The sequence below is a fragment of the Amycolatopsis sp. WAC 04182 genome, assembly GCF_003947465.1.
Taxonomy (GTDB): Bacteria; Actinomycetota; Actinomycetes; order Mycobacteriales; family Pseudonocardiaceae; genus Amycolatopsis.
On sequence record NZ_QHJJ01000001.1, the window covers coordinates 838,876 to 894,807 of the forward strand.

A 55,932-nucleotide genomic window follows, 5' to 3' on the forward strand; every position below is an offset into this window, starting at 1 on the left:
GGTTGAGCGCGACGGCGCCCTCGAACTGCGCGCGCGGGACCGAGTTCACCGCGCCGCGGACGATCTCCGCGCCGTAGGCCCCGTGGTTGAGACCCAGCACCAGGATCCCGGCGAACATCGGCACCAGCTGGAGGCCGACCAGCACCGGAAGCACGAAGTAGAGCCAGAACAGCTGGACGACTTCCGAGGTGCCGCGGAAGATCTCGACGTAGACCCGGGAAATCCCCCGCACCGGCCGGGACGGGGATCTCAGCGCCAGCCCGGCGGCCAGCGAGAGCACCACGGTGAGCGCGATCCCGCCGAGCGCCGCGGTGACGGTCGCGGTCAGTCCACTGAGGACGGACGTGATGATATGCGATACCGACGACGACATGGGTTTCGCCTCGTCACACCGCGCAGAGTTTCTCGGTGGTCACGTCGGCCTTCGGCAGGTTGTCCGCCGAGAAGCCGAACGGCGTCACGATCCTGGTCCATTCGCCGCTGTCCTGCAGCTTCTTGAGTTCGACGTTGAACGCCTCGCGCAACGGGTTGTCGTCCTTGCGGAAGACGAAGGCGCCGGCGGACACGACCGGTTTGCCGTCCTTGATCGGATCGAAGCCGGGCGTCACTTCGGCCGCCGCGCCGGGGCTCTTCGCCAGGACGTCCTTGAGGGAGATGTCGGTGAGCGCGGCGCAGTAGACCCGGCCGTCGGTGACCGCGCGGAGCATGTTGTCCTGCGAATCGAGGGTGACGATCTGGTCCTCGGCGACGCCGGAGTCGGTGGCGTACCCCTTCTCCACGGCCGCCGAGAGCACGGCGACCTTGACCTTCTTGGCCGCGATGTCCTCGAACTTCAGCACCTGCTGCGGATTTCCCTTGGGCACCAGCAAAGCGGTCAGCGCCGAGTAGTCGGGGATCGAGAAGGCCGCCGCGTCGCACCGTTCCTTCTTGATGTTCATGCCCGCCGCGACGACGTCGTACTTCCTGGCGTTGAGCGCGGGGATCAACTGGTCGAAGGAGACCGCTTCGGCTTCCACGTTGTCGATGCCCATGGCCTTGAAGACGGCGCGCGCGACCTCGGGCGCCTCGCCGGTGACCCGGCCACTCTGGTCCGTGAAGCCGTACGGCGCTTCGTTCGCGATACCGATCTTGATCTTCTTGGAGCTTTTCGCCGCCTCCAGCGCGTTCCCGGAAGTCGTCGTCGTGCACGCGGACAACAGCACCGGACCACCGATCGTCACCGCGCCCAGAACCGCGGACCGCCGGAAGAACTCCCGCCTCGACCACTCGCCGTGCACCATCGCGGCACCTCTTTTCGATTAATCGGTTTTAATCGAAACGTAGGTGGGTACCTTGGCGCGGGCAGTGTGAGCGGGTGGCGAACCACCTGCCGTTACGGGACCGAGATTTACGGTGACTTTATGTGCTCAGGCCGTGGCGCTCCCGCACCAATCCGACAATTCCGTCCATGATGTCGGTGAGTTCGTAGTCCTTCGGCGTGAACACCCTCGCGACCCCCCGCTCCAGCAGGAGCTTCTCGTCGTCGGGCGGGATGATGCCGCCGACGATGACCGGGATGTCGCCCGCGCCCGCGGCCCGCAAACCGTCCACGACCTGCGGCACGACTTCGAGATGCGAACCCGAGAGCACGGAAAGCCCGACGACGTGCACGCCCTCCTGGACGGCGGCCGCGACGATCTGCTCCGGGGTGAGCCGGATGCCCTGGTACACCACCTCGAAACCGACGTCGCGCGCCCGCACGGCCACCTGCTCGGCGCCGTTCGAGTGCCCGTCGAGGCCGGGTTTGCCGACCAGGATCCGCAGCCGCTCGCCGATCTCGGTGTTCGTCGCCTTGATCCGCTCGCGGACCCGGCGGATCTCCTCGTTGCCCTCGCCCGCGGCCGCCGACGCGGAAACCCCGGTGGGAGCGCGGTATTCGCCGAACACCTCGCGCAGGGCGCCCGACCATTCGCCGGTGGTGACCCCGGCGCGGGCACAGTCGATCGTGGCCTCGAACAGGTTCTCCGACGTCTTCGCGATGGACTTCAGCTTCTCCAGCGCCGCCTCGGCGGCCGCGTTGTCGCGCCGCGTCCGCCATTCCTCGATCGCGGTGACGGCCTGCTTTTCGACGGCGGGGTCGATCGTTTCGATCGCCTTGGCGCCCTCGGCCTGCAACGGAGACGGCTCGGTGGTCTCGAACTTGTTGACCCCGACCAGGATCCGCTCGCCGTTCTCCATACCGCGCCGGTACTCCGCGAGCGAGGCGACGAGCTGCGACTTCATGTAGCCGCTCTCGACGGCCGCGACCGCGCCGCCGAGATCCTGCACGCGCGCGATCTCCTCGCGCGCGCCCGCCATGATCTCGTCGACCTTGGCCTGGATGACGTGCGAGCCGTCGAAGATGTCCTCGTACTCCAGCAGGTCGGTCTCGAACGCGAGCACCTGCTGCATCCGCAGCGCCCACTGCTGGTCCCACGGCCGGGGCAGGCCGAGCGCCTCGTTCCACGCGGGCAGCTGGATCGCGCGGGCCCTGGCACCGCGGGAAAGCGAGACCGCGAGCATCTCCAGCACGATGCGCTGGACGTTGTTCTCGGGCTGCGCCTCGGTCAGGCCCAGCGAGTTGACCTGCACGCCGTAACGCAGCCGCCGCGCCTTGGGATCCGTTACGCCGTAACGATCCCGCGTGATCTCGTCCCAGAGCGCGGTGAACGCGCGCATCTTCGACATCTCTTCGACGAACCGCACGCCGGCATTGACGAAGAACGAGATCCGCGCGACCACCTTGGCCATGTCGGCCTGCTCGACCTGTCCGGAATCGCGGACCGCGTCGAGGACGGCGATGGCGGTGCACAACGCGTACGCGACCTCTTGCGTCGGCGTCGCGCCGGCTTCCTGCAAGTGATAGCTGCAGATGTTGATCGGGTTCCACTTCGGCACGTGGTGCACGGTCCACGCGATCATGTCGGTGATCAGGCGGAGACTCGGGCCCGGCGGGAAGATGTAGGTGCCGCGGGAGAGGTATTCCTTGATGATGTCGTTCTGCGTGGTGCCGGTGAGCTTGGCCAGCACCTCGTCGACGTCACGGCCTTCGGCTTCGGCCTGCTCGCGGGCCACGGAGACGTAGAGCGCCAGCAGCCACATGGCGGGCGCGTTGATCGTCATCGACGTGTTGGCCTCGGCGAGCGGGATGCCGTCAAAGAGGCGCCGCATGTCGCCGATATGCGAAACCGGGACGCCGACCTTGCCGACCTCGCCCTTGGACAGCTGGTGATCCGGGTCGTAGCCGGTCTGCGTCGGCAGATCGAAGGCGACCGAGAGGCCGGTCTGCCCCTTCGCGAGGTTACGGCGGTACAGCTCGTTGGACGCGGCCGCGGACGAGTGGCCCGCGTAGGTCCGCATCACCCAGGGGCGGTCCCGTTCACGGTCCGTGGGATAGGGCACGGTACACCTCCGGCGCTGGACGACCGCCTGAGTGTACCGGCCGGTAACATCGGCCGCGTAGTTGAATCAGACACAGTCGGGTCATTCTGGCTGGAAGGTACCCAGGCCCCGGACGGACGACACGGGACCCGGGCACCCGGCATCAGACGACCTCGAGTCCGATCCGGAACCCGTCCGGGTCGAAGGCGTTGGCGTCCAGCGCGAAGTCGCTCTGGCCACCGCCCTGGCTCGCCCAACGGGTGAAGGCGGGCACTCCCTCGGGTTCGCCGCGGTCGACGGCCAGGATCGACAGGCGAAGGTCGCTGATCTCGACCCCGGGTGGCAGCGGCCGGGTCTCCAGGAACAGCCGGTACTGGTCCGGGTCGAAGGAGTTGCTGTCGGTGATCAGATCGGTCGTGCCGCCACCCTGACTCGCCCAAGGGGTGTAAGCGACGGCGCCGAGTTCCCTGCCCCGGTCGCGGGCCTGCCCGCCGATGCGGAAGTCGACCTGGTTCAGCAGACCGCCGCCGAACGCGGGATTGAGATCGATCCTGGCCCCGTCCGGGTCGAAGTTGTTGCTGTCCCCGGCCCACTGCGACACGCTGGTGCCGAAGTTGGCGAACCCGGTGAACTGCTCGACCCCGAATCCTCCCCGGCCGCCGTTGTCGGCCAGCTGAATGCCGACCCTGAAGTTGGGTGGCGCCGCCACCGCCGTCGCCGGTGCGACGGTGACGAAAAGTCCGCCCGCGGCCAGCAGGCCGAAGGTTCTGCTCCAAAGCTTGCGCATTTCTTTCTCCTGTCGGGAATCCGTGCCAACGAGGAGAGAGAGTCACATCCGGCACCACCCGGAAATGTTGTGAAGGTGTTGTGGCCGCCCGGCGCTCGCTAAGGAGTGCGGTTTCGTGCCTCGTCCACGGCTTTCGCGAGCTTCTCCCGCACTTTCGCCACGTCGCTGACACCCACGAGGATGACCGGCGGCTCGCGATCCTTCCCGGTACCCGCACCGAAGTTCGCCGACGCCCACGCCAGCACGCCGAGCCTGCCGAAGGTGATCGTCCCGGTCTTGCCCGGCCCGGGCGTGACGACGGGATCCGCCAGCCCGGCCAGCGCCGCGGACTCCTCCTTGCGGCGGACGAGCGAACTGGTCGCGATGACCCGGCCGTCCGTCACGGCATACGTGGTCGAGGCGAGCCTGAGGTAGCGGATCAGCGGCCTGCCGGCGAGATGGAAGACGCCCGCGGCGGTGAGCACGACCCACGCGGCCAGGTGGAACGCCGTGTCGTGGTTGGCGGCGAAGAACAGCGTGACACCACCGAGCCAGACCAGACCGACGGGGACGTTGAACCGGTCGCCGGGATTGAAGAGGGGCCTGCGCACCGGCTGCCCGGCCCAGATGACCCGTTCGCCAGGACGGAGGTCGATCTGCCCCTCATGCATGCCACGGCACACTACCCGTCCGGGGGGCGGGCGACAGTGTCCGTTCGTCGGTGAAATACCGGGCCGAACGGACCTATCCGAGTCGTCGCGGGTAAGTCCGTGAAGGCCTCCTTCACTACCTTCCCCAAGTACATGAAGGCCCCCTTCCTTGCGCCTGGCGCAAGGAAGGGGGCCTTCATGTACTTCTGGCGGGCACCGGCGCTCCGGTACCGAGCCCACCGAACTACGGCGAAGCCCACTCGACGCCAAGGGGCACCGGGACTGTGACCGAAATCCGCGAGACTCCGTCCGTGCCCGGCGTCTAGCGTGGGTGACCGTGACGTGGAGTTCGTACAGCAGCTATCTGGTCATCGTCGTCCTGATCGTCCTCGCGCCGGGGCCGGACACGATGGTGATGCTCAAGAACTCGCTCTCCGGCGGCACCCGCGGCGGTTTCCTCGCCACGGCCGGGATCTTCGTGGCCAACGCCGTCCAGGGCACCGCCGCCGCGCTCGGCCTCGGCGTCGTCATCGCGCAATCGCAGCCGGTGTTCGTGACGCTCAAATGGGTTGGCGCCGCCTACCTGGTCTTCCTCGGTTTCCAGGCGTTGCGCGGCGCGTGGCGAGGCGACTACTCCGGTGTCGCGGCGGTGAAGCAGCAACGGTCGAGCGGGTTCCGCCGCTTCCGTGAGGGCTTCCTTTCCAACATCACCAACCCGAAGGTGCTCGTGCTGTACCTCTCGGTGCTGCCGCAGTTCCTCGACCCCGTGACGACGTCGGCCTGGCACGCGCTGCTGCTCGCCTACACCGTCGCGGTGCTGGGCGCGATCTGGCTGCTGACGCTGTTGTTCTTCGTGCACCGCGTGCGGGCCTGGCTGGAACGCCGCAAGGTCCGGCGAGCGCTCGACGGCGTCACCGGGACCGCGCTGGTCGGATTCGGCGCGGCTCTCGTACTCGAGTAACCCCTTCGGTCGTTTACGCGATACCCCGGATGTCGCAATGGCGCGACCTTAGGAGGCTTCGATGAACAAGAAGACCTACGGCGTTCTCGCCGGAGCCGCCTTCTCCCTCATTCTTCTCGGAGCTGCTCCCGCCGACGCCGGCGAGCGTGGCAACGGCGGCGCCCCGCCGGGACGCGCCCAGGACACCACCAAACCGCAGCCTCCGTCCAAAGCGGACTTCTCCGGGCACGGCGCCAACAAGCACGGGCCCTACGACTCCACACGCGACGGCTCACCGTCGGCCAACGGCAACGGCGGTGGCGAAGCCGCCGGAAAGCCCTGCGCCGGCTGCGTCGGCAAGGCCGACAACAAGAACCCGCCCGGACAGCTGCCCAGCGGCTCGGATGCCAACGCGGGTTACGAATGCGACCGCAACCACGGCGTCGGGCGCGGCAATCCCGCGCACACCGCCTGCGTGCCGGACCGGACACCGCCCGCCACGAACCCGCCGGCCGAGCCTCCCCCGCCCGGGGGACCGCATGGTGAGGTCGTGCGCCCCGCGGTCGTGCCGGCGGCGGCCGTCGCACCTCGCGCCGGCAGCGCGGTCAGCGCGGTCGCGAGCCCTCCTTCGCTGGCCAAGACCGGTTTCGATCTCGAACCCGTGCTGCTGACCGGGCTGGGTTCACTGGCCGCGGGTGCCGCGCTGTACGCGGGGACCCGGCGGCGCAGGGACGCGTGACTACTTTCGGCGGATGACTTTCGCGCGTCCACCACGTTGAATCCCGTCTCCAGAAGCACGAGACGAGGAGGCCGTTCGTGAGGTTCACCCCCGCCGCCACCGTCGCGGCGCTGGCCGCCGCCCTGCTGCTGGGCGGCGCCACCGCCGCGCCCGCGATCAACTCCTACAACGCCACGCCCGCGCCGGAGCGCACCGAGGTCGGCGCCCTCGTCGCGACCTGGGACAACGACGGCGACCCCGCCACCCCCGACCGGGTCGACTGGGTGTGCTCCGGCACGATGGTCGACGCCGACACGTTCCTCACCGCCGCGCACTGCACCACCGACTGGCCCGCCGACGTGCGGTTCTTCGTCTCGCTCGACCAGGACGTGCAAGCGGGTCTCGACGCGGCGGCGAAGAAGTACCCCGGAGACCCGGCGGCGATCGCCAAGGCCGTCGCCGTGGAAGGCGTCGCGCACAACGAGCCCGGCTACCCCGGCAACTCGGCCGACTCGCACGACATCGCCGTCGTCCAGGTGCCCGCGAAACAGATGTCCGCGCGCTGGACCTTCACTCCCGCCACGCTGCCGAGCGCCGGCCAACTCGACGCGCTCGGGCCGCAGGCACTGAACTCGACGCCCTTCGTGGTCGCCGGCTACGGCACGCAGGAAGCCGTGAACGGGCCGGGCGGGCACACCCATCCGGGCGGCGGGGTCCGGATGAAGGCGCCCGTCACCTTCAACGCGCTGAACAACACGTGGGTGCGGCTGGCGATGACGGCGCCCCAGGGCAACGGCGGCGCCTGTTACGGCGACTCCGGCGGGCCGAACTTCGCCACCATCGGCGGCAAGCGTGTCCTGGTGTCGACGACCATCACCGGCGACGGGCCCTGCTACGCCACCAACGTCACCTACCGGCTGGACTCGCCGACGTCGCGGGACTTCCTCGCGCCGTTCGTCGCCCTGCCCTGATCGCGCGTGAAGGCCCCCTTCCCTCGGCTGAGCCGAGGGAAGGGGGCCTTCACGCGCGTGTCATCAAGCCCGATCAGGCTCCCCGGCCACGCGTTCGATCCTGGCGCCGAGCCGGTTCAGGTTCTCCACGAAGTGCGGGTAACCGCGGTCGATGTGGAAGACGTCCCAGACCTCGGTGACGCCGTCCGCGCAGAGGCCTGCCAGCACCAGCCCGGCACCGGCGCGGATGTCGGCGGCCCACACCGGGGCGCTCGAGAGCTTCTCCACGCCACGCACGACGGCGTGGTGGCCATCGGTGCGCGCGTCGCCGGAAAGCCGCATCATCTCTTCGATGAACCGGAACCGGGCCTCGTAGATGTTCTCCGTGATCATCGACGTGCCTTCGGAGACCGCGGACAACGCCACCGCGAACGGCTGCAGGTCCGTCGCGAAACCGGGGTACGGCAGCGTCACCCAGTCGACGGCCTTCGGCCGGTCGTTCTGGACGATGCGGAAACCCTCGCCGTCGAACGTCTCGACCTCGGCGCCCGCCAGGCGGAGCTTGTCGAGGACCAGGTCGAGGTAGTGCGGGTTGACGCCGCGGACGGTCAGGTCGCCCCTGGTCATCGCGGCGGCGAACGCCCAGGTCGCGCCGACGATCCGGTCGCCGATCACGCGGTGCTCGGTGGGGTGCAGCTTCTCGACGCCCTCGACGGTGAGGGTCGAGGTGCCGGCGCCTTCGACCTTCGCGCCCATCTCGGTCAGCATCGTGCAGATGTCGACGATCTCGGGCTCGCGCGCGGCGTTGTCGATGACCGTGGTGCCCTCGGCGAGCACGGCGGCCATCAGGATGTTCTCGGTGGCGCCGACGCTCGGGAAGTCCAGCCAGATCTGCGCGCCGCGCAGCCCGTCGGCCTTCGCCACGACACAGCCGTGCTCGATGGTGCTGGTGGCGCCCAGCTTGCGCAGGCCGTTCTGGTGCATGTCCAGCGGGCGGGAACCGATGGCGTCGCCGCCCGGCAGCGCCACGACGGCCTGCTTGAGCCGTCCGACCAGCGGACCCAGCACGCACACCGACGCGCGCAGCTTGCCCATCGCGGCCGAATCGGCCCGGTGCGACAGCTCGGCCGGAGTGGTGATCTTGGCGGTGTCGCCGTCGATGACGACGTCGCAGCCGACACTGCGCAGGACGTCGCCCATCAGCGGGACGTCCAGGATCTGGGGGCAGTTCGTGATGGTCGTCGTACCCTCGGCCAGCAGGGCCGCGGCCATCAGTTTCAGGACGCTGTTCTTGGCCCCGACCACGTCGACCTCGCCGACCAGCCGAGCTCCGCCGTGCACGTCGAAGTGCTCGCTCATGGGCGCCAATCATGCCCTCTCGCCCGGATTTGCCTTACGCCGGGCCGGTAGAGTCGGCTTCATGGTCGTTCGCATCAACCGCGTGTACACGAAGGTCGGCGACAACGGCACCACGGCGCTCGGCGACGGCTCCCGGGTGCCGAAGACGTCGCCACGGCTGGGTGCGTACGCAGACGTCGACGAAGCCAACTCCGTCATCGGGCTCGCGCTCGCGATGGGTGGTCTTCCCGAGGAGATCACGCAGGTGCTGCGTGCGGTCCAGAACGATCTCTTCGACGTCGGCGCGGATCTGTGCGCGCCGATCGTGGAGAACCCGCCGTACGAGCCGCTGCGGATCACCGAGCGGTACATCGAGCGGCTCGAAGGCTGGTGCGACGAGTTCAACGAGCGCGTGCCGAAGCTGACGTCGTTCATCCTGCCGGGCGGCACCCCGGGTGCGGCGTTCCTGCATCAGGCCCGCACGGTCGCGCGGCGGGCGGAGCGGTCCGGCTGGGCGCTTTTCGAGGCCGAGCAGGCCGCGACGAACCAGCTGGCGATCAAGTACCTGAACCGGCTTTCGGACCTGCTGTTCATCCTGTCGCGGCTGGCGAATCCGGACGGCGACATCCTGTGGCAGCCCGGCGGGGCGAGCTGAAGGACGCTTTCGCCGCGTCCTTCAGCTCACGTTCAGCCCTGTTCCCGTGCTGCCCAATAGCGCTCGAGGTCGACTTCGGGCGTGCCGTCCTTGCCCGGGTCGATCGCCTTCATCGTGATCGTGTCCTCCAGGGACACGGCTTCGGGAAGGTGGCTCCAGCGGTTCGTGTCCTCGCTCTGAGTCATAGACCGAGAATAGACGTGCATCACGTCGGAAGGCCGGTAGAAATGCCGCTTCGTGATGATCCCATGTTTCCTCTGCCGTAATCAGAGTCCCCAGGAGGCCCGCAGCGAAGCGAGGGCGTCGTGGAAGCCGGGGAACGTCTTCTTCACGCAACCCGGGTCGTCCAGCGTGATCCCCGGCGTCCGCAGCCCCGTGACACTGAACGCCATCGCGATCCGGTGGTCCCGCCGGCACTTCACCAGGGTCCCGGTCGGCACACCCGGCTGGATCTCGATCCAGTCCCGCCCGGTCTCGACCGAAACGCCCATCGCGCGCAGGTTCTCCTCGCAGGCCGCGAGCCGGTCGCATTCCTTGATCCGCGTGTTGTAGACGTCCTCGATCCGCACCGGCCCGTCCGCGAACGGCGCGATGGCCGCGAGCGTCGGCACGGTGTCGGAGATGTCGCGCATGGTCACTGTGACGCCGCGCAGCCCGCCCGTCCCGGTCACGGTCACGGCGTCCGGGCCAACCTCGACGTCCGCGCCCATCTGCCGTAGGACCTCGACGAAGGCCAGATCTCCTTGCAGGGCACCGTCACCCAGGCCCGGCACGGTCACCGAGTTGCCGGTCAGGGCGGCGGCAGCGAAGAAGTAGCTGGACGTCGAAGCGTCGGGCTCGATCTCGTAGTGGCAAGCCCGGTACGGCGTGGGCGGCACGACGAACGTGTCGCCGTCCCGGACGACCTCGACGCCGAAGCGCCGCATCATCGCGATGGTGATCTCGACGTAGGGCACCGAAACGAGGTCCGTCACGGTGATCCGCAGTCCCTCGGCGGTCAGCGGCCCGACCAGCAGCAACGCGGTCAGGAACTGGGAGGACAGCCCAGCGTCCAGCGTCAGTTCCCCGCCCTTGATCCCGTCGGCCCGCACGACCAGCGGATGGTGGCCCGGCGAGCCTTCGAAGGTCAGGTCGACACCCAGCTCCCGCAACGCGTCGGTCAGCGGCCCCAGCGGCCGGGCGCGCATCTGCTCGGAGGCGTCGAAGCGGAAGGTGCCGTGCCCGGCGGCGGCCAGCGCGGGCAGGAACCGCGCGGTGGTGGCGCCGTCGCGGCAGAAGACGTCGGCGCTGTCGACGGCGGGGCCCTCGGGCCTGCCATCGATCGTCCACTCCCCGTCGGTGCGGGAGACCTGATAGCCGAGCTTGAGAAGGCCTTCGGCGAAGCCCTCGGAGTCATCCGAGCGCAGCGGCCTGCCCAGCACGGTCGTCCCGTGGGCGGCGGCCGCGAGGAACAGGCCTCGGGCGGTGATCGACTTCGAACCGGGGATGTCGACGATGGTCACGGCGTGAGCATACGGCGTGCTCGAACGGCGAACTCACGTGATCAGAGGGCGAACTCGCGTGATTGAAGGCGTAACTCAGGAAGCGCGCGGGAGGCGGCGCCCGGGCGGGGCCGATTCGAGCCAGGAGAGGAAACCGGTGAGGGCACCGGGGCCCATCGCGATCTCGATCGCCTCCTGCGTGGCGGACTCACATCGCAGGACGATCGAACCTTCGGGGACGGCGTACGCCTCCGTGCCGGAGGGATCGCGCCGGTCCGCGATCTCCATACTCGCCCGCTGGAAGACCCGGTCCGGGCCGGTCCGCAGGCTCCACACGCGGAACCAGACGAACTCGTCGCCCTCGTAGCGGCCCAGCCCCAGATGCCAGCTGGACCGCGCCTCGTCCGGACGCCACCGCAGGGCGACACTCACGCCACCACCGCGGCGCATCCGGACCCACCGCAACGAATACCAGGCCACGACGACGGCCAGGATGGTCAGGGCCCCGAGAACACCCACGGCGATTTCCACGGCCCGGCCCCTGTCCTTCGCCCGGTCAGACTGACTGACCGGCCGCGCGAAGCTGGGCGGTCGCCCTAGCCCGCTCTTGCTCGTCTTCGCCGCTCAGCGCCTTCTTGGCCGCATCGACGTCGATCTCGTCCGAAAGCTCCGCGCTCTCGGCGAGGATGCTCACGCCGGTCGCGGTGACCGACAGGAACCCGCCGTGCACCGCGGCGGTCACGGTCTCGCCGTCCGTGGTCGTCACCTTCACGACGCCACCCTCGACGAGCTGGCCGAGAACCGGCTCGTGACCGGCCATGATGCCGATCTCGCCCTCGGTGGTCTGCGCCACCACGAACGTGGCGGTACCGGACCACAGACGGCGCTCGACGGCTACCAGCTCGACAGAAATCTCAGCCACGTAGCTTCCCTTCACCTCAGGTGCTGGCACCGAGTGTAATAGTCAAAGTTCCCTGTATGCGAACGACGGGACCAGCGTCCACAGTAGACACTGATCCCGCCGCTCATCGGAACATCACTTCTTGGTGATTTCCTTGTACTTCTTCTCGAGGTCTTCGAGGCCACCGATACCCAGGAACGCCTGCTCCGGGTAGTGGTCGAAGTCGCCCTTGGTGATGCGGTCGAAGGACTCGATGGTCTCCGACAGCGGCACGGTCGAGCCCGGCTGACCGGTGAACGCCTCGGCGACCAGCATGTTCTGCGACAGGAACCGCTCGATGCGGCGCGCGCGCTGAACGGTGAGCTTGTCCTCTTCCGAGAGCTCGTCCATACCGAGGATCGCGATGATGTCCTGCAGCTCCTTGTACTTCTGCAGGATCCGGATGACCTCGGAGGCCACGCGGTAGTGGTCCTCACCGACGATGGCCGGGTCGAGAATGGTCGACGTCGACGCCAGCGGGTCCACCGCCGGGAAGATGCCCTTCTGGAACACGCCACGGGAAAGCTCCGTGGTGGCGTCCAGGTGGGCGAACGTCGTCGCCGGGGCCGGGTCGGTGTAGTCGTCCGCGGGGACGTAGATCGCCTGCATCGAGGTGATCGAACGACCACGGGTCGAGGTGATCCGCTCCTGGAGCTGACCCATCTCGTCGGCCAGCGTCGGCTGGTAACCCACGGCCGAAGGCATGCGGCCCAGCAGGGTCGACACCTCGGAACCCGCCTGGGTGAACCGGAAGATGTTGTCGATGAAGAGCAGCACGTCCTGGTTCTGCACATCGCGGAAGTACTCCGCCATGGTCAGCGCGGACAGCGCGACCCGCATACGGGTGCCCGGCGGCTCGTCCATCTGACCGAAGACGAGGGCGGTGTCGTTGATGACGCCGTCCTCGGACATCTCCAGGAAGAGGTCGTTGCCCTCACGGGTGCGCTCGCCGACACCGGCGAACACCGACGTACCACCGAAGTTCCGGGCGACACGGGTGATCATCTCCTTGATGAGCACCGTCTTGCCCACGCCGGCACCGCCGAACAGGCCGATCTTGCCACCCTGCACGTACGGGGTCAGCAGGTCGACGACCTTGAGGCCGGTCTCCAGCATCTCCGTCTTGCCTTCGAGCTGGTCGAAGGAGGGCGGGTTGCGGTGGATGCCCCAGCGCTCGAGGTCATCGCCGTAGCCGGGCTCGTCCAGGCACTCGCCGAGCGCGTTGTAGACGTGGCCCTTGACCTTGTCGCCGACCGGCACCGTGATGGGGCCGCCGGTGTCGGTGACCTCGGCGCCACGGACGAGGCCGTCCTGCGGCTGGAGCGAAATGGTGCGGACGAGGTTGTCACCGAGGTGGCTGGCGACCTCGAGCGTCACCGTCTTGCGGAGCTGCTCGAACTCGATTTCGACCTTGAGCGCGTTGAACTGGTCGGGAACGGAACCGCGCGGGAATTCGACGTCGACGACCGGGCCGGTCACCGAGACGATGCGCCCCTTGGCACGGGCTTCAGTACTGGTCATCAGTCATCACTTCCTGCTGCGGTGAGAGCGTTCGCCCCACCGACGATTTCGGAGATCTCCTGGGTGATCTGCGCCTGGCGGGCCTGGTTCGCCTCCCGCGTCAGCGTGTTCACCAGTTCGTTCGCGTTGTCCGACGCCGCCTTCATCGCGGTGCGGCGGGCCGCGAGTTCGGACGCCGCCGACTCGAGCATCGCCGCGAAGAGCCGCGTGTTGATGTACTTCGGCAGCAACGCGGCGAGCAGCTTGTCGGCGCTGGGCTCGAACTCGTAGCTCGGGAGCAGGCTGTCGGGCTTCTCCTCTTCGCCCTCGGTGTACTCGACCTCGAGCGGCGCGACGCGCTTGGCGACGGGACGCTGGGTGAGCATCGAGACGAACTCGGTGTAGACGACGTGGATCTCGTCGACACCCAGGATGCCGTCGGCGTTGCCCGCCTCGTCGTCGGCGCCGTTCAGGAACGACTCGACGATGAGCTCACCGGCCTCCGCGGCGTTGACGTAACCGGGCTGGTCGGAGAATCCCGTCCAGCTTTCGGCCACCTCACGCCCGCGGAACCGGTAGAAGCTCAGGCCCTTGTTGCCGGTCACGTACAGCACCGGCTCCTTGCCCTGCTCACGCAGCAGCGTGAGGAGCTCCTCGGTCGCCTTCAGCACGTTGGAGTTGTACCCACCGCACTGACCCTTGTCGCTGGTGATCACGAGGACCGCCGCGCGCTTCGGGTTCGGACGCTCGACCAGCAACGGGTGGTCGAGGTTCGCCGAGGCTCCGGCCAGGGCCGAGAGCACGTTCGTGATCTCGTCCGAGTACGGCCGGGAAGCCGCGACCTTCGCCCGCGCCTTGGTGATGCGCGCGGTGGCGATGAGCTCCATCGCCTTGGTGATCTTGCCGATGGACTTGGTCGCCTTGATACGCGACCGGAGTTCTCGGAGTTGTGCGGCCATGAGCTATCAGCTCACTTCTTCGGGGCGGGCTTGTTGACCTTGACGGTCTCCTGCCCGACCTTCTCGGCGTCCATCGCGTCGGAGACCTCGACCAGGCTCTTGCCCTCGGAGGTGGTGAACTCCTTCTTGAACTCGTTCACCGCGTCGACCAGCCCGGAAGCGGTCTCCTTGGAGAACTTGCCCGACTCGCGGATGTCCTTGAGGAGCTCTCCGTGCTTGCGACGCGCGGAGTCGACGAACTCGTCGCGGAAGCGACGCACGTCCTCGGTGGGAACGGTGTCGAAGTGACCGTTCGTGCCGAGGTACACCGTGACGACCTGCTCCTCGACCGGGATCGGCGAGTACTGCGGCTGCTTGAGCACCTCGTACAGACGGGCACCACGCTCGAGCTGCGCCTTCGACGCGTCGTCGAGGTCCGAGGCGAAGGCCGCGAAGGCCTCCAGCTCGCGGTACTGCGACAGGTCGATACGGAGCGAACCCGAAACGTCCTTCATCGCCTTGACCTGCGCGGCACCACCCACGCGGGAAACCGAGATACCCACGTCGATGGCCGGGCGCTGACCGGCGTTGAACAGGTCCGACTGGAAGAAGCACTGACCGTCGGTGATCGAAATGACGTTCGTCGGGATGTAGGCCGACACGTCGTTCGCCTTGGTCTCGATGATCGGGAGACCGGTCAGCGAGCCCGCGCCCAGCTCGTCCGAGAGCTTCGCGCAACGCTCGAGGAGACGGGAGTGCAAGTAGAAGACGTCGCCGGGGAAGGCTTCACGGCCCGGCGGGCGACGCAGCAGCAGCGAGATCGCGCGGTACGCGTCGGCCTGCTTGGTCAGGTCGTCGAACACGATGAGGACGTGCTTGCCCTCGTACATCCAGTGCTGGCCGATGGCCGAGCCGGTGTACGGCGCGATCCACTTGAAGCCGGCGGAGTCCGACGCGGGGGCCGCGACGATGGTGGTGTACTCCATCGCTCCGGCGTCCTCGAGGGACTTCTTCACCGCGGCGATCGTGGAGCCCTTCTGGCCGACCGCGACGTAGATGCAGCGAACCTGCTTCTTCGGGTCGCCGGTCTCCCAGTTGGCCTTCTGGTTGATGATCGTGTCCACCGCGACGGCCGTCTTACCGGTCTTGCGGTCACCGATGATCAGCTGACGCTGGCCACGGCCGATCGGCGTCATCGCGTCGATGGCGGTGATACCGGTCTGCAGCGGCTCCGACACCGGCTGGCGCTCGACCACCGAAGCGGCCTTGACCTCCAGCGGGCGGCGGTCGGTGGTCTCGATCTCGCCGAGGCCGTCGATCGGGGCGCCCAGCGGGTTCACGACCCGGCCGAGGTAGCCCTCGCCGACCGGAACCGAGAGGACCTGACCGGTCCGCTTGACTTCCTGGCCTTCGACGACGGTCTCGAAGTCGCCGAGGATCGCGGCACCGATGGAGCGCGCGTCCAGGTTCAGCGCCACGCCGAGGACCCCGCCGGGGAACTCGAGCAGCTCGTTGGCCATCGCCGAGGGAAGACCCTCGATGTGGGCGATACCGTCACCGGCGTCGACGACGACGCCGACCTCTTCCCGGCTCACGTCCGGGGCGTAACTCGAGACGTAGTTCTCGATCGCGCTACGGATCTCATCCGAGGAGATCGTCAGCTCCGCCATTTCGTTCCCGCTCTCGCTTCGTTCGTGCCAGTGTGCAAAGTCGTTGTTGTGGGTTCAGCCGGCCAACCGGCGACGCAGGGCGTCGATGCGCCCCGCGGTGCTGCCGTCGATGACCTCGTCGCCGACGCGGACGACGAGTCCGCCGCCGAGTGACGGGTCGACCTCGACGTGCAGCGCGAGCTGCCGCCCGTAAAGGGCGTTGAGCTTCTCGCTCAGCCGAGCCTGCTGTTCGTCGGACAGCGCGCTCGCGCTGGTCACCCGGGCGACCGAACGTTCACGGCGTTCCGCGGCCAGCTGGACCAGCTCTTCGAGGGCGTTGCCGACCCCACGGCCCTTGGCGCGCAGGACGACCTGCTCGACGAGGGTCTTGGTGACCACGTCCACCTTGTCGGCGAACAGGGTGCGGACCAGGGTCCGCTTCGCCTCCGCGGGGGCGGTCAGGTCGGCCAGTGCCCGTTCGAGCTCCGGCTCACCCACGACGATTCGGCTGACCCGGAACAGCTGGTCTTCGACAGCGTCGATGTTCCCGGACTTCTCCGCACTGGTGAGCAGCGCCGAGCGGCCGAGGGCCTCGAGCCCGTCGGTCAGTTCGCGCGGGCTCGACCAGCGGCTGCCCGCCACGGAGTCGAGCACCTGCAGGGCCGGCTCGGAAACCTTGCCCGCGAGGATCCCGCGGGCGAGGCCGATCCGGGCTTCGGACGAGGCCGAACCGTCGGCGACGGCCCGGCGCAGGCCGATCTCCCGGTCCAGCAGGGCGACGACCGAAAGCAGCTCGTCGCCGACCGTCGCCGGGTCCGTACCCGCGGCGGCCAGAACCTCGCCGAGACGCTTCTCGGCGAGGTCGAGCGCTTCACGGCTCGCAGCATGCAGCGTCATTCTGGTCTACTTCCCCGCTCCGTTGGAGGCGCCCGCGGTCTCCAGCTCGGCAAGGAACCGGTCCACGGTGCCGTGACGGCGCGCGTCGTCCGCGAGCGACTCGCCGACGATGCGGCTGGCCAGCTCGACGGAGTTACGGCCGAGTTCGGCGCGCAGCTCGGCGATGATCTGCGCCTTCTGGGCCTGCAGCTGAGCCTGGCCCTGGGCGACGATGCGCTGGGACTCGGACTCCGCCTCGGCCCGCAGCTCCGCCTTGATCTGCTCGGCTTCGAGCCGGGCGTCGTCGCGGATCTTCGCGGCCTCGGAACGGGCTTCCGCCAGCTGCGCCTTGTACTGCGCAAGGTTTTCTTCGGCTTCGGCCTGAGCCTTTTCGGCCCGCTCGATGCCGCCCTCGATCAGCTTCGTCCGCTCTTCGTAGGTCGCCTCGAAACGAGGGACCACGTACTTCTTCAGAACGAACAGCAGCAGAAGGAAGGCGATGAACCCGAGGATGAGCTCGGGAACGTGCGGCACGATCGGGTTGGGCGCCTCGGCGGCCAACACCAATTCGGTCTTCAGCACAACGTCTCCTTAAGCGATGAGCGGAACTCAGCCCTAGGCGGAGGCGAGGAAGTAGATGACGATACCGATCAGCGCGAGCACCTCGGTCAGCACGAAGGTCGAGAAGGCGATGCCCTGGAGCTTGCCCTGGGCCTCCGGCTGACGGGCGGTTCCGTTGATGACCGCGGCGAAGATGAGACCCACACCGATACCGGGGCCGATCGCGCCGAGGCCGTAACCGATGGCGGCAAGACCCTTGTTGATGCTGACGGCCTCGGTGGCGGCCTGCGCAAGAACGATGTTGCTCACGTGCGTTTCCCTTCAAACTCGGTCCGCGCGACTCACGCGGATCGGGGGCTTTTGGTGTTTCTCAGTGCTCCGACGCCAGTGCGGCGCCGATGTACCCTGCGGACAGCAGCGCGAAGATGTACGCCTGCAGGATCTGGATGAATGCCTCCAGGAAGGTCATCGCGATGGCGAAGAGGAATGCCACCGGTGACGCGACCTTCACGAGTCCTTCGCCCTCGGTCAGCAGGAAACTCCCGCCGAGCGTGAAGACCATGATGATGAGGTGCCCGGCGAACATCGCCGCGAAGACTCGGATGGCCAGGGTGGCCGGCGCGATGAAGAACTTCTGCGCGAACTCGATGGTGGAGTACAGCGGCAGAACGAATCCGGGAATACCCGCCGGAGCCAGTTCCTTCTTGAGGTAACCCTTGAAACCGTGGCGCTTGAACCCGACGTAGTGGTACACCGGGTAAACGACGAGGAACGCGAGGGCGACCGGGAAGCCGATTCGCGCCATGGTCGGGAACTGGAAGAACGGGATGATCCCGAAGAGGTTGTTCACCAGCACGAAGCTGAACAGCCCCAGGATCAGCGGAATGAACGGCTTGAAGTCGGCCGATCCGATCTGCTCACGCGCGATGTTGTTACGGCCGAAGTTGTAAATGCTTTCGGCGATGAACTGTCCCTTGCCGGGGACGACCTTGAGGCGGCGCGACGTCACCATGAAGTAGGTGACGATGATGATCAGGGAGATGACCACCAGCAGCATCGGCTTGGTGAAGCTCAACCAATAGCCGGAACCGAACAACGGCGGCAGGTTGAAGTCTTTGACACCAGGCGGCGCGAACTCCGCACCCTCGGCTAGTACCAGCGCGCCCACTGGGCTCCTTCCGGTTCTCCCGGCCGGCGTTCACTCCGCCGGGGGAATCGTCACGATCTGGACTTAACGTACCCGACACGTATCGGGCCGTCGGAGGCGGCCACCCCACGATGTGCTGAACACGGCTTCACGTTCCGCACACGAGGATTCTCGATGCAGTGCTCCCGGGAGACAGACGCCTACCAGCGGGTAAGGGGACGATTCAACGCCGTCGCCACACTGCTGTTCGGGGTTCGTCATCAGGAGCCGGCAGCCGAGGCCGCCGCCCATACGCGGACCATATCAGCAGGTTCCGACGGGCCGTACAGGCGTACTACATTGCCCCCGATCGGCCGAGGACCTAGGTCCCGCCCCAGGTCAGGACCTCGGTCCCGCGCTCAGCGGGAAGCGGGGATGATCGTCGGGATCTTGGTCTTGCGGAAGGCCGCGAACTCCACCGCGGCGGCCACGAGGATCGCGACGATCATGGTGACACCCAAGGCCATCGGGTGGATCGAGCTCACTCCGCGCAGCAGAGTCAGCGCCCCGAAAAGAAGGACGATCTTGAGCACGTAACCACCGAGAGCGATCACCATCACGAACATCGGGTCCATGCCCGCGCTGAAGCGCATCAGGCCCAGCGTCGCGAGAGCGGACACGATGGCGAGCACGCCGCCGACGACCGAGCCGAGCAGGCCCGGGAGTCCATTGAGGATGGTGAACACCACGATGCAGATCAGCACCGCGGGCGGAACCAGCTTCAGGGAAGCCTTCGTCATCGCGTTGGCCGCCTGCAGGACCACCTTGGCGTGAGGGTTCTCCTCCGCCTCGACGGTCTTCTCGGTCTCGCTCACAGAAAACTCCCTGGTCGTCTCAGCCCGCCAGTGTAGGCCCGTGCCGCTCGCGGCGTTCAGACGGTCCGGTTCCGCGACCGCAGCCTCGGCACGATCGACACCAGGGTCGCCAGCAGGAAACCGAAACCGACGATCCAGAAGACCGCGGCGCTGTCGAACAGCGTGACCGAAACGGCGCCGAACGCGAGCAGGCCTGCCCACAAGTAGATGAGCAGCACCGCGCGGCGCTGGGAGTGGCCGATCTCCAGCAGGCGGTGGTGCAGGTGCATCTTGTCCGCGGCGAACGGGCTCTCGCCGCGCCGGGTGCGGCGGACGACCGCCATGATCAGGTCGAGCATCGGCACGAACAGCACCGCGGCGACCACGACGAGCGGCGAGAGCAGCGCGAGCGCGTCCTTGCCGCTGAACTGCGGGTACGGCACGCGGCCCGACGCGGACGTCGTCGCGCCGGCCAGCATGAGACCGATCATCATCGAACCCGAGTCGCCCATGAAGATCTTCGCGGGCTGGAAGTTGTACGGCAGGAAACCGAGACAGGCCCCGGCGAGCGTGGCGGCGATGAGGGCGGGCGGGTACGCGCCGACGTCGCCACCCGAGGAATCGAGCAGGCCGAGGGAGAAGGAGCACGTCGCCGCGGCGGCGATGAAGCCGAGGCCGCCGGCGAGCCCGTCGAGGCCGTCGACGAAGTTCATCGCGTTCACCATGACGACCACCAGCACGACGGTCAGCAGCGCGCCCTGGTTCTTGTCCAGCACCAGCACCTGGCCGAAGGACTCGCCACCGCCGCCCCACGGCACCCAGAACGACACCCACTGCACACCGAAGATCACCAGGATCCCGGCGCACATGACCTGGCCCGCCAGTTTCGTCCAGGCGTCCAGCTCGAATCGGTCGTCGAGGGCGCCGATCAGGGAGATCACGCCCGCGGCGAGCAGGACGCCCAGCGAATCGAAGGAGAAGTCGAAACCTCGGCTCAACGCGGGCAACTGGTGCGCGAGCCCCATCGCGGCGGCGACGCCGAGGAAGATCCCGATGCCGCCCATCCGCGGGATCGGCGTGACGTGGACGTCGCGGGCCCGCGGGTTGGCGATCGCGCCGATCCGGATCGCGACCCGGCGCACGACGCCGGTGAGCAGGAAGGTCACGGCCGCCGCGGTGAGGGCGACGAGGAGGTACTCCCGGATCGGGAGGCCTTGCGTAGGAGGCATGATGCGTTACGCCGCCGAGGTCCAAGTCACTCGAACACGCTACCGCGCTGGGGGGATACCGCGGCCAACGGTCCTAGGCCAGTGACTCCGCGGGCACGCCCAGTACTTCCGCGACGGCGGCGCGGCTGACCGCGCCCTCCCGCAGGATGACCGGGTCGTCGCCGGTGAGATCGACCATCGTGGACGGAACGGGCTCCCCGGTGGAGCCGCCGTCGAGGTACACCGCGACGCTGTCGCCGAGCTGATCGACGGCTTCTTGCGCGGTCGAGGCGGGCGGCTGCCCGGAGACGTTGGCGCTCGAGACGGCCATCGGGCCGACGTCACGCAGCAGTTCCAGCGCGACCGGGTGCAGCGGCATCCGCAGCATCACCGTTCCGCGTGACTGGCCGAGATCCCACTGCAGGCTCGGCGCGTGCGGCAGGACGATAGAGAGGTCGCCGGGCCAGAAGGCCTCGATGAGCGCGCGGGCCTGCGGCGGCGTACCGAGCACGAGTCCGTCCACAGTGGACCAGGAGCCGACCAGGACACCGACCGGCATGTCCGGGCCGCGGTTCTTGGCCCGGAGGAGCGACTGGACGGCGCCGCCGTCGAAGGCGTCCGCGCCGATGCCGTAGACCGTGTCCGTCGGGAGGACGACGAGACGGCTGGAACGCACGGCGCTCGCCGCCGCGGCGAGGCCGTCGGCCCGGGATTCATGCTTGCTGCAGTCGTACACCGCGCTCATGGCCCTTGAGCCTAGCCCGGGGGCTGAAGGGCCCTTTCCCCGCATGCGATGCACCGAAAGGGCCCTTCGCCGCGTGGCATGCGGCGAAGGGCCCCTTCAGCAACCGTCAGAAGGCGAAAGCGGTGCAGAACGACGTCGCCGTCTTCGCCGGGTCCGCGATCGACGTCGCGGTCAGCTTGATGTGCGCGACGTGGTCACCGCCCGCGGCCCGTTTGGCGTGCGCCGTCGCCGAAGACCGCCCGCCGAACGGGACGGTGGACAGCTCGTTCGGCAGCCGCACCTCCCAGCCCTTGGCGTTGGTGGACGCGCTCAGGCGGTAGGTGTCGGTGTTGAACGGCGCCGCCGCGCCCTTCGCGTCACCGGTGTTGAGCACCGGGAACGAGCAGCTCGCGAGCCCCTGCTTGGCGAACGCCGGGGCCGACGGCCACAGCGAAACACCCCTGGCCCGCGAGCCCGCGCCGTCGAGCGAAGCCACCGTGACGACGTAGGACAGCACGCCCTTGCGGTCGCGCTCGACGTCAGAGACGAGGAACTTCAGCCTGTTCGCCTCGTCGGTGTACTCGTACTTGCTCGCGGAACCGGTGCCCGCCTTGAACGCCGCGTCGTTGAGCTGGCGGTAGTCGCCGATGGTGATCGGCACCGCGGTGCCGTCCGGTTTCTTGTAGTCGGTCATACCGATGTCGGCCGGATTCGCGTCGACGATCCATTCGAACGGCGCGTTGTCCTGGTTCTTGGTCTTCGCGATGATGACCCCGGAATCGGGGGCGAAGGAATCACTGCCCATCCGGTCGACGACCTCGACCGTGTAATTGTGGTATCCGCCGCCGTCGCAGAACGGATCCTTCGACCGGTCGCATTTCGGCGAAAGGTCCCCGCCGGTCAGCGCGATGTTGATCCCGCTGTAGGCGCCCTGTCCCGGAAGGACGGAACGCGCCGTGACCCGTGCCGAAACCGGGCCGGTCTCGGCGAGCTGGTTCCGGTCGAGCTTCAGCACGTCCTCGGGGTCGATGATGTCGAGCTTCATCTTGGTGCGCAGCATGTGATGCGAACCCATCGAGCCGCCTTGCGTCGCCGGGATCTGCCAGCGCGTGTGCGGTCCGCCGGGGCCGTTGAAGCTGCCGCGCGACATCATCTCCCACGGACCGGTGTAGGTCCTGGAAGGCGGCGTGCCGAACGGGTTGTTGTAATTGTCACCGATACCGAGGATATGGCTCAATTCGTGCGCATAAACCGCCTGACCCGAGCTTTCGGCCTGGGTCGAGGAACCGGTGACCGCGTTCGGCCAGATACTCGCCGCCGATTTCCACGACGTCCACGGAACGTACCGGGTGGACGCGGCGTTCGGCATTCCCGCGACACCGGGGCCGAATTCGTCGGGCACGTTCCCCGGCTCGCCGAACTTCATCACGCCGAATTCCTGCCAGGTCGCGCTCTCGTCCTGACCGGCGGAGAGATAGAAGATGAAGTCGAACTGCTTGGAGACGTCACCCACGTCCGCCCGCCAGGCGGCGCCCGCGTCCGCGCGCAGGTCACGCTTGCAGTTCGCGCCCGGCGGACAGGCGTCGGGCTGGAACTCCATGCCGTATTCGAAGGACTTGCCGGGCAGCCGGTACGGCCCGAACGCGGTCAGCTCGACGCCCATCCGGCCGCCGGAGTCCTCCATCCAGTACTCGTTGATGGTGTGGCCCTGGTTCAGCGCCTGCGGTTTGTTGAGGAAGTCCTGGTAGAACTTCGCGACGTTCGCGCGGGGGATGTTACTGGCGGCGGGGCCGGGGTTGCCGAACACCGTCGAATGCGTCGGCTGCGTGACCGCGAACTCCTGATCGGGGTAGTCCGCGAGCACCACGGCGCCCTTGAACGTCCGCTTCGTCGGCTTCAGCGAAGGATCGGCCCAGTTGGTGCCGGGCGGCTTGCGGTAGTCGTCCCACGTCATGTGGTCCTGGTTCTCCCAGGTCGACCCGTCGATGGGGGCGGGCCAGCCTTTCACCGGCACCGCGGCGGACGCGGGTTGGGCGACCAGACCCGGCAGCAGCGCGACGGTGGCGAGGACGGCGAGTGTTCTGAGTGGGGCTCGTCGGAGAGACGATCGCATCGGGGTACACCTCCCAGTCGGACCGCCGATGAGGCGGCCGTGATCGACGTTAGGAGGTGGGCTTTGCCGTGGGCACCGCCGGAAGTCGTGAGTCTCGCTAACTATCCCCCGAGTACCGCATCCAGAGGACGAAATGCACGGGTTCAGGAGACCCGCAGGGCGGTGACGAACCGCGGCCGTCCGGCGAGATCGAGGTGTCCCTGGACGTCGGTGAGCACCCGTCGCGCCCGCACGAGCGCCGGGACGGCGGAACCGTGCGTGTCGTCGTGCTCGATCGCCATCCCGCCGGTGGGCCGCAGCAGGCGCGCGGCCGCGGCGATCGCGTGCCGGATCACCGCCAGCCCGCTCTCCTCCGCGAACACCGCCCGCGGCGGGTCGTGCTCCGCGACCTCCGTCGGCACGGGCGTGCCTTCGGGGACGTACGGCGGATTGCACAGGACCAGGTCGACGAGCCCGTCGAGCTCGGCGAACATCGTGCTGTCCGCGACGTCGCCGGAGTACAGGCGGATGGGCGTGTCCCCCGCGTCGGCGTGGACGTCCGCGTTGTGCCGGGCCCACGCGAGCGCCTGCGCGTCGATGTCGACCGCGTAGACGACGGCGTCCGGCCGCGCGTGCTGCACGGCCAGCGCCAGCGCGCCCGATCCCGTGCACAGGTCGACCACCACCGGATACTCGCGCCCGTGCAGCAGTTTGAGGCCCCATTCCAGGAGCAGTTCGGTCTCCGGCCGCGGCACGAACACCCCGGCGCCGACGTTGACCGTGATGTCGCCGAGCGCGGCCCAGCCGGTGAGGTACTGCAACGGGATCCGTTTGGCCCGCTGGTTCACGAGCTGGCCGATCGCGTCGATGACGGGCGGGTCCACCAGCGGCACCATCGGCAGGCGGCCGCGTTCGACGCCGAGGACATGGGAGGCGATCAGTTCCGCGTCCGAACGCGGTGACGCCACACCGGCCTCGGTGAGGATGCGGGTCGCTTCCATGATGGCGAGGCGCAACGGCTGCCGGTTCACTGGTGTTCCTTCACAGAGTCAAGCCTGACACACGAGGCACGCGTGCCGGGGTCGATACACGCGGGCCCAGGGTATCGATTCCTTTCACCTGACCCGCCACGAGAGCGACGACAACGTCAGTGCCGCTTCGGCCACACGCCGCGCCAGGTCGGTCTGAAGGCTCTTCGTCGCCGAAGCGATCCACTCGTCCACGTTCCGTACACCGACATCGCGGTATTCGACGGCCTGAAGCAACATCTCCAGCTTGTCCGCGTCGCGCGCGTAGAGCGCCTCCGGACTCTCCGCGGACTCGTACTCGTCGACGGCGTCGCGCACCGAATCACGCGCCGCACCGGGAAGCGACGACGTCTGCGCGGCGGTGATCGCGCGCGGATCCGGCTTCTCGACGAAGCCCTTGATCGTGTGCGGAAGGTCTCCGGTCCGCGTCTCCTGTGTGTCGTGCCAGAGCGCGAGGTACGCCGCCTTCGCCGGGTCGGCGCCGCCCTCGGCCGCGAGCAGACCGGCCAGCTGGGCGACCCGGACGGTGTGCTCGGCGACCGATTCGGGATCGCGGACCCCCGCCTGCCACCACCCGGCCCGCCGGATCCGCTTGAGCACACCCAGTTCGAACCCGAATCTGGCCAGGGCTTCCACAGTTCTCCTACGCGTCGAGAGTGAGATATCCGGCCAGTGTCCCGCGCCGCCGCCGGAGGGTGTCGATGCGGTCGTCCATTTCGGCCAGTTCGCGCCGGATCTCCCCGACGACCGTGGGGCACAGGTCGAGTTCCGGCAGTTCGCCGTTCGCGCACGGCAGCACCTTCGCGATGACCTGCGTGCTCAGCCCGGCCGCGAGGAGCGCGCGGATCTGCCGCACGGTGGTGACCGCGTCTTCGTCGAAGCTGCGATAGCAGTTGGAGTCGCGCCGCGAGACCAGAAGCCCCTGTTCCTCGTAGTAGCGCAGCAGCCGCTGGCTCACGCCGGTCCGCCGGGACAGCTCGCCGATCAGCATGTGACCCCCGTCATCCGAGTTTGACCTTCACATCGATGTCAGTACCTAACGTCGACGGCATGACGAATCATTTCGCGCACGTCGTCCGCGGTTCCGGTCCCGGCCTGCTGCTCGCCCACGGCGGTGGCGGCAGTGTCGAGGGCAACTTCGGGAGCATCCTCGACGACCTCGCCCGCACCCACACCGTCGTCGGCCCCGACTACCCCGGCTCCGGGGCCACGCCGCGCAGCACCGAGCCACTGGACCTCGACGCCGTCGCGGACGAACTGGTCTCCATCGCCGTCGACGCCGGCCTCGAACGCTTCGCGATCCTCGGCTACTCGCTCGGCACCGGAGTCGCCGTCCGCGCCGCGACCCGGCACCCCGATCGGGTCACCGGGCTCATCCTGACCGCCGGGTTCACGAAACCGGACAACCGGCTCCTGCTGGCCGTCGACATCTGGCGCGAACTGCTGGGCGGCGATCGGAAGCTGCTGGCGAAGTTCCTCACCTTCGCCGCCACCGGCGAGAAGCACCTGAACGCGCTGACGCCCTCGGAGCTCGAAGCCGCCATCGAAGGACTCGCCGGATTCATCCCGGACGGCAGCCCCGAACACGTGGGCCTGGTCGCGAGCGTCGACACCCGCGCCGAACTGGCCGGGATCTCGGTCCCCACCCTCGTCATCGCCACGACACTCGACGGCCTCGCCCCGCCCGTCCACTCCCGCGAACTCGCGGCCGGGATCCCCGGCGCCGAACTGGTCGAGATCGAGGCCGGTCACGGTATCGGCACCGAGGCCCGCGACGAATGGCTCGGCGTGATCCAGAAGTTCCTCACCGGGAGCGTCGATCGGTAAGGGAACCGCGGCGGAGCCGGATCACGCGTGTCCGCCTGCTCGACACAGGGAGCGTGGCCACCGCGCGATCATGTGCTCCACCAGGCGTTGTCCTGGCGCACAGAGGGTGCCGACCCGATCACCGGGACGAATATTCTATGGTGGCCCGGATGAGGTATCGGGAGATCTGGCTGCCCTTCGGCGTGTTTTCCGCCGCGCTGGGTGTGCTGCTCGTCCGTTTCCTTGTTCCGCGCCCGATCGGTATGGCGGACAACGGCGACGGCTGGCGCCTCCTGTGCCAGCTCGGCGCCCGCGAGCTCGACAGGCCTACCGAGTACTTCGTCCGCTTCTCCTACGGCCCCGCCCCGTTCTGCAACAGCGAGTACATCTCCAGCCAGAGCTGGATCGACAAGATCGCCAGCGAGATCGGGCAGCTGCTCGGCTCGTCGGCGATCCTGGACCTGCTGGTGCTGGGCGTGCTGGGCTGTCTGCTGGTCGCGGGCGGGATCGCCGCGATCGTGGCGGGCCTGCGCCTCTCGGTCCGGGACAGCGTCATCGCCACGGTCGCGCTGCTGCTGGTCGTGGCGGACTCGGCCTTCTTCGGCTACTTCGCCTCGGTGCTGAGCGAGGGCGCCGCCTTCGTCGGGATGATCCTGCTCGCCGGCGGGCTCCTGCTCATGCACCGCACCGGGCCGTGGCGGTACGCCGGCGCCGCGGTCACCGTGCTCGGCGCGATGATCGGGATCAACGCGAAATCGCAGACGCTGCTGCTGATCCCGGTGTTCGCGCTCGCACTGCTGTTCGTCCGGCCGCCGGGCAGCCGCGGCCTGGCCCGGTGGGCCCTGCCGCTGGCCGTGCTCGCCGTCGTCGGCACGGGCACGGCCCTGGTGCAGGGGGCGGGCGACTCGGCGAACGCGGAGTACCGCGAGGCCAACATGTACCACGTGGTGTTCAACGGGATCGTGGACGGGAAACACGACACCACCGGCGACCTCGCGGCGCTGGGTCTCCCGCCTCGATTCGCGGCCTACGTCGGCACCGACTGGTGGAGTTCGAACGCGGCTTGGCACGACCCCGAGTACGCCCGGTACCGCGACAAGATCAGCCGCCGCAACGTCGCCCGGTACTACCTCGATCATCCGGCGCGCGTGGTCGAGGTACTGCACCGGTCCGCGCAGGAGACGCTGACCGCGCGGGTGCCGAACCTCGGTAGCTTCGGCGAGCACGCAGGGCAGCCGCCGATGGCCAAGGAGTATCGGATCCCCGTCCTGTCCGGGATCACCGGCTGGATCGCGCCGCTGGGGTTGTTCGCCTTGCTGCCGATCTGGCTGCTCGTCGGCTGGGCGGGACTCCGCGCCTTCCGGAACCGCACCGGGCGCCGCGACATCGGCATCGTGGTGCTCATGTTCCTGCTGTTCGCGATGGGTCAATTCCTGGTCTCCGGCCTCGCGGAAGGCATCGAGAACATCAAACACCAGCAGCTGACGATCTTCCCGACCCTGCTCGCCGCCGCCTTCGCCGCGCTCTCGTTCCTTCCGCGACGCCCTGACAAACCGTCGGCGGCCGAGAAACGCGAGCCGGTGACCGCGACCATCTCCGGCTGACGCTCATTCGCGATCGGCGGGCCCGTTTCAAGCAAGATGGCACCACTCGGCGACAGCGCATACAACGAAGCCCGCGAATTTCCGAAAGTCCTTCGGACAGTGGAAGCTCCGGTCGCACGCGAGATTATCAGTCCAAGTCCTCACAAACTGGAAACACTTCGCTACCGCAGACGTTCATGATGTGGATTGGGCGATCATGCCACGTTCTTGGCTCTGCTCATCCTGGGCACAGGCCTTCCACGAATTTCATCGCGCCGAGCCGCTCCTCCTCTATTCACCTCGAACGCGTACCGTTAAGAGCCCTCACTGAACGGGCGTCGTTCCATACCGCGCCCGGCCCGCGTAGGCTGAGCGCCACCTACACGCGCTGAAGGGGCTCACGCGATAGTCATGGATCTCCGGGATACGACGGTCGTCACGCGGATATCCGCGAATATCGAGACCGAGGACTTCGCCGCGGCCGCCGCGCTGGGCGAACGTCTCATCGGCGAGTTCGACGCCACCGAGCTGGAGATCTGCCGGGCGGACCCCGAAGGCGGTTGGACGGGATATCTGGTCTCCGTCGGCTATCGTACGCCCCCGGCCGACGGCGAAGATTCCGCCGAAACACTGCATCGAGCCGCGGTACCCGCGCTTTTCCACTTCGGCCTGAACGCGCAATTCTTCGAAATTCACGGCACGCCGGACACCGGGCAATACGGAAGCTACGACGCCTATGACATCCGAGCGGACGGGTTCACTCTCTATTCGCTGATGGCGTCCGTCGGCGGCACCGATCCACGTGAGCCCGCATACGTCACGAGGCACGATTTCACCCCGCGCGCCGAAACCGATGTGATTTCGCGGGTGCATCTCTACGTCCCCACCGGTGACCTGCGCCTGGCCGTGGACCTGTGCGGCCGTCCGGCGGCCGACCTTTCGGCGTCTCTGGTCCGGATCAGCACGGACGCGGGTCCTTGCGAAGCGGTGTTGCTGTCGGCTTTCCCGGCTCTGGACGGGGAAAGCGGCGAAGAAGCGCTCAGGCGGGTCGCCGACGAGGTGGCCGACAGACTGTCGCAGGTGAACATGTCCGTCCGGGCCGTCCATACCGCACTGGAGGACGACCCGTTCTACACAGAACCCGGCTAGTTCGCCTCAGCCCGCGTGGGCGGCGAGCCGCTCTTCGCGGTCCGCGGTGATGAGCGCGTCCAGCACGCCGTCGAGGTCGCCGTCGAGGACCTGGTCCAGGTTGTACGCCTTGTAGTTCACCCGGTGGTCGGCGATGCGGTTCTCGGCGAAGTTGTAGGTGCGGACCCGCTCGGAGCGGTCGACGGTGCGGACCTGCGAGCGGCGCGCGTCCGACGCTTTCGCGGCGGCCTCCTCCTCGGCGATCGCCTGGAGGCGGGCCTGCAGCACCTGCAGGGCGCGGGCGCGGTTCTGGATCTGCGACTTCTCGTTCTGGCACGAGACGACCACGCCGGTCGGGAGGTGGGTGATCCGCACCGCCGAGTCGGTCGTGTTCACGCTCTGGCCGCCGGGGCCGGACGAGCGGTAGACGTCGATCCGCAGGTCGTTCGGGTCGATCTCGACCTCGACGTCCTCGGGTTCGGGGTAGATGAGCACGCCGGACGCGGAGGTGTGGATACGGCCCTGCGATTCGGTGGCGGGCACGCGCTGCACGCGGTGCACCCCGCCCTCGAACTTCAGCCGTGCCCAGACGCCGTCGGCGGCGGCGGAACGGCTCTTGATGGACACGGTGACGTCCTTGAAACCGCCGAGGTCCGAGTCGACCGAGTCGAGCACCTCGGCCTTCCACCCGTGACGCTCGGCGTAGCGCAGGTACATGCGCAGGAGGTCGCCGGCGAACAGCGCCGATTCCTCGCCGCCTTCACCCGACTTGATCTCCATGACCACGTCGGAGCCGTCGTACGGGTCGCGCGGCAGGAGCAGTTCGGTGAGTTTGGCCTCGAGCACGGGGATCTTGGCGGAGATCTCCTCGGCCTCGGCCGCGAAGGCCGAGTCTTCCGCTACCAGTTCCTTCGCCGTCTCGAGGTCTTCACGGGCGGTGTCGAGCTCGCGGACCGTCTTGACGACAGGGCTCAGCTCGGCGTACCGGCGGCCGAGCTTGCGAGCGCGCGCCTGGTCGGCGTGCACGGACGGGTCGGCCAGCTGCTCTTCCAGCTGGGCGTGCTCTTCGAGCAGACCCTTCAGCGAACTCGAATCCACCACTCCACCTCTCAACGGACCCTGATAGAACCATGAAAAACGGCGCCTACCCGGACATGCGGGTAGGCGCCGTCGTTCAAGCTACTTGGCGTCTTCGGCCTTCTTGCGCTTGCCGTAGCGAGCCTCGAAGCGCGCGACGCGGCCGCCGGTGTCCATGAGCTTCTGCTTGCCGGTGTAGAACGGGTGGCAGTTCGAGCAGATCTCGACGTGGAGGTTGCCGGAGGTCTTGGTGCTGCGCGTGGTGAATTCGTTGCCACAGTCACAGTTCACGTGCGTGACGACGTACTCGGGGTGAATACCGCTTTTCATGGTGTCCTCTCTCGTTGGCCCCGGGTCCCCGAGCGGGGTGAACCGGTGCCGGACTTCAGCGGATGATTTTGCCAGATGTGCTGGCAGTGGCGTCAACGCACCCCACCCTCCGCATATTCCGACACGTTGAGTTATCAACCATCGACGCCCGGTTGTACGAAATTTGTACTTGATCACGTGAAACTCTCCTTGTTGGTGATTCCTCAACAGGAGGTACTGATCATGCGCATCATCCTCGCCAAGGTGGCGAAGCCGGCCTCCGTCGCAGCGCTGGCCATCGCGGCCCTCGCCGTGGCTCCGGTCGCGGGAGCCACTCCGGCCGCCCCCGAAACGGCCGCCACCATCACCGCCGCCGACATCAACCCGGCCGCGGGGACGTTCACCACCCTGTCCGACGGCGACCTGGCCATCCAGGGCGCCGGCGACGGCACGCCCGCCGGCGCCGTCCAGTGGTTCAAGAACCGCATGGGCTCCACCGCGTACCAGGGCCTCTGTGAGAAGGCCGTCGAGAACGCGTACGGGACCACCGGCGTCTGGGCCTCGGCCAACGCGCACTGGAACGGCGCGAGCCCGAAGCACACGACCGGGACGCCGCCGAAGGGCTCCTTCGTGTACTGGAACATCAGCCAGTGGGGCCACGTCGGCATCGCCGACGGCTCCGGCGGGATCTACGCCTCCAGCATCGGCGGCAAGATCGGCCACGCGTCGAGCGTGCACTACTTCAACAACTACCGCGGCTGGACTCCTGCGGCGGTTCCGCACCGCTGAGCCCTCGGGGCGCGGCACGGACGTTGCGAAAGCCACTTTCGTAACGTTGAAGGTTGCGAAAGTGGCTTTCGCAACGTCCGCTCACCACGCCAGGCCCGCCGCCAGTGACCCCGCGAACCATTGAGGGGTAAGGCAAACGTGGCGCGGTCGGCGCAGGTGGTCGTGCGCGACGAGGGCCGAAGGCTCCCATCGCCGCATCAGACACAGTGAAGGGACCCTTCACCCCGCCACCGACCGCGCAGCGAACCAACCGCCGCCCAAGTACATGAAGGCCCCCTTCCTTGCGCCTGGCGCAGGGAAGGGGGCCTTCATGTACTTACGCGACCGACCGAAAAGATCAGTCGTCGTCGTTCGAGCCGAGGGCCGTCTTCGAGACCTGCATGAGGAACTCGATGTTGGTCTTCGTCTTGCGCAGTCGCGAGATCAGCAGGTCGATGGCCTGCTGCGAGTCCAGCGCGTGCAGCACCCGGTGCAGCTTGTGGGTGACCGCGAGCTCGTCCGGCGAAAGCAGCAGGTCTTCCTTGCGGGTACCGGACGGGTTGATGTCCACCGCGGGGAACACGCGCCGTTCGGCGATCTTCCGGTCGAGCTTGAGGTCCGCGTTCGCGGTGCCCTTGAACTCTTCGAAGATGACCGTGTCACCGGTGGAGCCGGTTTCGACCATCGTCGTGGCGAAGATCGTCAGCGAACCGCCGTTCTCGATGTTGCGCGCCGCGCCGAGGAACCGCTTCGGCGGGAACAGCGCCGTCGAGTCGACACCACCGGAGAGGATCCGGCCGGACGCCGGGGCCGCCAGGTTGTAGGCACGGCCAAGACGGGTGATCGAGTCGAGCAGCACGACGACGTCGTGGCCCATCTCGACCAGGCGCTTCGCCCGCTCGATGGCCAGCTCCGCGACCGAGGTGTGGTCGGACGGCGGGCGGTCGAAGGTGGAGGCGATGACCTCACCCTTCACCGACCGCTGCATGTCGGTGACCTCTTCCGGACGCTCGTCCACGAGCACGACCATCAGGTGGCACTCGGGGTTGTTCGTCGAGATCGCGTTCGCGATGTCCTGCATGATCGTCGTCTTGCCGGCCTTCGGCGGCGACACGATCAGGGCACGCTGCCCCTTGCCGACCGGCATCACCAGGTCGATGACGCGGGTGGTGAGCTTGTGCGGCTCGGTCTCGAGGCGCAGGCGCTCGTTCGGGTACAGCGGCGTCAGCTTGGTGAACTCGGGACGACGCTTGGACTCGTCCGGGTCCAGGCCGTTGATCGAGTCGACGCGCACCAGCGGGTTGAACTTCTGCCGCTGCTGCTCGCCGTCACGCGGCTGGCGCACGACACCGGTGATGGCGTCACCGCGGCGCAGGCCGTACTTGCGGACCAGCGACAGCGAGACGTACACGTCGTTCGGCCCGGCGAGGTAGCCCGAGGTGCGCACGAACGCGTAGTTGTCGAGCACGTCCAGGATGCCCGCGACGGGCAGCAGGACGTCGTCCTCGCGGATCTCGGTGTCGGGCGAACCGCCCTGCTCACGGCCACCGCCGGAACCGCGGCGGCGACGGTCGCGGAAGCGACGGCCGCGACGGCCGCCTTCCTCGTCGTCGTCGCCCTGCGGGCCCTGCTGGCCCTGGCGCTGGCTGTTGTCCTGGCCGCCGCCCTGCTGGTTGCGCTGGCGGTTGTCCTGGCCACGGCCGTCGCGGTTGCCCTGACGGTTGCCGCCCTGCTCACCGCGGTCGCCGCGCTCGTTGCGGTCAGCCCGGTCCCCGCGGTCACCGCGTTCGCGCTGGTCCCCGCGCTCGCCACGCTCACGCTGTTCACCGCGCTCACGCTGCTGGCCGCCCTGCTCGGGCGAACCCGCGGCACGGTTGGAGCCGCGGCGACGACGGTTGCGGCCGCCCTCTTCCTGCTGCGGCTGGCCGTCCTGCTGGGTGTTGTCCTGCTGCGCCGGCCGCTCGGCGGCGGGCGCGGAGCCGTTCTCCGAGACCTTTTCGGTCTTCTCGGCCTTCTCGGCGCGAGGAGCCTCGGCCGGAGCGGCTTCGGCCTTCGGGGCCTCCTGCTTCGGGGCCTCCGTCTTGGGCGCTTCGGCCTTGGGGGCCTTGCGCGGTGCATCGATCCCCTCGAGCGGAAGCGTTTCGCTCGCCGCGGCGGGGGTCTTGCGCTTGGTCTTGCCCTGGCGCTCGCGGATGGCCGCGATCAGATCGCCCTTGCGCATACCCGTGGTCTCGCCGATGCCAAGGTCCCCAGCGATCGAGCGCAGTTCGGCGACGGTCTTGCCGGTCAATCCGCCGACCGTGCGCTTGGGGGCGACGGCGCCGTTCGACTCGGCGGCGCCACCTTCGACGTCGCTCAAAAGATCGGTGTTGCTCACAAATGTCCTTCCTGACCGATCCACGCCTCCAGGTGGATCAGCGGACCGCCGCTCGCGTCCGATTGCGAAACGGCGTAATTGGCCCCCGATACGGGCGATCAGCTCCTCGGCCGTGTCGAACACAGCTAGAAGGCCTCCAGCACAGGGATTTGCGTCCTCCAAACGGAGGAAGCGGAATTCGGCACCGCCGGAACCGGGAACCCGCCTGCGTCCATCCGCTACTCCCCGCTTGCCAGGCGGTCTGCGGAACTGGCGGATCAACGAAGGATGCGGGCCAAGGATGACACTGGTCACCTGGACCGGCACCGGGTGCGGAAACGCACGGTGATCGAACGCCCCCGAGGGTAGACCGCGCCACGGTCCGGTGCAACAACCACCCCCCGCGTGGCGGGATGGGGCTCCGGCATGTGACCGAGGCTTTACTGAGCCGCAACCTGAACGCCGCCCGGATCGATCGGCAGCTCGGTGACGTCGAAAGACGTAACGTCGACGCCCGCCGGGAGTATTCCCCCGGTGGTCAGCGCGAGCACGGTCGGACCGGCTCCGGAGATGGCCGCGGCCACCCCTTCGGCCCTCAGCGCGCGCACCAGTTCGCTGCTCGCCGGGTACGCGGGCGCCCGGTAGTGCTGATGGAGCCGATCTTCGGTCGCGGAGAGCAACAGGTCCGGGCGCGAGGTGAGCGCGTGGACCGCGAGCGCCGCGCGGCCTGCCGTGAACGCCGCGTCGGCGTGCGGGACCTGGGCGGGAAGCAACCCGCGCGTGGCGTCGGTCGACGATCGCAGCGCCGGGACGGCGACCACGGGCCGGATGTCGTGGTGCGGCTGGAGCCGTTCGGCGCGGAACCGCTCGCCCTCGGTCCAGGCCACCACGAAGCCGCCCAGCAGGCTCGCCGCCGCGTTGTCGGCGTGTCCCTCGAACCCGGCGGCCAGCTGCAGCGCGTCGTCGTCCAGGGCCTTCTCAGCCAGCGCGTACGCCGCCGCGACACCGGTCACGACGGCGGACGCGGACGAGCCGAGGCCGCGAGCGTGCGGGATGGCGTTGAAGCAGCGCAAGTGCAGGCCCGGCGGCCGGAGGCCGAGGTGCTCGCAACCGCGCCGGAAAGCACGGACGACCAGGTGCGACTCGTCGGTCGGGACGTCGTCCACCCCGCCCGCGCCGACGTCGATCACCTCGATCTTGAGGCCGGCGTCGGTGATCCGGAGTTCGACCCGGTCGTACAACGCCAGCGCGAGGCCGAGTGTGTCGAAGCCGGGGCCGAGGTTCGCCGACGACGCCGGGACCTTGACCTCGATCAGCGTCATCGCAGGTCCAGCGCGGCGGCGACGGCGGTCGGGTCGACGGCGAGCGGCTCGACCTCGACGTTGCCCTCCAACGCCGTGGCCGGGTCCTTCAGGCCGTGTCCGGTGACGGTGCACACAACGGTCGAGCCCTTCGGCAGGCGCCCGTCGGCGGCCGTGGCGAGCAGGCCCGCGACGCTGGTCGCCGAAGCGGGCTCGACGAACACGCCTTCCTTGCGGGCGAGCAGCCGGTACGCCTCGAGGATCTTCTCGTCGGTGATCGCTTCGAACAGGCCCGCGGACGCGTTCTTCGCCTTCATCGCGCCGTCCCAGGACGCGGGGCTCCCGATGCGGATCGCGGTCGCGATCGTGTCCGGATCGGCCACCGGCTCGCCGTGCACGAGCGGCGCGGCACCGGCCGCCTGGAACCCGAACATCCGCGGGGTGTTCTTCACCACACCGTCGCCGGCGTACTCGGAATATCCCGCCCAGTACGCGGTGATGTTGCCCGCGTTGCCGACCGGCAGGCAGTGGATGTCCGGCGCCTGGCCGAGGACGTCGCAGATCTCGAACGCGGCCGACTTCTGGCCGGCGATGCGCACCGGGTTGACCGAGTTGACCAAGGTCACCGGGTAGTCGATCGCGGTCTTCTGCGCGAGTTCGAGGCAGTCGTCGAAGTTGCCGTCCACCTGGAGGATCCGCGCGCCGTGCTGCACCGCCTGGGCGAGTTTGCCCATCGCGATCTTGCCCTGGGGCACCAGCACCGCGCAGGTGAGCCCGGCACGGGCCGCGTAGGCGGCGGCCGACGCCGACGTGTTGCCGGTGGACGCGCAGATGACCGCCTTGAGCCCGCTGGCGAGCGCGTGCGTGATGGCGACGGTCATCCCGCGGTCCTTGAACGACCCGGTCGGGTTCACGCCTTCGACCTTGAGGTAGACCTCGCAGCCGGTCAGTTCCGAGAGGTGCGGGGCGGGCAGCAGCGGGGTGTTGCCCTCGCCGAGCGTGATCACCTTCGCGCCGGACGGGACCGGGATCCGGTCGGGATAAGCCTGGATGATCCCGGGCCACGGTTGGGGAATCACTGGTCTTCGCCTTCCACACGCATCACACTGACGACCTGGTTCACCACATCGAGTTTGGCAATGTCGTCCACAGTGGACCGCAATGCCGCGTCCGGCGCCAGGTGGGTGACCACGACCAGGCTGGCCGTGTCGTTGGCGTCGCGCTGCCGCACGGCGGCGATGCTGACACCGTGCCCGGCGAAAGCCTGGGCCACCTGGGCGAGGACGCCCGCTCGATCGGCCACGTCGAGACTGACGTGGTACCGCGTCGGCGTCTGGCCCATCGGCCTGACCGGGAGCGCGGCGTGCGCGGATTCGCGCGGGCCACGGCCGCCGACGACCCGGTTTCGAGCCACCGCGACGAGGTCGCCGAGCACGGCACTCGCGGTCGGCGCGCCACCGGCGCCCTGACCGTAGAACATGAGCTCGCCGGCGGCGTCGGCCTCGACGTAGACGGCGTTGTACGCGCCGCCGACCCCGGCGAGCTGGTGGTTGCGCGGGATCATCACCGGATGCACGCGCGCCGAAACGGATTCGGTGCCGTCGTCGGCGGTGACGCGCTCGCAGATGGCGAGCAGTTTCACCGTGCGGCCCAGTACCTTCGCCGCGGCGAGGTCCGACGCGGTGACGTCGGCGATGCCTTCACGGTGCACGTCGGACGCGGTCACCCGGGTGTGGAACGCGAGCGAGGCGAGGATCGCGGCTTTGGACGCCGCGTCGTAACCGTCGACGTCGGCGGTCGGGTCCGCCTCCGCGTAACCGAGCCTGCTGGCCTCTTCCAGCGTTTCCGCGTAACCGGCGCCGGTGGAGTCCATCGCGGACAGGATGTAGTTGGTGGTGCCGTTGACGATGCCCATCACGCGGGTGATGCGGTCGCCGGCCATCGATTCGCGCAGCGGGCGCAGCAGCGGGATCGCCCCGGCCACGGCCGCCTCGAAGTACAGGTCCACGCCCGCCGCGTCGGCGGCCTCGAACAGCTCCGCGGAATGCTCGGCCAGCAGCGCTTTGTTCGCCGTGACAACGGATTTCCCGGCCTTGAGCGCGTCGAGCAGCCACTGCCGCACCGGCTCGATGCCGCCGACCAGCTCGACGACGACGTCGACGTCCGGGGAGGTGACGAGCTTCGTCACGTCGGAGGTCACCAGTTCCGGCGGCAGCTCGGGGTGCTTGTCGGGGCGCCGCACCGCGATCCCCGCCAGCTCCACCCTGGCGCCCGCCCTGGCCGCGAGTTCCCCGGCCTGCTCGGTGAGCAGCCGGACGACCTCGCCGCCGACCGTCCCGCAGCCCAGCAGGGCGACCCTGATCACGCGTTCGTCCACAGTAGACACTTGCTAGACCTCCAGGCGCAGCATGTCGTCCGTCGTCTCCCGCCGCAGCAGCACGCGGGCGCTGCCGTTGCGCACGGCCACCACCGCGGGCCGCGGCTGCCGGTTGTACCCGCTGGCCATCGAGTAGCAGTACGCCCCGGTGGCCGCCACGGCGAGCAGGTCGCCGGGAGCAAGGGTGTCCGGGAGCCAGCAGTCACGGACGACGATGTCGCCGGACTCACAGTGTTTTCCCACGACCCGGGACAGCGCGGCGGCGGCCTGGCCGTCCCCGTCGTCGTCCGCGGACCGGGATACGAGACGGCAGTCGTACACGGCGTCGTAGAGCGCGGTGCGGATGTTGTCGCTCATGCCGCCGTCGACGCTGACGTAGCGGCGGGCGGCCTTGTCGCCGAGCGAGACGTCCTTGATGGTGCCGACCTCGTACAGCGTGATCGTGCCGGGGCCGGCGATGGCGCGGCCCGGCTCGCCGGCGATCCTCGGCACCGGAAGGCCCGCGTACTCGCATTCCTTGCGGACGATCTCGCGGATCTGCGTGATCATCTGCGCGGGCGGGGGCGGATTGTCCTTGTCGGTGTAGGCGATACCGAAACCACCACCGAGGTCGACGATCGACAGCTGGTCGAGCAGATCGGTGCCGTGTTCCTTGGCGAGTTCGGCCAGCAGGCCGACCACGCGGCGGGCGGCGACCTCGAAACCGTCGGCGTCGAAGATCTGCGAACCGATGTGGCTGTGCAGGCCGATCAGCTTGAGGGACGGCGCGTTGAGCACGCGGCGCACGGCCTCGGCCGCGTCACCGGAAGCCAGCGAGAAACCGAACTTCTGGTCCTCGTGCGCGGTCGCGATGAACTCGTGGGTGTGCGCCTCGACGCCGACGGTCACCCGGATGAGGACGTTCTGCACGACGTCGTGCCGGGCGGCGACGTCGGCCAGCCGCGCGATCTCGTAGTAGGAGTCGACCACGACCGTGCCGACACCGGCTTCGACGGCGGCTTCCAGTTCGGGCAGCGACTTGTTGTTGCCGTGGAAGGTGATCCGCTCCGCCGGGAAGTTCGCGCGCTGCGCGACGGCGAGCTCGCCGCCGCTGCAGACGTCCAGGCTCAGTCCCTGCTCGGCCACCCAACGGGCGATCTCGATGGACAGGAACGCCTTGGACGCGTAGTGCACGAGCGCCGGGTCGTCGAACGCCTCGGCGTAGTCGGCGCAGCGGGACTTGAAGTCGGCCTCGTCGACGACGAACAGCGGCGTGCCGTACTTCTCGGCGAGTTCGCGGACGTCGACACCGGCGATGCGGACGACGCCGTCACCGCCGCGGAAAGTGTTGCGGGGCCAGACTTTCGGGTACAGCCTGTCGAGTTCTTCGGGACTCGACGGCGGGAAACCGGAGGCGTCGGCGTGGGGATAGACGTCGGCGTGGCGGGGGCCCGCGGGGTGAGCCATTCTGGGTTACATCCGTTCCGGAGCAGAGACACCGAGCACGTTGAGGCCGTTCGCCAGCACCTGGCGGGCGGCCTGGCACAGCGCGAGCCGGGCGAACGTGAGGGGGGTGGCCTCCTCGTCGCCCTGGGGAAGAACACGGCCCACGGTGTAGAACTTGTGGTACGCGCCGGCGAGTTCTTCGAGGTACCGGGCGACGCGGTGCGGTTCACGCAGCTGAGCGGCCCGGCGGAGGACGGTCGGGAATTCGCCGATCGTGCGGATCAGATCGCCCTCGGCCGGCAGCGTGAGCAGGCCGAAGTCGACGTCGCCATCGGTTTTCAGGCCCAGGTCGGAAGCGTTGCGCTGCAACGAGGCCAGCCGCGCGTGGGCGTACTGGACGTAGTAGACCGGGTTGTCGTTGGAATGCTTGCGCAGCAGGTCGAGGTCGATGTCCAAAGTGGAGTCGACCGAGTAGCGGATCAGCTCGTAGCGGGCCGCGTCGACGCCGACGGTGCCGACCAGGTCCTCCATGGTGATCACGGTGCCGGCGCGCTTGCTCATCCGGACGGGTTTGCCCTCGGAGACCAGGTTGACCATCTGGCCGATCAGCACCTCGACCACAGCCGGGTCGTCACCGAAGGCGGCCGCGGCGGCCTTCAGGCGGGCGATGTAGCCGTGGTGGTCCGCGCCGAGCATGTAGATGCACAGGTCGAACCCGCGTTTGCGCTTGTCCTGGAAGTAGGCGAGGTCGCCGGCGATGTAGGCCGGGTTGCCGTCCTTCTTGATGACGACGCGGTCCTTGTCGTCGCCGTGCTCCTTGGACTTGAGCCACCAGGCGCCGTCCTCGAAGTACAGGTTCCCGGAGTCCTTCAGCTGCTGGACCGAGGACGCCACGGCGCCGGACTCGTGCAGCGAGTTCTCGTGGAAGTAGACGTCGAAATCGGTGCCGAAATCGTGCAGGCTCTGCTTGATCTCGGTGAACATCAGCTCGATGCCGACCCGGCGGAAGGTCTCGGCCCGCTCGTCGTCCGGCAGCGAAAGCGCGCTCGGCTCCTGGCGGATGACCTCAGCGGCGATGTCGTTGATGTAGCCGCCCGCGTAGCCGTCCTCGGGGGCGGGCTCGCCCTTGGCGGCGGCGATCAGGGACCGGACGAAGCGGTCGATCTGCGCGCCGTGGTCGTTGAAGTAGTACTCCCGGGTGACCAGGCCGCCCTGCGCGGACAGCACGCGGCCCAGCGCGTCGCCGACCGCGGCCCAGCGCGTGCCGCCGAGGTGGATCGGGCCGGTCGGGTTCGCCGAGACGAACTCCAGGTTGATCTTGACGCCCGCCAGCGCGTCACCGAGGCCGTACTTCTCCCCGGCGTCGAGCACCTGCTGGACGATCTGGCCTTGCGCGTCGGCCGCGAGCCGCAGGTTGAGGAAGCCCGGCCCGGCGACCTCGGCCGAGTCAATCCCGTCGGTCGCGGCGAGGGCCTCGGCCAGCGCGTCGGCGAAGTCGCGGGGCTTCATCCCCGCCTTCTTGGCCACCTGCAGCGCCAGGTTGGTCGCGTAATCGCCGTGCTCGGGGTTGCGGGGACGCTCGATCGTCACCTTCTCCGGCAGCACGGAATCGTCGAGGCCGCGCGCGGTGAGAACCTGCACGGCGGAGTTACGGACCAGGTCGGCGAGAGCTGCGGGAGTCACTCGCGGAATTCTAGGTGTGACCTGGTCCGGGCTTCGCAGCGACCGCCGGAAGGTGTGAGCCAAGCCGGTGATCTTCCGGCTGTTCACGGTGATCAGACGCGCGGTCTCTACACTGGCCCGCGCAGGGACCACCCCCTTTGGAGAACGCAGGAGCCATGGCTAACGGGACAACCAGAAAAAAGGGCGCGTCGTCGAAGAACGCCATGAAGGCCGCCCGTAGTTCCGTCGTGTCCAAGAAGGGCACGCCCTGGGGCACGATCATCGCCGTCGTCGCGATCGTCGTCCTGGCGGCCTCGGTGGTCACCTATTACATGGTCGCTTCCGCGCCGAAGCGCGAGCAGAAGACCCGCGAAGAGGCCGCGGCCGCCTTCGCGCCCTCGCAGCAGGACCCGGATCCCTCCAAGCGCATCCCCGGCGTGACCACGGCCACCTACGAGGGCTCCGTGCACGTCACGGCCGCCGAGCGCGTCAACTACGACAAGACCCCACCCTTCGGTGGCCCGCACGACCAGGCCTGGGCCGCGTGCAACGGCGTCGTCTACGAAAAGGCCGTCCGCAACGAGAACATGGTCCACGGTCTCGAGCACGGCGCGGTCTGGATCGCCTACAACCCGGCGCAGGTCACCGGCGAGGCGCTGGACCTGCTGAAGGTGCGCGTCGAGGGCAAGCCGTACACGGTGATGTCGCCGTACCCGAACCTGGACAAGCCGATCTCCGTACAGTCCTGGGGCCACCAGCTGAAGCTGGACTCCGCCTCCGACGAGCGGATCGACCAGTTCATCGCCGCGCTGCGCACCAACCCGTTCGGTGCGTACCCCGAGCGTGACGCCACCTGCGACGCGCAGATCGAGCCGGGCGACTTCGACCCGGCCCCGCCGGGTCCGGACGCGAAGCCGATGGACTACAAGGGCACCGCGGGCACGCAGCAGGACCAGCCCGGCGCCGGCCAGCCGTCCGCGCCCGCCACCCAGCCCTCGGCGCCCGCGAGCAAGTAGTGAGCCAAGTGGACCCCGATCCCCAGGACGAAGCAGCACGGTCGGCCAAGAGCCGATGGCTGGTGATCGGGGCCGCCCTGGTCGTCATGCTGATCGTCGGCTTCGGCCTCGGCGCGCTGACGACCAGGCTGATCGACTCCGAACCGGAGCAGACGACGCCCGGCGCGGGCTCGGTCGAGGTTGGCTTCGCGCAGGACATGTCGGTGCACCACCTCCAAGCCGTCACCATGGCGGGCTGGGCGCGGGACCACACGACCGATCAGGCGATCAAGACCCTCGCGTTCGACATCGAGCGCACGCAGACCGGCCAGGTCGGCCGGATGAAGGGCTGGCTGGGCCTGTGGGGCCAGCCCGAGCAGACGACCGGCGCCTACATGACCTGGATGACCGAACCGATGTCCGGCCACGGCGGGCACGGCGGCGACATGAAGCCGTCGAACGGCGCGCCGATGCCCGGGATGGCGACTTCGGCCGAACTGGCCAAACTGCGGTCGCTGACCGGCAAGGAGATGGACGTCTTCTTCCTCCAGCTCATGCTGCGGCACCACCAGGGCGGGACCGAGATGGCGCAGTACGGCCACGATCACACGTCGATCGCGGACGTGAAGTCGCTGACGCAGAGCATGCTCGTGTCGCAGGGCGCCGAGATCACCCTGATGAAGGGGCTCCTTCAGGAGCGCGGCGCGGCCCCCTTGCCCGCCTGACGACCCATGCGTTTCGTCCTCTGAATGCGGTAGTTCGCTTTGCCGACTACCGCATTCAGAGGACGAAACGCGTCAAGGGGTCACCAGGAGAGTTCCTGGCAGCGTTTAGCGCATTGGGGCACTTCTATCTGCAGGGTCGCGTGCTCGATCGAGTAGCGGTCCGCCAGGAGGTTCTGCGCCTCGGTCAGCACCTCGGCCTGCTCGACGGTCGGCGCGATGGTGAGGTGCGCCGAAGCGACCTCCATGCCCGAAGTCAGCGTCCAGACATGCAGGTCGTGGACGTCCTCGACGCCCTTCAGCCCGCCGAGTTCGGCCTGGATCCCCGCGACGTCGACCCCCTTCGGTGCGTGCTGGAACAGGATCCGCAGCGCGCGGCGGGCGAGGGCGTAGGTGCGGGGCAGGACGAACAGGCCGATCGCGACACCGATGATCGGGTCGGCGTAGCGCCAGCCGGTCAGCAGCGTGATCGCGCCGCTCAGCAGCACACCGACGGAGCCGATCAGGTCGGCGAGGACTTCGAGGTACGCGCCGCGGACGTTGATGCTCTCCTCCGCACCCTTGCGCAGGATCAGGAACGAGACGATGTTCGCGACCAGGCCGGCGGCCGCGGCCAGCAGGACGGGCAGGCCGGGCACCGCGGGCGGGTCGCTGATCCGGCCGATGGCCTCGACCAGGACGTAGCCCGCGACGCCGAACAGCAGGATGGCGTTGGCCAGGGCCGCGAGCACTTCGGCGCGGTAGAACCCGAACGTCCGGGTCAGCGTCGGGCCGCTGCGCCGGGCGAGCAGGATGGCCGCCAGTGCCATGCCGACCCCGAGGACATCCGTGAACATGTGCGCGGCGTCGGAGATCAGCGCGAGCGAACCGGTGGCGAACCCGACGACGAACTCCATGACCATGAAGCCGGCGCCGATGACCAGCGCGATCGTCAAGCTCTTGAGGTAGCGGCCTGACGCGCTCGACGGCGAGGCCGTTCCATGCCCGTGCCCGTGACCCATTGCTCCGCCTCTCGTGAAGTCGACAGGCCGAATATATTGTCACATGCGCATATGTGCAATACAGGTGAGCCTAAGTTCACCATGTCTTAAGCCACACACGGAAGCCATCCCCCAGGAGGGCCTTCCCGAAACCTGGACTCGCCACGCACCGCTACCGAAGCGCCCGGAAGAACCCCCGCAACTGGCCGACGAAGGCCTCGGGCTGCTCGAACGCAGCGAAGTGACCGCCTTCGGCCAGCACCTCGTACCAGCGAAGATCGGTGTAGCGCAGCTCCGCCCAGCGCCGTGACGGCCGGATGATCTCGCGCGGGAAGATCGAGATACCCGAAGGAACTTCAACGGCCGAGACGTCCTGCTTCTTGTTCTCCCAGTAGATCCGCGCCGACGAGGCCGCCGTCGCGGTGAACCAGTAGACGGAGATCGCGTCGAGCATCTGCCGCCAGGACAACGCGGTCTCCGGCGAGCCGTCGTTGTCGGTCCACTCCCGGAACTTCTCCGCGATCCACGCCGCCTGCGCCGCGGGCGAGTCGGCGAGCCCGTAACCGAGCGTCTGCGGCCGCGTGGCCTGCTGCTGCGCGTACGCCGACCCGACCTCGCGGAATCGCGCGAGATCACCGATCGCCGCCTTCTCCACGACCGTCGGTTCACCGAGGACGGCCTCGTCATACGGGACGCCCGCCATGTTCACGTGGACACCGATCAGCCGCTCCGGCGCGACCTTGGCGAGCATGTTCGTCACCCCGGCACCCCAGTCGCCGCCCTGCGCGGCGTAGCGCTCGTAGCCGAGCCGTCCCATCAGCTCGTCCCAGGCCCGGGCGATGCGCTCGACGTTCCATCCCGTCGACGACGGCTTGTCACTCCAGCCGAACCCCGGCAGCGACGGCGCCACGACGTGGAACGCGTCCGCCGGATCACCCCCGTGCGCGGCGGGATCGGTCAACGGCCCGAGCACGTCGAGGAACTCCACGAGCGACCCCGGCCAGCCGTGCGTGAGCACGAGCGGCGTCGCGTCCGGCGCCGGCGAGCGGACGTGCAGGAAGTGGATCCCGAGACCGTCCACAGTGGTCTTGAACCCCGGGAAAACGTTGACACGGTCAGCCAAACCGAAGTCGTAGTCCTCCGCCCAGTACCGGCACAGCTCCCGCGCGAACTCCAGCGGAACTCCCTGCTCCCAGCCGTCCACGGTGGCCGGCTCGGGCCAGCGCGTGGCGCGGAGGCGGGCACGCAGGTCGGCGATGGCGGATTCGGGGATCCGCACCTCGAACGGCTCGATCATCGAGTCCTCCCCAGTTCGGTGGTGACACCGACGCTACGCATTTCCGGGCGACCCGGCCGACGGCAGACGATCGCCCGAAAAGGCCTGGTCAGTGCCACCCAAGACACCATTCTCGAGCGCCGCGGCGGCTAACGGCCACCACTCGGAAGTGACCGCGGGGACATGCGCTAAGCTTTCAACGTCGCTCAGGCGGCAACGCCCTCGTAGCTCAGGGGATAGAGCACTGCCCTCCGGAGGCAGGTGTCGCAGGTTCGAATCCTGCCGAGGGCACACTTACGAACAGCGCTTTCTGTTGCGCATCCACATCGGTCACACCATCATCCGTGACATCTTGGCCGGCTTCACTCGATCCGCGATTCGATCGCGGAGTTCGGCATGGCGAGGCTGAGACCCGCGAGTAGCTGGATGCCAAGTATCAAGCCCATCGCGAGCACTCTCCGTCGCTTGCTCTGCCGCTACATGGACAGCTACTCCGTCAACATCGAAGATTGAGCCCATGAGCCAGCCGATCGCTCAGGCCACCATGCAGGTCAGGATCGTCGAAGGGCACTTCCTCATCGAAGACGGCGACATCGACCCGCCGGCTTTCCCGGCCTTCCAGGGGGCCGACGACTGGCTGCTCACCACCGACAACGAGATCACCGTCTGCAGCGCTTCGGGAGAATGGCACGTCCTCGAAGCGCTGCTTCAGCGGTGGACCACCACACCGCCCTCCCCCGGCCCCGGCTGGGAGGTTCACCAGCAGCGGCGGTGTCACTTCTCCAGCGGCGTCCTCGACATCCTGAACCCCGCACGCGAAGAAATCTTCGGCACCTTCTACCTCGAAACACCAGGCTCGTACCACGTACGGGCCCACACCTCCGACCGAGAAAACACCAGACGCATGCTCGACAACGCCGCGATCACCGCCGGAGACCAACCCATCCACGTCATCGAACGGTTCCTCATCCAGTTCTGGCCGGCACCAGAACACACCGGCGACCACACCTCGACAGCGACCGAACCGCACGCCCCGGACCGGCTCACCGACGTCACCACGCTCGAGCGAACCGCCCGAGAACGGCGACAACGAGCCAACGACACGCAGTGAGAAGTGCCGCAGCACCGATGTTCACCCGGCGCGTTGACCGCGGGATAGCCACGGCTCGACGCTCGGTGGGCACGGGCGCGGTTTCCCTTACAACACAGGAAAAGTTCTTACTCACGGGTTGCCGCCTGATCCCGGCGGCAGTACGCGCGCGCTCTGCGACTGCTTGTCGGCGTGTATCGCGGGCGTTTGACCACAGTGGACACCGGTTAGAACCTCTCACTCTCCCTCTTGACACTCACGGCACAGTAGCTATAGCTTCTAACCATCGCAACAAGCGCTAACCAAGGAGAGTCATGTTCCGCACCTCACGCCGCCGGATTGGCACCCGCGCCGCCCTGCTCACGGTCCCGCTGGCCCTCGTCGGTGTCCTCGGCGCCACGGCGCCCGCCCAGGCGGCTCCTCTCCACCACACCAAGCCGACTTCGCTTACCTGCCAAGGAAAGGGCATCGATCGGTCCGCCAAGGTGCACTACCGGACCGAGATCTTCGTCAAGGCGCCGCTGCGCACCATCTGGAACCTGCAGACCGACGTGGAGGCCTGGCCGTCCTGGCAGAATCCCGCCATCCCCGTCACCATGAAACGGCTGGACGACGGCCCGCTGCGCAAGCATTCCCGCTTCCAGTGGACCATTCCCGTCCCGCCCGGCATGCCCTACCCGCCCGGTGACGTGACCATCGTTTCCACCGTCCGGCAACTCCAGCCCGGCAAGTGCATCCGCTGGACCGGCCCCCTCGACGGTCCCGGCGGTATGCATATCGACGGCGTCCACGTCTGGAACTTCGTCAAGGTGCCCGGCGGCGTCCTCGTCCGCACCGAGGAGAGCCACACCGGTCCGCAGGTCGACAAGGACGTGCCCGGCTCCACCGCGATGCTCGGGCAGGGCCTCGAAATCTGGCTGAAGGACCTGAAGAAGGCCGCCGAAAACCGGGGCCAATAAGCTCCTCGCATGGAGATCATCGGGCCGGACGACGCTCTTCCCTCGCGCCGGATCCGGCGGGCCGCGGTGGCGGGCCCCGCGGGATCCGGCAAGTCGACGCTGGCGCGAACCCTGTGCGAGCGCATGGGGCTTCCGTTCGTCGAGTTCGAGTCCTTCTTCCACGCGCCCGGCTGGACGGTGCGGGAGACGTGGCAGGCCGACGTCCTGGAGTTCATCGGCGGCGACGAGTGGGCCATCGAATGGCAGGGCGAGGAGGTCCGGGAGCGGATGACCGAGCGGCTGGACGTCCTGGTCTGGCTCGATCATCCGCGTGCGATGACGGTGGCACGCACGGTGGTCCGGACGCTGAAACGTCGGATGGGGCGCGGCTCGAAGATCGCCGGCGGCAACGTCGAGGGCCCGCTGCGCACGTTCTTCACCGATCGCGACCACATCGTCAAGCTCGCCTGGCGCTACCACCCGATGATCGGGGCCCGCGTCCGCAAGGTCATCGCCGAGAACCGGTATCCGGACCTCGTCGTCGTCCGCCTGCGTGGTCAGCGCCAGGTCGACCGCTGGCTCGACGGGCCCCTCGCCCGGAACCTCCGCTAGCGCAGATCCCGCACGCGCCGCACCACGCCGCGTTCGATTCGCTCCACCGTGAAACCCTCGCGCTCGCAGAAGGCTGCCGCTGGTTCGTTCGCCACGAAGTGCTCGGCGTACACCCGCTCGGCGTCCGCGGGCAACTGTCCGATGAGGACATCGAGCAACCGCGTCCCCAGCCCGCCACCGCGATGCCGGGGATGCACGCACAACTTGTGGATCACGTACTCGTCACCGTCGCGGCCGCGCTGCCCGACGCCGGCGAGGTACCCGCCCTCGTCGGCGACCACGACCGCACCGCGGGCCACGGCGGCGGCGATGTCCGTGTCGTTCCAGCACTTCCGCACCCGTCTGGTGGCTGCTTCTTCGCCGATCAACGGCGAGTAGTGGGCTCGGACCTGTTCCTCGCCGAAGCGGCAGATGGCCATGACGTCGTCTCGATCGGCGTTCCGCACGATCGCCGGCCTGCCCTGATCTGCCACTTCCGAGGACCTTTCGGGCAGTTCCCGATCACCGGGGTTGTCCCGGCCGCGCGCCCGGTGGTAACGATACGGGCGAATCAGCTTGTGCCCTACCGGTCCACTGCGGAACCAGGACCGCCGGTCTACTCTCCGTGCTGGAAGCCGGGGGTGTTCCGCCTCGTCGACCTCTCGATCGTGATCCCATCCCAACCAGGCCAAGGCGACGCATGCAACCCAATTTCGACGCAGGTGAGGACTTCGCACTCCTTTTGGAGCGAGAGGCCAAGAAACTCGAGGAAAAAGCCCATGCCCTGACGGCCGCGTTCACCGCGTCCGCGTCCACGGTGAGCTCCCCCGACGGCTCGGTGACCGTGACGGTCGAGGCCAACGGCTCGCTGAGCGCGATCGAGTTCGGCAACCGGGCCACCGCGCTGGGACCGGCCCGGCTCTCCTCCCTGGTCATGCAGACGGTGCGCGAGGCCCAGCGCAAGACCGTCGAGAAGGTCACCGAGTCGTACACCGAGATCAACGGTGAAGACGAGGCAGCGCAGTTGGTCCGCACCTTCCTGCCGAAGGTGGAGGACGAGGCACCGGCCGACCCGGAGCAGGACAAGTGGGCGCCGGAGGCGCACCACGAGGATCCGCGTCCGCAGGCGGGGTACCGGCCGCCGCCACCGCCGCCGCAGGCCGGCCCTCCGATGCCGCCGCAGCCGGGCCGCCCCGTGCGGCAGCCGAACCCCCCGGCGCCACGACCCCGGCGTCCTGCCAGCCCCGACGACGATGAAATGAGCCCGTGGTGAGCGGATTCGGTGTCAAGACGGAAGCCCTGAACGAGTTCGCCGGTCACCTCGACAAACTCGAAGACGCGCTGCGGAAGAGCGCCGGCATGGTGGGCAGCTGCGTGGCCGACCCCGGCATCTTCGGCATCTTCGGCGGCCAGATCTACGGCGCCGGCGCGAGCATGCACTGCGGGAAGGCGCGGGACCACCTGAACAAGTACTCCGAGAACGTGCAGGAGTTCTCGGACAGGGTGCGCGAGGCCGCGAAGAAGTACGACGCCAACGAACAAGAGGCCGAGAAGCTGATCACCGACGCCGGCAAGGGCATCGACGAGGTGAAGGTCAAGTGAGCGACGAGTACAGCCGCAACGACTTCGGGAACGCGACCGGCACCAAGGCCGACGACTTCAAGGACGAGAACCGCAGTTTCCTCGCGGGCAGCGGGGACACCGCGGGCGCGGGCTTCTTCGATTCCGCGTTCTCACTGAAGAAGGCCGTCGACGACGGCGACAGCCTCAGCATCGGGCTGGCCTCGGCGGGGATGGCGATCGAGATCCTCGGCATGGTCGTCGACCCGATCGGCTCGCTGCTCACCGCCGGGATCGGCTGGCTGATCGAGCACATCGTCATCTTCCGCTGGCCACTGGACTTCCTGCTGGGTGACCCGAAGGGCATCGAGGCGGCCAAGACGGCGATCTACAACGAGGGCAAGGCCGTCAAGGAGTGGTCGGAGGATCACGCGGCCGCCACCAAGAAGTTCATGGAGAAGTGGGACGGCGAGGCCGCCGACAAGTTCCGTGCCGACATGGAGGGCGTCGCCGCCCAGATCGACGCGCTCGCCGAGTACATCAACTTCGCGGGCAAGCAGATGGGGATCGCCGGTGCCGTGATCGGCGCGGTCCGCGGCATCGTCCGCGACATCATCGCCATGACGCTGGCGGGCATCCTCAAGGCCGCGATCGTGGCGGTGGCGCTGGCGCCCGTCACCTTCGGCGGTTCGATCATCGCGGCGATCGGCTCCATCATGACCACGGTCGCCGTGGCGATCGCCAAGATCGCCAAGCAGATCGCCGACACGGCCAAGAAGCTCGCCGAGATGATCAAGATCCTGGCCAAGACGCGCGGCGCGGCCGACGAGGTCGTCAAGCTGACCCTCGCCGGCGGCAAGGTCACTCTGCCCAAGCCGAAACCCGGCGGTGGCACGCCGATGCCCGGCGGCAAGAAGCCGATCGAGGGCCCACCGCCCAAGCCGGGTGACACCACTCCGGAGGCCACGCCCAAGCCCCCTCGGGAAAAGCTCAGCGACATGCCCCTCCGGGTCGTGCGCGAGAAGCTGGCGAAGGAACTGGAAGGGGTGGACGGGGCGGCGGACATCCTGAAGCGGTTCGACTACTGGAACAGCTTCCCGATCGGCGACCTGCACAAGCGGTTCCCCAAGGTGGCGGACGCGATCGAGAAGACGACCAAGATCCTCAGCGACCCGACCTACGGCGCTTCGGGCATGGCCGGGAAGACCATCGTCGAGCTGACGAAGGCCATCCCGCCTGCCGCGAACGAGAAGCCGCCGGAGGACAAGGAAGAGAAGTAGGCAACGCGGCCCCGTACCGGTGTTCCGGTACGGGGCCGCCTGTGCTTTCGTTCGGGTCATGACTGAACGGGTGAACATCTCCTCCGGCGGGGACTACGAGGCGGTCTTCGGCTACAGCCGGGCGGTGCGCGTCGGCGAGCACATCCACGTTTCCGGGACCACGGCGCGCGAACCCGCCCGTTCGGGCGACGCGTACGAGCAGGCCGTGGCCGTGCTTTCGCTCATCGAAGCCGCGCTGCGGGACGCCGGTTCGAGCATGGTCGCGGTGGTGCGCACGGTCACCTACGTGACCGACATCAAGGACGCCGATCTGGTGGCGCGGGCACATCGGGAAGCCTTCGGTGACGTACTGCCCGCGGCCACCATGGTCGAGGTCTCGGCGTTGCTCGACCCGAAGATGAAGGTCGAGATCGAGGCGTACGCCGTCGAGAAGTAGGTCACCTCCCGAAGGATCCGACCAGCGCTTCCGGCGCTTCACGGGTCTCGTAGAGCTTCCAGAAGGCGTCGGCGAAGACGTCCGGGTGGATCACCTCGGGCTCGAAGTCCAACGGGCTCGCGGTGAGCGCCCGATGCGGCACGCTGCCCTCGATCAGCGCGCCGACGTTGACCGCCCCGGCGTAGATCCCCTTCTCCGCGAGCACGGCGTTCAGGTTGTAGAAATAGTTCCGCAGCGCGGCCTGAGCCATGCCGACGTTGCCGAGGAAAGGCGCCGGGTGCAGGCCGGACTGCCCGGCGGTGAACAGGATCGCGCCGTCGCCGCGTTCCGTCATGGCCGGCAGTACGGCCCGCACCAGCGCCACCGCGGACACCAGGAAGCGGTCGAGGATGAGCCGGAGGTTCTCCGGATCCACGTCGAGCACCGGCACGATGCCCTCGCCCATGGTCCCGCCGCCGGGGTTGAACGCCACCGCGTCGATCGGGCCGATGGCGGTGACGGCGGCCGCGATCTGCGCCGGCTCGTAGACGTCGGCGACGAACCCGCTCGCTTCGATGCCATCGCCGTCGAGTTCGGCGACGAGCGCGTCGAGGTTTTCGGTGGTGCGCGCGACGAGGGCGATGCGGAAGCCCTCGCGGCCGAAGCGGCGCGCGAGCGAAAGTCCCAGCACCGGTCCGGCGCCGAAGATCGCGAGCGTCTTGGTCATTGTGTCCTCCCGAGGACTTAAGTTGAGGGTCTCCTCAACTTATACCCGTAACTTGAGGGCACCTTCAACTTGACTACGATGCCGTCATGACCAAACCGCTGCGGAAGGACGCCCAGCGCAACCGCGACCTGCTGGTCGAGGCCGCCAGGGGGCTCTACGCGGAGCGCGGCCTCGACGTCGCGCTCGAAGAGATCGCCAAGACCGCGGGCGTCAGCATCGGCACGCTGTACAACCACTTCCCCCAGCGCGCGGACCTCGTGAACGCCGTGTTCGCCGACCGGGCCGAGACCGTCGCGAAGCTGGCCGAACACGCGCTTTCCCTGGACGATGCCTGGATCGGCTTGACGTCCTTCATCGAACGGGTCTGCGAATTGCAGGCCGCCGATCGCGGCTACAACGAACTCGCCGCAGCACGTCCGCCGCAGACCGAAGACCTGGAACGCGGCTACGAACTCATGACCCGGATCGTCGAGCGCGCCAAGGAGAGCGGTGCCCTGCGCGCCGACTTCACCCTCGAGGACATGGCCTTCGTGACCTGGGGGATCGCGCGGACCGTGGAGGCGACCGCGGCCGTCCGGCCGGAGGTCTGGCGCCGCCATCTCGCGTTGCTGTTCGACGGGATGCGGGCGCCCGCCGCGAATCCGCTGCCGGAGCCCCCGTTGCTCCCCGGGGAACTGGCCGGGATCATGGGCGGCTGCGACTGAGGGCAACCCTCCGCTCTTCCGGTGCGTGTTCACCCCGGAGGGGATCCCATGAAGACGAAACCGTTACTCATCGCGCTGACCCTGTTCGCGGCCACCGCCTGTTCCGGAGAGCCACCGCCGGCCCCGGCGACGGTCACCGTCACCCCGACGTCCTCGGTGCCGACATCGCCTGCCGTACCGGACGCCAAGACCGTCGCCTGGCTCGACGGGGTGTGCGGCGCGGTGTACGGCTACATGAAGGCCCACGACGAGTACTCGCGCAAACAGCGGTCGGGAACGGAAGTGACCCGCGGGGCGCTGAAGGAAGAACTCGGGATTCGCGCGGGTTTCGCGGGCAAGGCCGTCGACGACCTGACCGCGCTGGCCCCGTCACCGATTCCCGGCGGCGATGCGGTGAGGAAGTCCCTTGTGGACCAGTACACCGCCGCGAGGGACGCGGCCGCCGCGGGCAAGCAGCGGCTGGAGAAGTCCGGGAACGAAGCCGCCATGGACGCGGCCATCGAGGCGATGGCCGCCACGCAGAAACCGGTCACGGACACCCCCGATCTCCTGCCCGCGCTCAAAATCGAGACGCCGGAGCTCATGGCCGCCGCCGCGGAGGCCAAGAAATGCGTGCCCGTTTGAGGACGGTCCGCTCGGGGCGGTCGCGATCGTGTCGCGAAAGCCACTTTCGGGACATCACACGTCGCGAAAGTGGCTTTCGCAACCTGCCACCTTGCCTTACCCCTCACTTCAAGCGAACCCGACCGCTCAGGCAGGCGGGGTGAACCCGGGCGGCATCGCCATCGGCCGCCCGGTGTTCAAACCGCCGTCGACGAGAACGGAAGTCCCGGTCAGATAAGCGAAATCCGGGGACGCCAGGGCGAGGACGGCCGAAGCGATCTCCGCGGCTTCCCCCATCCGCCGCAGGCCGTGGACGTTCAGCGGCCCCCACGCCTCCTTGAATCGCGCCCACAGGTCGTCCGGGATACCCGGCGGGCGCACGAGCCTGGTGTCGACCGTTCCCGGATCGATCGAGAACACCCGGATCCCCTTCGCGCCGTAGTCCAGGGCGGCCGCGCGCACGAGGCCCTGCACGGCGCGTTTGCTCGAGGTGTAGGCGGCGTGCCCCGGCCTGGTCTGATCGGCCTGCGCCGACGCGGTGCAGACGATCACCCCGCCGCCCGCCTTCAGCAGATGCGGCACCTCGTGCTTGATCGAGAGGAACACGCCGCGCGCGTTGGTGCGCTGCACGTCCTCCCACTCGTCGAGGGAGATCTCGTGCAGCGGCTTGCCGAGATGGATCCCGGCGTTGTTGAACGCGATGTCGAGTTTGCCGTACCGCCGGACAACGCCGTCCACAAAGGACTGGACCTGTTCGGGAACCCGGACGTCCGCCCGGAGATAGGTCGCTTCCCCGCCCGAGCGGCGGATCTCCCGCTCGACCTCACGCCCGAGCTCTTCCCGCCTGCCACAGAATCCGACTTTCGCGCCGGCCGCGGCGAAGGCGATGGCCGTCGCGCGGCCGATCCCCGACGTCGCCCCCGTGACGAGCACGACCTTGCCCGCGAACCGCCGCCGGTCCTCCCCCGCCGTGGCCGTGTTCGCCGCCAGCATCGTGACACCGGCCGCCATCGCGCCCCCGAGCACCGCGCGCCTGCCCACTGTCCCGTCCACGATTCCCTCCAGATGGATAGCCTTACTTCCCAAAACAGAAAGTAGGGCTATCCGTCTGAGAAAGCTCTCAAGAATCGATCTCCGGCGTGATCCCGCCCGCCGCGGCCAGTGCGCGATGCAGCGCCAGCTCCGCGGTCGGCCCTTCGGCCAGGACGATCCCGGTGCACGACCGCTGATCCGCGAGGTGCCGGATCTCGTCGCCGGGGCTCGCCGTCGGATACCACTCCGGCGAGCCGGGCAGCCCGGGCAGCCTGTCGAGCCCCGACCAGCCCTTCAGCACGCCTTCCGCGGCCGGGTACGCCAAGACGAACCCGATCCCCGGCCCCCCACCGACTTCCTGGCTGAGCAAAGCGGGTTCCTCGCCCAGCGCCATGGCGATCATCGCGGAATAGACGTTGGTGCCCAACGACCGGCACAACGCCTCGCCGAGCATCGCCCCGCCGATCCGGATGTTGATCTCGACGACCTCCGGGCCGTCGGCGGTGAGCACGAATTCGGTGTGCGCGAAGCCCTGCTCGTGTCCGGCGGCCTTGAGCACGCGGCCGATCCAATCGGCCAACCCGGCGTACTCGGCCGCGGGGAAGGCCACCGGAAACGCGGCGGCCTCCTCACGCCGCACCGGCTCGGGCGACAGCTGCCGGGAGAGGATCCCGAGCAGCCTGGTCCTTCCTTGCCAGGTGACGGTTTCCGCGCTGTAGAGCGGGCCGGCGAAATACGGTTCGGCGATCAGATGCCCCTTGAGCGGCGTGGTCTTCGCCTCCAGCCTGGCTCGGTCGAGTTCGGCCTGATCGCGAACGAGCCACACGCCCCGCGACGACGTTCCCGAAGAATCCTTGACCACCAACGGAAACCCGAGCTCCTCGGCGACCATGACCGGCACCGGCCTGCCGCGCGTGAGCCCGTGTTCGTACAACCGGTCGCGCACCGCGCCCTTGTCCCGCAGCACCCGCACGGCGGCCGCGTCCGGCCCGGGCAGGCCGAGCCGGGCGGTGAGTTCCGCGCCGGGCAGCGCCCACGTGTCGGTCGAATTGATGATCCCGGCGAGGTCCGGGATGGCGCGCAACGCGGTTTCACAGGCCGCGATGTCGATGGTGTCGATGTCGACGACCTCGACCCGGCCCGGCCCGAGCGCGCCGAGTTCATAGCGGTAGATGTCGCGATTTCCGGTGAACAGCACCAGCTTCCGCCCGGCCTCCGCGGCCGCGTCGGCGAGCCTGCCCAGGCCGAAGGTGAGCGCTTCCAGCAGAACGACGGTCATGACACCCGCTCCTTCCGGTACAGCGGCTGTGCGGGAATCCCGAATCGGCGGCGGCTCCAGTCCATCGCCGCCCACGGCAGGGCGAGTTCGTCCAGTGAAGCGATCTCGCGCGGCGCGAGACCCGCCGGGTCGACGGCTTCCCGATGCCGCGCGAAAACCCTTGACGTGTACCGGTGTCCTGTGTCGGCACCGATCACGACGTGGGTCCGATCCGGATTTCGCGCCGCCTCCCAGCCCGCGACGAGATACGCCGCACCGGTGGAAAGCCCGGCGAACACGGCGTGCTCACGCATCAGGCCGACGGTGGCGGCCATCGCGTGCACGAAGTCCAGCCAGTGGATCCGGTCGTACAGTTCGTGATCCACGTTGCCGAACGGGATGGCGGAACCGATCCCCGCGATGATCGCGTCCGGATCGGTGAACCGTTCGCTGCCGAAGGTGACACTGCCGAACGGCTGGACCCCGGTCAGGCGGACGTCCGGATCGCGTTCGCGCAGCGACCGCGCGATCCCGCCGGTCGACGCGCCCGTGCCCACACTGCCGACGACGGTGAGCGGCCCGGACGGCAGCGCGCGGGCCACGAGATCGGCGACCTCGGCGTAACCCAGGTAGTGCACGGGATCGTGGTACTGGCGCATCCAGTGCATGTCCGGATGACGTTCCAGCAGTTCGTGCACGCGCGCGACGCGGCGCCGCTGGTCGAGGCGGAGATCGTCCGACGGCGGCATCTGATCCACCGTCGCGCCCAGGATCTCCAGCTGCGACCGCATGGTGAGGTCGACGGTGGTGGACGCGACGATATGGCAGCGCAGGCCGTAACGATGACAGGCCATCGCCAGCGCGAGCGCGTAGATCCCGCTGGAGCTGTCGATCAGTGTCTGTCCTTTTCGGACGGTACCGTCGGCGAGCAGCGACCGCACCGCGCCGAGCGCCGCGTAGACCTTCAGGGTCTCGAAGCGGATCAGCACGACGTTCGGTTCGAGCCGGATCAACGCGGGCGTCTTGATCGCGTCGGTGACGTGTTCGTGGACCAGCGCGGACATCGCGGTCACCGGCCGATCGAGCGCAGGTACGCGGCCAGCGATTCGGCGCCCGCCGCGTTGCGCGGGCCGCTCACGAGGTCTCCGTACGAGATGACGTGGAACCGGTTGTCCCGCACGGCGGGTGTGTTCTTCAGCTGCGGCGCGGATTTGATGAACGCGATCTTTTCCTGCGCGGGCTGATCGGCGTAGTCCACCACGACGATCACCTCGGGTTCGGTCTTGACCACGGCTTCCCAGCCGACGCTCCCCCAGCCGTCCGGGAGATCGCGGAAGACGTTCGTCCCGCCCGCCGCGTCGATGATGTCTTGGGGGGCGGCGTGTTTTCCGGACGTGAACGGCTGGTCGGTGCCGGAGTCGTAGACGAACACCTTGGCGGGCGGTGTCTTCGGTGCTCCGGCGCGAACCTTGTCGAAGCGCCCCTTGAGTTCCGTGACCAGCTCGTCGGCCCGCTGGCGGACGCCGAAGATGTCGCCGAGATTGCGCAGGTCGGTGTAGAGCGCCTCGAGCGGCGT

The 55,932-nt window shown here is 68.3% G+C and carries 59 protein-coding genes and 1 tRNA gene (2 of these 60 cut by a window edge); 20 read left to right on the top strand and 40 right to left on the bottom strand.

The window, feature by feature from the left end:
• The 5 genes from ehuC to DMH01_RS04310 form a co-directional block, all read right to left on the bottom strand.
• On the bottom strand, positions 1-373 hold the 5' portion of the coding sequence (gene ehuC / locus DMH01_RS04290) for an ectoine/hydroxyectoine ABC transporter permease subunit EhuC (RefSeq protein ID WP_125673790.1). It extends 323 nt beyond the left edge of the window; the window shows 373 of its 696 coding nt (coding positions 1-373); its start codon is at positions 371-373; its stop codon lies off the left edge, out of view.
• A gap of 13 nt (positions 374-386) precedes the next feature.
• Positions 387-1,280, bottom strand: coding sequence for an ectoine/hydroxyectoine ABC transporter substrate-binding protein EhuB (ehuB, locus tag DMH01_RS04295; RefSeq protein ID WP_125673791.1), 894 nt, complete (start codon positions 1,278-1,280; stop codon positions 387-389).
• A gap of 118 nt (positions 1,281-1,398) precedes the next feature.
• Positions 1,399-3,420 carry a protein meaA gene (locus DMH01_RS04300; RefSeq protein WP_125673792.1) on the bottom strand — a complete coding sequence of 674 codons (2,022 nt, stop codon included), beginning with the start codon at positions 3,418-3,420 and terminating at the stop codon, positions 1,399-1,401.
• A 142-nt stretch (positions 3,421-3,562) separates the two neighbouring features.
• Positions 3,563-4,186: a hypothetical protein gene (locus tag DMH01_RS04305; protein ID WP_125673793.1), complete on the bottom strand. Its 624-nt coding sequence runs from the start codon at positions 4,184-4,186 to the stop codon at positions 3,563-3,565.
• A gap of 98 nt (positions 4,187-4,284) precedes the next feature.
• The gene (locus DMH01_RS04310; protein WP_125673794.1) at positions 4,285-4,836 is read right to left on the bottom strand and encodes a hypothetical protein; all 552 of its coding nucleotides are present in this window, start codon (positions 4,834-4,836) and stop codon (positions 4,285-4,287) included.
• A gap of 316 nt (positions 4,837-5,152) precedes the next feature.
• Here DMH01_RS04310 and DMH01_RS04315 point away from each other — a divergent pair, with 316 nt between their 5' ends.
• The 3 genes from DMH01_RS04315 (at position 5,153) to DMH01_RS04325 (ending at position 7,444) form a co-directional block, all read left to right on the top strand.
• Positions 5,153-5,776: a LysE family translocator gene (locus DMH01_RS04315; protein WP_125673795.1), complete on the top strand. Its 624-nt coding sequence runs from the start codon at positions 5,153-5,155 to the stop codon at positions 5,774-5,776.
• 61 nt (positions 5,777-5,837) lie between these two features.
• Positions 5,838-6,494, top strand: coding sequence for an LPXTG cell wall anchor domain-containing protein (locus DMH01_RS04320; protein WP_233621395.1), 657 nt, complete (start codon positions 5,838-5,840; stop codon positions 6,492-6,494).
• Positions 6,495-6,571: 77 nt separating this feature from the next.
• A complete protein-coding gene (locus tag DMH01_RS04325; protein ID WP_125673796.1) occupies positions 6,572-7,444 on the top strand; it encodes a trypsin-like serine protease in 873 nt (290 codons plus the stop codon).
• A gap of 63 nt (positions 7,445-7,507) precedes the next feature.
• Here the strand turns inward: DMH01_RS04325 and murA are convergent, their stop codons facing one another.
• A complete protein-coding gene (gene murA, locus DMH01_RS04330) occupies positions 7,508-8,782 on the bottom strand; it encodes a UDP-N-acetylglucosamine 1-carboxyvinyltransferase (protein WP_125673797.1) in 1,275 nt (424 codons plus the stop codon).
• Between the two features lie 61 nt (positions 8,783-8,843).
• On the opposite strand from murA, the gene DMH01_RS04335 reads away from it, so the two are divergent.
• Complete coding sequence (locus DMH01_RS04335) at positions 8,844-9,416, top strand: cob(I)yrinic acid a,c-diamide adenosyltransferase (protein WP_034308929.1); 573 nt, start codon at positions 8,844-8,846, stop codon at positions 9,414-9,416.
• Positions 9,417-9,448: 32 nt separating this feature from the next.
• Here DMH01_RS04335 and DMH01_RS04340 read toward each other — a convergent pair whose 3' ends face one another.
• From DMH01_RS04340 to DMH01_RS04425, 18 genes are all read right to left on the bottom strand, one after another.
• Positions 9,449-9,601, bottom strand: coding sequence for a hypothetical protein (locus DMH01_RS04340; RefSeq protein ID WP_233621396.1), 153 nt, complete (start codon positions 9,599-9,601; stop codon positions 9,449-9,451).
• 81 nt (positions 9,602-9,682) lie between these two features.
• A complete protein-coding gene (gene aroA, locus DMH01_RS04345; protein ID WP_125673799.1) occupies positions 9,683-10,918 on the bottom strand; it encodes a 3-phosphoshikimate 1-carboxyvinyltransferase in 1,236 nt (411 codons plus the stop codon).
• Between the two features lie 75 nt (positions 10,919-10,993).
• Entirely contained in the window at positions 10,994-11,428 is a 435-nt protein-coding gene (locus tag DMH01_RS04350; RefSeq protein WP_039915170.1) for a DUF2550 domain-containing protein, read from the bottom strand.
• Positions 11,429-11,453: 25 nt separating this feature from the next.
• A complete protein-coding gene (locus DMH01_RS04355; RefSeq protein ID WP_044852809.1) occupies positions 11,454-11,819 on the bottom strand; it encodes a F0F1 ATP synthase subunit epsilon in 366 nt (121 codons plus the stop codon).
• A gap of 114 nt (positions 11,820-11,933) precedes the next feature.
• Positions 11,934-13,358: a F0F1 ATP synthase subunit beta gene (gene atpD, locus DMH01_RS04360; RefSeq protein WP_125673800.1), complete on the bottom strand. Its 1,425-nt coding sequence runs from the start codon at positions 13,356-13,358 to the stop codon at positions 11,934-11,936.
• Positions 13,358-14,296, bottom strand: a complete 939-nt coding sequence (locus DMH01_RS04365) for a F0F1 ATP synthase subunit gamma (RefSeq protein ID WP_125673801.1) — start codon at positions 14,294-14,296, stop codon at positions 13,358-13,360. Before DMH01_RS04365 ends, atpD begins: the two co-directional genes overlap by 1 nt.
• An 11-nt stretch (positions 14,297-14,307) precedes the next feature.
• A complete protein-coding gene (gene atpA, locus DMH01_RS04370; RefSeq protein ID WP_125673802.1) occupies positions 14,308-15,945 on the bottom strand; it encodes a F0F1 ATP synthase subunit alpha in 1,638 nt (545 codons plus the stop codon).
• Positions 15,946-15,999: 54 nt separating this feature from the next.
• Positions 16,000-16,821 carry a F0F1 ATP synthase subunit delta gene (locus tag DMH01_RS04375; RefSeq protein WP_125673803.1) on the bottom strand — a complete coding sequence of 274 codons (822 nt, stop codon included), beginning with the start codon at positions 16,819-16,821 and terminating at the stop codon, positions 16,000-16,002.
• A gap of 6 nt (positions 16,822-16,827) precedes the next feature.
• A complete protein-coding gene (locus DMH01_RS04380; RefSeq protein WP_125673804.1) occupies positions 16,828-17,382 on the bottom strand; it encodes a F0F1 ATP synthase subunit B in 555 nt (184 codons plus the stop codon).
• 33 nt (positions 17,383-17,415) lie between these two features.
• Complete coding sequence (locus DMH01_RS04385) at positions 17,416-17,670, bottom strand: ATP F0F1 synthase subunit C (protein ID WP_063277150.1); 255 nt, start codon at positions 17,668-17,670, stop codon at positions 17,416-17,418.
• A 61-nt stretch (positions 17,671-17,731) separates the two neighbouring features.
• On the bottom strand, positions 17,732-18,529 hold the full coding sequence (gene atpB / locus DMH01_RS04390) for a F0F1 ATP synthase subunit A (RefSeq protein WP_125673805.1): 798 nt from the start codon (positions 18,527-18,529) through the stop codon (positions 17,732-17,734).
• A 377-nt stretch (positions 18,530-18,906) separates the two neighbouring features.
• Positions 18,907-19,362 carry a hypothetical protein gene (locus DMH01_RS04395; RefSeq protein ID WP_063277148.1) on the bottom strand — a complete coding sequence of 152 codons (456 nt, stop codon included), beginning with the start codon at positions 19,360-19,362 and terminating at the stop codon, positions 18,907-18,909.
• Positions 19,363-19,418: 56 nt separating this feature from the next.
• A complete protein-coding gene (locus tag DMH01_RS04400) occupies positions 19,419-20,570 on the bottom strand; it encodes a glycosyltransferase family 4 protein (protein WP_125673806.1) in 1,152 nt (383 codons plus the stop codon).
• A 73-nt stretch (positions 20,571-20,643) separates the two neighbouring features.
• Entirely contained in the window at positions 20,644-21,294 is a 651-nt protein-coding gene (locus DMH01_RS04405) for an L-threonylcarbamoyladenylate synthase (RefSeq protein WP_125673807.1), read from the bottom strand.
• Positions 21,295-21,400: 106 nt separating this feature from the next.
• Entirely contained in the window at positions 21,401-23,386 is a 1,986-nt protein-coding gene (locus DMH01_RS04410; RefSeq protein WP_125673808.1) for a M6 family metalloprotease domain-containing protein, read from the bottom strand.
• A gap of 143 nt (positions 23,387-23,529) precedes the next feature.
• Complete coding sequence (gene prmC / locus DMH01_RS04415) at positions 23,530-24,396, bottom strand: peptide chain release factor N(5)-glutamine methyltransferase (RefSeq protein ID WP_034308966.1); 867 nt, start codon at positions 24,394-24,396, stop codon at positions 23,530-23,532.
• 84 nt (positions 24,397-24,480) lie between these two features.
• Positions 24,481-25,029, bottom strand: a complete 549-nt coding sequence (locus DMH01_RS04420; RefSeq protein WP_125673809.1) for an HD family hydrolase — start codon at positions 25,027-25,029, stop codon at positions 24,481-24,483.
• Between the two features lie 7 nt (positions 25,030-25,036).
• Positions 25,037-25,384, bottom strand: coding sequence for a MerR family transcriptional regulator (locus DMH01_RS04425; RefSeq protein ID WP_125673810.1), 348 nt, complete (start codon positions 25,382-25,384; stop codon positions 25,037-25,039).
• Between the two features lie 59 nt (positions 25,385-25,443).
• On the opposite strand from DMH01_RS04425, the gene DMH01_RS04430 reads away from it, so the two are divergent.
• From DMH01_RS04430 to DMH01_RS04440, 3 genes are all read left to right on the top strand, one after another.
• Positions 25,444-26,220: an alpha/beta fold hydrolase gene (locus DMH01_RS04430; RefSeq protein ID WP_125673811.1), complete on the top strand. Its 777-nt coding sequence runs from the start codon at positions 25,444-25,446 to the stop codon at positions 26,218-26,220.
• A 149-nt stretch (positions 26,221-26,369) separates the two neighbouring features.
• Positions 26,370-27,803, top strand: a complete 1,434-nt coding sequence (locus DMH01_RS04435) for a hypothetical protein (protein WP_125673812.1) — start codon at positions 26,370-26,372, stop codon at positions 27,801-27,803.
• 390 nt (positions 27,804-28,193) lie between these two features.
• Positions 28,194-28,931, top strand: coding sequence for a hypothetical protein (locus DMH01_RS04440; RefSeq protein WP_125673813.1), 738 nt, complete (start codon positions 28,194-28,196; stop codon positions 28,929-28,931).
• 6 nt (positions 28,932-28,937) lie between these two features.
• Here the strand turns inward: DMH01_RS04440 and prfA are convergent, their stop codons facing one another.
• Both prfA and rpmE read right to left on the bottom strand, forming a co-directional pair.
• Positions 28,938-30,008: a peptide chain release factor 1 gene (prfA, locus tag DMH01_RS04445; protein WP_125673814.1), complete on the bottom strand. Its 1,071-nt coding sequence runs from the start codon at positions 30,006-30,008 to the stop codon at positions 28,938-28,940.
• An 81-nt stretch (positions 30,009-30,089) separates the two neighbouring features.
• The gene (gene rpmE, locus DMH01_RS04450; protein ID WP_007028345.1) at positions 30,090-30,317 is read right to left on the bottom strand and encodes a 50S ribosomal protein L31; all 228 of its coding nucleotides are present in this window, start codon (positions 30,315-30,317) and stop codon (positions 30,090-30,092) included.
• 222 nt (positions 30,318-30,539) lie between these two features.
• Here rpmE and DMH01_RS04455 point away from each other — a divergent pair, with 222 nt between their 5' ends.
• Entirely contained in the window at positions 30,540-31,085 is a 546-nt protein-coding gene (locus DMH01_RS04455; RefSeq protein ID WP_125673815.1) for a CHAP domain-containing protein, read from the top strand.
• A gap of 337 nt (positions 31,086-31,422) precedes the next feature.
• Here DMH01_RS04455 and rho read toward each other — a convergent pair whose 3' ends face one another.
• From rho to argS, 6 genes are all read right to left on the bottom strand, one after another.
• The gene (gene rho / locus DMH01_RS04460) at positions 31,423-33,441 is read right to left on the bottom strand and encodes a transcription termination factor Rho (protein ID WP_125673816.1); all 2,019 of its coding nucleotides are present in this window, start codon (positions 33,439-33,441) and stop codon (positions 31,423-31,425) included.
• Between the two features lie 419 nt (positions 33,442-33,860).
• The gene (gene thrB / locus DMH01_RS04465; RefSeq protein WP_125673817.1) at positions 33,861-34,742 is read right to left on the bottom strand and encodes a homoserine kinase; all 882 of its coding nucleotides are present in this window, start codon (positions 34,740-34,742) and stop codon (positions 33,861-33,863) included.
• Positions 34,739-35,800: a threonine synthase gene (gene thrC / locus DMH01_RS04470; RefSeq protein ID WP_125673818.1), complete on the bottom strand. Its 1,062-nt coding sequence runs from the start codon at positions 35,798-35,800 to the stop codon at positions 34,739-34,741. The genes thrB and thrC overlap by 4 nt, the downstream gene beginning before the upstream one ends.
• Positions 35,797-37,107 carry a homoserine dehydrogenase gene (locus DMH01_RS04475; protein ID WP_199745361.1) on the bottom strand — a complete coding sequence of 437 codons (1,311 nt, stop codon included), beginning with the start codon at positions 37,105-37,107 and terminating at the stop codon, positions 35,797-35,799. Before DMH01_RS04475 ends, thrC begins: the two co-directional genes overlap by 4 nt.
• 3 nt (positions 37,108-37,110) lie before the next feature.
• Positions 37,111-38,544 (bottom strand): diaminopimelate decarboxylase, encoded by a 1,434-nt coding sequence (lysA, locus tag DMH01_RS04480; RefSeq protein ID WP_125673819.1) that lies wholly within the window; start codon positions 38,542-38,544, stop codon positions 37,111-37,113.
• A 6-nt stretch (positions 38,545-38,550) separates the two neighbouring features.
• The gene (argS, locus tag DMH01_RS04485; protein WP_125673820.1) at positions 38,551-40,206 is read right to left on the bottom strand and encodes an arginine--tRNA ligase; all 1,656 of its coding nucleotides are present in this window, start codon (positions 40,204-40,206) and stop codon (positions 38,551-38,553) included.
• Positions 40,207-40,409: 203 nt separating this feature from the next.
• On the opposite strand from argS, the gene DMH01_RS04490 reads away from it, so the two are divergent.
• Positions 40,410-41,201, top strand: coding sequence for a DUF3105 domain-containing protein (locus DMH01_RS04490; protein WP_125674322.1), 792 nt, complete (start codon positions 40,410-40,412; stop codon positions 41,199-41,201).
• An 8-nt stretch (positions 41,202-41,209) separates the two neighbouring features.
• Positions 41,210-41,905 carry a DUF305 domain-containing protein gene (locus DMH01_RS04495; protein ID WP_125673821.1) on the top strand — a complete coding sequence of 232 codons (696 nt, stop codon included), beginning with the start codon at positions 41,210-41,212 and terminating at the stop codon, positions 41,903-41,905.
• Between the two features lie 80 nt (positions 41,906-41,985).
• Here DMH01_RS04495 and DMH01_RS04500 read toward each other — a convergent pair whose 3' ends face one another.
• Together DMH01_RS04500 and DMH01_RS04505 are read right to left on the bottom strand one after the other, a co-directional pair.
• Positions 41,986-42,903, bottom strand: a complete 918-nt coding sequence (locus DMH01_RS04500) for a cation diffusion facilitator family transporter (RefSeq protein ID WP_125673822.1) — start codon at positions 42,901-42,903, stop codon at positions 41,986-41,988.
• Between the two features lie 151 nt (positions 42,904-43,054).
• Positions 43,055-44,179, bottom strand: a complete 1,125-nt coding sequence (locus DMH01_RS04505) for an epoxide hydrolase family protein (RefSeq protein ID WP_125673823.1) — start codon at positions 44,177-44,179, stop codon at positions 43,055-43,057.
• 197 nt (positions 44,180-44,376) lie between these two features.
• On the opposite strand from DMH01_RS04505, the gene DMH01_RS04510 reads away from it, so the two are divergent.
• The 4 genes from DMH01_RS04510 to DMH01_RS04525 all read left to right on the top strand — a co-directional run bounded on the left by DMH01_RS04510 (position 44,377) and on the right by DMH01_RS04525 (position 46,798).
• Positions 44,377-44,449, top strand: a tRNA-Arg gene (locus DMH01_RS04510).
• A gap of 226 nt (positions 44,450-44,675) precedes the next feature.
• Complete coding sequence (locus tag DMH01_RS04515; RefSeq protein ID WP_125673824.1) at positions 44,676-45,269, top strand: hypothetical protein; 594 nt, start codon at positions 44,676-44,678, stop codon at positions 45,267-45,269.
• Between the two features lie 293 nt (positions 45,270-45,562).
• Positions 45,563-46,207, top strand: a complete 645-nt coding sequence (locus tag DMH01_RS04520) for an SRPBCC family protein (RefSeq protein WP_125673825.1) — start codon at positions 45,563-45,565, stop codon at positions 46,205-46,207.
• 9 nt (positions 46,208-46,216) lie between these two features.
• The gene (locus DMH01_RS04525) at positions 46,217-46,798 is read left to right on the top strand and encodes a (d)CMP kinase (RefSeq protein ID WP_125673826.1); all 582 of its coding nucleotides are present in this window, start codon (positions 46,217-46,219) and stop codon (positions 46,796-46,798) included.
• Here the strand turns inward: DMH01_RS04525 and DMH01_RS04530 are convergent.
• A complete protein-coding gene (locus DMH01_RS04530; protein WP_370323345.1) occupies positions 46,795-47,271 on the bottom strand; it encodes a GNAT family N-acetyltransferase in 477 nt (158 codons plus the stop codon). The two genes, DMH01_RS04525 and DMH01_RS04530, sit on opposite strands and share 4 nt — an antisense overlap.
• 206 nt (positions 47,272-47,477) lie before the next feature.
• Between DMH01_RS04530 and DMH01_RS04535 the strand changes: the two genes are divergently transcribed.
• From DMH01_RS04535 to DMH01_RS04550, 4 genes are read left to right on the top strand one after another with little or no spacing between them, the layout of a single operon-like run.
• A complete protein-coding gene (locus DMH01_RS04535; RefSeq protein ID WP_125673827.1) occupies positions 47,478-48,050 on the top strand; it encodes a YbaB/EbfC family nucleoid-associated protein in 573 nt (190 codons plus the stop codon).
• Positions 48,047-48,379 (top strand): type VII secretion target, encoded by a 333-nt coding sequence (locus DMH01_RS04540; RefSeq protein WP_370308681.1) that lies wholly within the window; start codon positions 48,047-48,049, stop codon positions 48,377-48,379. Before DMH01_RS04535 ends, DMH01_RS04540 begins: the two co-directional genes overlap by 4 nt.
• Positions 48,376-49,617 carry a hypothetical protein gene (locus DMH01_RS04545; protein ID WP_125673829.1) on the top strand — a complete coding sequence of 414 codons (1,242 nt, stop codon included), beginning with the start codon at positions 48,376-48,378 and terminating at the stop codon, positions 49,615-49,617. The genes DMH01_RS04540 and DMH01_RS04545 overlap by 4 nt, the downstream gene beginning before the upstream one ends.
• A gap of 58 nt (positions 49,618-49,675) precedes the next feature.
• Positions 49,676-50,053: a RidA family protein gene (locus DMH01_RS04550; RefSeq protein ID WP_233621397.1), complete on the top strand. Its 378-nt coding sequence runs from the start codon at positions 49,676-49,678 to the stop codon at positions 50,051-50,053.
• Between the two features lies 1 nt (position 50,054).
• Here the strand turns inward: DMH01_RS04550 and DMH01_RS04555 are convergent, their stop codons facing one another.
• Positions 50,055-50,759, bottom strand: coding sequence for an SDR family oxidoreductase (locus tag DMH01_RS04555; RefSeq protein ID WP_125673830.1), 705 nt, complete (start codon positions 50,757-50,759; stop codon positions 50,055-50,057).
• Positions 50,760-50,845: 86 nt separating this feature from the next.
• Between DMH01_RS04555 and DMH01_RS04560 the strand changes: the two genes are divergently transcribed.
• Positions 50,846-51,463, top strand: a complete 618-nt coding sequence (locus DMH01_RS04560; RefSeq protein ID WP_125673831.1) for a TetR/AcrR family transcriptional regulator — start codon at positions 50,846-50,848, stop codon at positions 51,461-51,463.
• Between the two features lie 48 nt (positions 51,464-51,511).
• Positions 51,512-52,087 carry a hypothetical protein gene (locus tag DMH01_RS04565; protein ID WP_125673832.1) on the top strand — a complete coding sequence of 192 codons (576 nt, stop codon included), beginning with the start codon at positions 51,512-51,514 and terminating at the stop codon, positions 52,085-52,087.
• Between the two features lie 126 nt (positions 52,088-52,213).
• Here the strand turns inward: DMH01_RS04565 and DMH01_RS04570 are convergent, their stop codons facing one another.
• The 4 genes from DMH01_RS04570 to DMH01_RS04585 all read right to left on the bottom strand — a co-directional run.
• Positions 52,214-53,119 carry an SDR family NAD(P)-dependent oxidoreductase gene (locus DMH01_RS04570; RefSeq protein WP_125673833.1) on the bottom strand — a complete coding sequence of 302 codons (906 nt, stop codon included), beginning with the start codon at positions 53,117-53,119 and terminating at the stop codon, positions 52,214-52,216.
• Positions 53,120-53,186: 67 nt separating this feature from the next.
• The gene (locus DMH01_RS04575) at positions 53,187-54,377 is read right to left on the bottom strand and encodes an ATP-grasp domain-containing protein (RefSeq protein ID WP_125673834.1); all 1,191 of its coding nucleotides are present in this window, start codon (positions 54,375-54,377) and stop codon (positions 53,187-53,189) included.
• Complete coding sequence (locus DMH01_RS04580; RefSeq protein WP_125673835.1) at positions 54,374-55,429, bottom strand: cysteine synthase family protein; 1,056 nt, start codon at positions 55,427-55,429, stop codon at positions 54,374-54,376. Before DMH01_RS04580 ends, DMH01_RS04575 begins: the two co-directional genes overlap by 4 nt.
• Positions 55,426-55,932 carry the 3' portion of an ABC transporter substrate-binding protein gene (locus DMH01_RS04585; protein ID WP_125673836.1) on the bottom strand. The gene runs 477 nt beyond the window's last position, so 507 of the gene's 984 nt are visible here — the last part of the coding sequence; its start codon lies off the right edge, out of view; the stop codon is at positions 55,426-55,428. Before DMH01_RS04585 ends, DMH01_RS04580 begins: the two co-directional genes overlap by 4 nt.

What these genes read in the sequence shown, in the direction of transcription:
- ehuB (WP_125673791.1), bottom strand. Translation starts at nt 1,280, where the DNA reads ATGGTGCACGGCGAGTGGTCGAGGCGGGAGTTCTTCCGGCGGTCCGCG.
- DMH01_RS04305 (WP_125673793.1), bottom strand. Translation starts at nt 4,186, where the DNA reads ATGCGCAAGCTTTGGAGCAGAACCTTCGGCCTGCTGGCCGCGGGCGGA.
- DMH01_RS04310 (WP_125673794.1), bottom strand. Translation starts at nt 4,836, where the DNA reads ATGCATGAGGGGCAGATCGACCTCCGTCCTGGCGAACGGGTCATCTGG.
- DMH01_RS04320 (WP_233621395.1), top strand. Translation starts at nt 5,838, where the DNA reads ATGAACAAGAAGACCTACGGCGTTCTCGCCGGAGCCGCCTTCTCCCTC.
- murA (WP_125673797.1), bottom strand. Translation starts at nt 8,782, where the DNA reads ATGAGCGAGCACTTCGACGTGCACGGCGGAGCTCGGCTGGTCGGCGAG.
- DMH01_RS04335 (WP_034308929.1), top strand. Translation starts at nt 8,844, where the DNA reads ATGGTCGTTCGCATCAACCGCGTGTACACGAAGGTCGGCGACAACGGC.
- DMH01_RS04340 (WP_233621396.1), bottom strand. Translation starts at nt 9,601, where the DNA reads ATGACTCAGAGCGAGGACACGAACCGCTGGAGCCACCTTCCCGAAGCC.
- atpD (WP_125673800.1), bottom strand. Translation starts at nt 13,358, where the DNA reads ATGACCAGTACTGAAGCCCGTGCCAAGGGGCGCATCGTCTCGGTGACC.
- DMH01_RS04365 (WP_125673801.1), bottom strand. Translation starts at nt 14,296, where the DNA reads ATGGCCGCACAACTCCGAGAACTCCGGTCGCGTATCAAGGCGACCAAG.
- atpA (WP_125673802.1), bottom strand. Translation starts at nt 15,945, where the DNA reads ATGGCGGAGCTGACGATCTCCTCGGATGAGATCCGTAGCGCGATCGAG.
- DMH01_RS04375 (WP_125673803.1), bottom strand. Translation starts at nt 16,821, where the DNA reads ATGACGCTGCATGCTGCGAGCCGTGAAGCGCTCGACCTCGCCGAGAAG.
- DMH01_RS04400 (WP_125673806.1), bottom strand. Translation starts at nt 20,570, where the DNA reads ATGCCTCCTACGCAAGGCCTCCCGATCCGGGAGTACCTCCTCGTCGCC.
- DMH01_RS04405 (WP_125673807.1), bottom strand. Translation starts at nt 21,294, where the DNA reads ATGAGCGCGGTGTACGACTGCAGCAAGCATGAATCCCGGGCCGACGGC.
- DMH01_RS04410 (WP_125673808.1), bottom strand. Translation starts at nt 23,386, where the DNA reads ATGCGATCGTCTCTCCGACGAGCCCCACTCAGAACACTCGCCGTCCTC.
- DMH01_RS04425 (WP_125673810.1), bottom strand. Translation starts at nt 25,384, where the DNA reads ATGCTGATCGGCGAGCTGTCCCGGCGGACCGGCGTGAGCCAGCGGCTG.
- DMH01_RS04430 (WP_125673811.1), top strand. Translation starts at nt 25,444, where the DNA reads ATGACGAATCATTTCGCGCACGTCGTCCGCGGTTCCGGTCCCGGCCTG.
- DMH01_RS04435 (WP_125673812.1), top strand. Translation starts at nt 26,370, where the DNA reads ATGAGGTATCGGGAGATCTGGCTGCCCTTCGGCGTGTTTTCCGCCGCG.
- DMH01_RS04440 (WP_125673813.1), top strand. Translation starts at nt 28,194, where the DNA reads ATGGATCTCCGGGATACGACGGTCGTCACGCGGATATCCGCGAATATC.
- rpmE (WP_007028345.1), bottom strand. Translation starts at nt 30,317, where the DNA reads ATGAAAAGCGGTATTCACCCCGAGTACGTCGTCACGCACGTGAACTGT.
- DMH01_RS04455 (WP_125673815.1), top strand. Translation starts at nt 30,540, where the DNA reads ATGCGCATCATCCTCGCCAAGGTGGCGAAGCCGGCCTCCGTCGCAGCG.
- thrB (WP_125673817.1), bottom strand. Translation starts at nt 34,742, where the DNA reads ATGACGCTGATCGAGGTCAAGGTCCCGGCGTCGTCGGCGAACCTCGGC.
- lysA (WP_125673819.1), bottom strand. Translation starts at nt 38,544, where the DNA reads ATGGCTCACCCCGCGGGCCCCCGCCACGCCGACGTCTATCCCCACGCC.
- DMH01_RS04490 (WP_125674322.1), top strand. Translation starts at nt 40,410, where the DNA reads ATGAAGGCCGCCCGTAGTTCCGTCGTGTCCAAGAAGGGCACGCCCTGG.
- DMH01_RS04500 (WP_125673822.1), bottom strand. Translation starts at nt 42,903, where the DNA reads ATGGGTCACGGGCACGGGCATGGAACGGCCTCGCCGTCGAGCGCGTCA.
- DMH01_RS04505 (WP_125673823.1), bottom strand. Translation starts at nt 44,179, where the DNA reads ATGATCGAGCCGTTCGAGGTGCGGATCCCCGAATCCGCCATCGCCGAC.
- DMH01_RS04515 (WP_125673824.1), top strand. Translation starts at nt 44,676, where the DNA reads ATGAGCCAGCCGATCGCTCAGGCCACCATGCAGGTCAGGATCGTCGAA.
- DMH01_RS04520 (WP_125673825.1), top strand. Translation starts at nt 45,563, where the DNA reads ATGTTCCGCACCTCACGCCGCCGGATTGGCACCCGCGCCGCCCTGCTC.
- DMH01_RS04525 (WP_125673826.1), top strand. Translation starts at nt 46,217, where the DNA reads ATGGAGATCATCGGGCCGGACGACGCTCTTCCCTCGCGCCGGATCCGG.
- DMH01_RS04535 (WP_125673827.1), top strand. Translation starts at nt 47,478, where the DNA reads ATGCAACCCAATTTCGACGCAGGTGAGGACTTCGCACTCCTTTTGGAG.
- DMH01_RS04550 (WP_233621397.1), top strand. Translation starts at nt 49,676, where the DNA reads ATGACTGAACGGGTGAACATCTCCTCCGGCGGGGACTACGAGGCGGTC.
- DMH01_RS04555 (WP_125673830.1), bottom strand. Translation starts at nt 50,759, where the DNA reads ATGACCAAGACGCTCGCGATCTTCGGCGCCGGACCGGTGCTGGGACTT.
- DMH01_RS04560 (WP_125673831.1), top strand. Translation starts at nt 50,846, where the DNA reads ATGACCAAACCGCTGCGGAAGGACGCCCAGCGCAACCGCGACCTGCTG.
- DMH01_RS04565 (WP_125673832.1), top strand. Translation starts at nt 51,512, where the DNA reads ATGAAGACGAAACCGTTACTCATCGCGCTGACCCTGTTCGCGGCCACC.
- DMH01_RS04575 (WP_125673834.1), bottom strand. Translation starts at nt 54,377, where the DNA reads ATGACCGTCGTTCTGCTGGAAGCGCTCACCTTCGGCCTGGGCAGGCTC.